This is a genomic window from Flavobacterium johnsoniae UW101 (assembly GCF_000016645.1).
In the GTDB taxonomy this organism is placed as follows: Bacteria; Bacteroidota; Bacteroidia; order Flavobacteriales; family Flavobacteriaceae; genus Flavobacterium; species Flavobacterium johnsoniae.
This window is the reverse complement of sequence record NC_009441.1, coordinates 2767044-2824442: the sequence shown is the minus strand read 5'-3', so window position 1 is coordinate 2824442 and position 57399 is coordinate 2767044. Positions and strand designations below refer to the sequence as shown.

Below are 57399 nucleotides of genomic sequence, written 5' to 3'. Positions count from 1 at the left end.
TATGTTGGTTATTATGGTATTTTCTCTTTATTCCCAGTCTGGCATTGAAGTTCCGGAGAATAATACAACTCTGGAATTTGCAACTCCTATACTGGTTTTTAGAATATTTTTTACCGAAATACCATCATTTGATGTATTGGTAAAAATTAATTCTGATTCGTTTGGAGCATATCGTACATCCAAATCGTTGGTTCCCGAAATTTTCTCAGTTACAATTTGATAAGACGATGATGTTACAAAACTATATTCGAAAATTCTGGTATCAAGCTGGCGGTAAGTCGAATTTTCAAAACCGGTTATATCTCTGGTGTAAATTAATTTTAATCCAGTAACAGAGAAATTTAAACCGCCTACTGCGCCTGGTTGTCCGGAAAGTATTGAAGCTGTTATCGTACCCGAAGTATCAATAACATACACCTCTGCATTATAACCATTGGCATCATTTACTTTTAAGGCAATTTTAGTTCCGTCGGCACTCCAGTCGCATTCTGATATAAATTTGCCGTTTGGTGTTTGGAATATTTTGGTTAAACCGCTTCCATCACTGTTAATTCTGTACAGTTTATCAAAACTCGGATAAATAAACTCACTTCCCGAAGCATTCCAGGAATAACCTATATAATCTGAATTGAAACCTGCGATTGGCACTGAACTGGTTACTTTTTTTATTCCTGTTCCGTCAAAATTCATTGTGTAAATATCATTTTGCGAACCGTTTGTGGCAATAAAAGCAATTTTTTGCGCCTGATTATTTCTCCTCGGACGCCAGGAATTTTTATCGGAACTGGTTAACTGATATTGTTTTCCGGCATCATCTGCGGCAAAAATTACATTGTTATCGCTTATCTTTTTTACAAACAAATAACGTGTTGTTGGAAATTGTAAAGTTGTAAAAGCGCTGATAGTACTCAAAACAGGTGTATTTATACCGTCATTAACCTCAACCTGCCAGTAATATTTTGTTCCGAATAAAAGATCTGTTAAGGTTATTTTTTTCTCTTTTATATTTTCAAAAGTTTTTACATCACTATTACTGTCATTTCTAAGCGTTACTTTAAAGGTCAGCACATCATTATTAGGATCTGTAGCCGTCCAGGTTAAATCAAGCGAAACAGCTTGTGCTGTACTGTTATCAATTGGACTTACTAACACCGGAACTGTTGGCGGTTTATTATTTGCCGTTGATTTACTGAGTTCAAAAACAATTTCAGATGTATTATTTGCTGTAATGGTTACGGCTTCAAATTTTGCAACATATCCGTCTTTTTGAGCCTGAAAAGAATATTCGCCTACTTTTACATTTGAAACTGTAAATTTCCCGGTTTCATCTGTAAATACGGTACTTGATGTTGGGCTGGATAATATTTTTACGTTTTCCATCGGCTCAAAAGTATCTGCCGAAACTACTTTTCCGGTAACGGTTCCAAACTCCGACTCTCCTATTTTTTCTTCACTGCACGAAACCAAAAACAATAAAAAAAGTACACTTGCTATTTTGTATAAATACTTCATTATTCCTTTTTTTTAAATTTAAATTTCATTTTATATTTCAGATTTGATCTCCTTACTTGTTCTTCTTTTTACCAAAATAATAAGTAAGTCCAAAACCAAACTTGTAATAATAATCGTCTCTGGTTCCGGCTTTTATATAATCGACATTATCACTAAAATTGATGTTTTGTTCAGCAAATAATTTTAGTCCAATTTGGTCTGAAACCAAATATTCGAGTCCCGCTCCATACTGCAGTTTTCCGTATGTGTTTTCAAATTTCCGATTCATGGCAAGTCCGCCGCCGCCATATAAATATGGTGTTAATCGGTCTTTTGGAAGTAAAATCCATTCCAGATTAAGATCGTATGTTATATATCCTACATCGAGCAAATTTTTGTTGGCCAGATTTACAACATTTGTAGAAGCACTTATATTAAAGGAAGGTGTTAAAAAGAATTTTAATGCACCTCGCCCAAAAGGTCTTAAAAGCGGATCACGATAATCTCCGTCCATTAAAGCAGCTCCTCCCGAAACTTCTATGGCATATTTGCCTCTTCTGTTTTCTAAAACTCTTCCGTAAAGTCCTGTTACATCGGCAGTTTTATTTTCTTCATTATAGGCTTTTATCAAATTATCGACCTGCCATTTTGGTGCATCGGCTTCCCAAATATTATCCTGAAGTCCTTCTAAGACTAAAGATTCTACAGCTTTTTCTATGGCTTCGGTAACCGCCATGTGTACGGGCTCATTTGTTGTATAACCTGTTTCAACTTCCAAAAGTCTTTTAAAATTTACATATCGAAACAAACTTTCATCAATTGCCTGCGATAAAATGGTTTTCGAGATATAAACCGATTTTAAAATTTTTCCGTTTGATGTTGAAATCATCCTTAAATAAATGGTAACACGATCCTGACGGTATTTTACTGATGCTCCGGCACCAAAATATCTAGCACCAAAACCTCCGGTAATAATATTAGAATCATACGAAACAATACCGCCTTCGAGCAAAACTCCGGCATACAATAATGGGGTCAACTGTGGTTCGTTTGGATTGGCATTTTTTACATATTCCTGTCTTGTAGCACGAATAAGGTTTCGTTCCTGAAGCAGGTTTCCAATGTTTTCGCGTTCAATTGGGATAAACCATTTTGAATCTTCTAAAGCCTTTATTAAAATTGAAGTTGCTCCCTGGGTTACGGCTGTACTAAAACTGCTTCCGTTTTCCTGCGGTTTATATTGTCCTGTTTGGTCACGGAATTTATAAACCCCAACTACAACCTGCTCTTTTGGTTTTGGCAGGTCTTTTAATAAAGATGTCGCAGGAGTGCTTTCTCCCAAAATTGCTTTTTGCACTCCGGTCGGCTGATTGTAATAAGCACCGCAGCCCGCAAAAAGAAATGCGATCAGAATAAATAAGTAGTAATGTAATCTCATGTTATTGATTTGGGATGATTACCTGAGTTTGTTCGCCTGTATTAGTATCTAAAATATTAAGTGTGAGTCCATCTGCTGATGGATAAACGTCGACAGAATAACTTCCGAAGGTATAAGAGCCTTCTTTAATACCGTCAGTACCAAATTGCTGTTTATAAAGCGTACTCGAAATCTGACTTAAGAGCTGCGAATTTAAATTGGCTTTAAACCGTTCTAGGTCTGTTTGTTCTTTTGTTTCGGCTGTTTTATCCTTTTGCTTATTTTGAGCCTCGGCACTGCTCAAAAGCCATTGATAATTAAAAGTGTCTCCGCCAAATGCAGGATTTACAGGTTTATAAACTAAAGCCTGCGCATTTATAAATGGAGAAATAAGCAGGAATACTGCGAGGATGGATATAAATTTCATGTCGTTAATAATAAAATTAATACTGAGTGAAATATTTGCGCTCTTTTTCTTTTTCTTTCAAATAAGTGAAGGTTGCATTTACAGATTCTTCTGCAACAGCGTCTAAAAATTCGTCGTCTGGTCTGGCCAGAAACTCGTATATAACTTCGTTATCTATAGAAACGGTTATAGCGGTGTTTCTCGCAAAACTATATTCTTCACCTATTGTGACTATTTTATCAGCGTTGATTCCAATATCATTGTACTTGTAATAATACCTGTCATAAAAATCTTTTCCCATTTTGGTTTTGGTATCATCTGTAATAATTCCCCGCAAAACAAATCCGTCAGCAGGAAGAATTATTGGATCTTCTTTTTTTTTTCTTCACCCAAAACCACGCGGTCTTTTGCAATTATCTGCTTGTTTTCATCGTAAAACAAAAGCAGTACAATTACTTCATCATCTTCAAGAAGATTGATTTGAGAGGTTGACAGTTTTTGTATTTCATTTGGCTGCAGGGTAAATATTCCAATCTGGTCATTATTTGACTGATTATTACTTTTATTATTATTTTTTATAACAGACAACCTGTATGCAGCACTTCTCATAACATCGGTGAGATTCTCGGCTGTACCGGTAATTTTTACATTTCCTTCAATGTTTTCTACTTCAATTTTAGCTTTTATTTTGTCCTGCGGGACCTGCCCGAAGAAAGCCATAGTAGTATAAAAAAGGACTAAGGTTATAGTATGTCTGTTTAAAAAACGCATGTTTCAATTTATTTATTAATAAGAATTATTGAAGCTCCATTTCCTGTTTGTGTAATTTTCATGTTTTTTGAAAGGGAATTGGTTCCAATATTCTGAATGTTTTGATTATCGCCTTTTTGAATCATTTCCATATTTACATTATAATTTGTGTTTAATGTAAAATCAGAAATTTTATTATTGTTTCCTTTTTGAATCATATTTTGTGTAATCGTTTTGGCCTTTTTATCCAAAAGCAATTCGTTTACATTTCCTTTTTGGTCAACAGAAACTTTGGTTTCATTTGATTGTAAATTGGCTTTTACTTTGTTTAAATCTCCAATCTGCTGAATTTGAACACCAGGCTGGATTTTTGAGTTTAGCTCATTTTGTTCCTTTTTATCTAAAACCGAAACCACGCTCATTGCGGTTTCTTTTGAATTAAAAAGTGAGGAACTGTAATGGCTGAATTGTGAATTGTCTTCTTTATTATTCTGGCCGTAAAAGGCAGGACAGTAAAGAATTAATAATAGTATAGAGAGAATGAAAGTTTTCATCTTGATACATTTAAAATTAAAAAATGTGATAGCCGTTCTACGACTATCACATTTGTATTTTAACCCTTAGTTGCTTTGAGTAACAGTGATTACATTCATGTTTCCTTTAGAGAAAGCAATACTGCTGTGTGCTGCACCAGTTTGAGTTACAGTTGCTGTATTTTTGTTTCCAATCTGTAATGTGTTTTCTGTTAACTTAGTACCGTTTTGTACAGATGTAGCTTGGTTTTCATCACCATATTGATAGTGGTTTGAAACATTTTTGTTTGCTGCAGTAGTACCGCTTGGAGAAGTTTGTGTCTGCCATGATTTGTTAGAAACACCACCTTGGCTGGCATAAGCTACGTTATTATCTCCTTTTTGAGTTTGAGTAGCCTCATTTTTGCTGTGAGGACCAACCGGAACAGCTACACCATTCACATGTCCAATTTGAGCAGCTGTAAAAGGAGCTCCCGTTGGTTTTTCGTTACCAGTAGTACCTTGATCTACAGTTGCAGTGTTGTTGTTACCAGTTTGTGTCTGCCAGGCTTTGTCAAATCCACCAGTTGAGCTTGGTGCATTAACAATTTGATCTTGCCAGATTGTAGCAGAGTTGCTGTTTCCTTTTTGAGTTTGATAAGCTTGGTTATCATGGTTGCTTTGAGAAATAAATGCACCATTGCTGTTACCGTCTTGTTTTACATCAGCTTTATTGTTTACTGCATTGTAAGTTGCCGGTTGAATTCCCTGATAAACTTCTGATTTGTTTGAATCTCCTAACTGGTCAATTTTAGAATCATTTGTTTGTCCGTTTTGATTCACAATACCGGTGTCAGAATTTCCGACTTGGTTCACTGATGAAGTGTTACCTTGAGCGATTGCCGCTACTCCCACAAACAGCATCGCTGAGATGCTTAGAATTACTTTTTTCATAATAAATATATTTAATTGGTTATTAATACAACTTATTATGCAGGTTTTGATTTGGGGGGAAAGTCTGGGGGCTTTACATCTTCATTTGAAAACAAAAATTGAATCTTTATTTCCTTTTCTCTTGACCAAAATTAGAAAACTTATTGATACACGATTCATGTAGAATTAGCTATTTTCCAATTACTTAACTTCTTTTCGATGAAATGTAAAACTATCTCGATGAACTACTAAAACGACGAAAAATTTAAGTAGGAAATTACTTTATTATTACAATTTATTTACATTTAAGGGCTAACATTTATTAAAATGAGTATCAATTAGACCAATTTTTCATTTTATCATAAAAAAACCTGTCTTTATCAAGACAGGTTTTTAACATTTCTAAGTATATAACTTATTTCGTGAACAGTAATTCTCTATATTTTGTTAGTGTCCAGCTTTCGTCATCAACTAATAATTCTAATTTATCACAGTGATTACGAATTTCATCAAAATAAGGTTTTACTTTATTGCAATATGCTTCGGCCATTTTTTGGGCATCAGTCAATTGGTTTGCTTTTTTTCTTTCATTAGTCATTGCCAATACTTTAGAATTGATTCCTTCAATATGACCTGAAATTTCTTTTATTAAAGTAATTTGTTCTTTTGCAATGGTTTCAAATTCTTTTCCAAAGATTTCTTTTAAACCTTTTACATTTTCAATTAAAGTATTCTGATAACGAATTGCTGTTGGAATTACATGGTTTCTGGCAATATCACCTAAAACTCTGCCTTCAATCTGGATTTTCTTTGTGTATTCTTCCAATTCAATTTCGTAACGGGCTTCGGCTTCAACGTGGTTAAAAATTCCAAGTTCAGCAAATAACTCCAAAGCTTGTTTTGATACTTTTGCCTTAATAGCTTCCGGAGTAGTTTTAAAGTTGCTTAAGCCTCTTTTTGCTGCTTCTTTTTCCCAAGCTTCGCTGTAACCGTCTCCTTCAAAAAGGATTTTTTTAGATTGTTTGATGTATTCTCTTAAAACATTAAAAATAGCATCGTCCTTTTTCATGTCTTTCGACTCAATTAGGTTCTCTACTTCATTTTTAAAGTCTATTAATTGTTTTGCTACAATCGCATTCAAAGTGGTCATTGCGTTTGAACAGTTTGAATTTGAACCTACGGCTCTAAACTCAAATTTATTTCCTGTAAAAGCAAAAGGCGAAGTTCTGTTGCGATCTGTATTGTCTAATAATACGTCTGGAATTTTCCCAACTACATTTAATTTAAGATCTGTTTTTTCTTCTGGAGAAAGTTTTCCTGTTGTTACACTTTCTAACTCAGACAATACTTTTGTTAATTGCGCTCCAATAAATACAGACATAATTGCCGGAGGCGCTTCGTTTGCTCCTAACCTGTGATCGTTACTTGCTGTTGCGATAGAAGCTCTTAATAAAGTTTCGTTATCGTTTACTGCTTTTATTGTATTAATAAAGAAAGTCAAAAATTGTAAATTGCTCATTGGCGTTTTGCTCGGACTCAATAAATTAACTCCTGTATCTGTTGCCAGCGACCAGTTATTGTGTTTACCAGAACCGTTTACACCTTTAAATGGTTTTTCGTGAAATAATACTTTAAAGTCGTGACGTTCTGCTACTCTCTGCATTACATCCATTAATAAAGAGTTATGATCTACAGCAAGATTTGTTTCTTCAAAAATTGGTGCTAACTCAAACTGATTTGGCGCAACCTCATTATGACGCGTTTTTACCGGAATACCCAATAACATACATTCCTGCTCTAAATCTCTCATATAAGTAAGCGCGCGGGTTGGGATAGATCCAAAATAGTGATCGTCTAACTGCTGTCCTTTTGCAGAAGTATGACCTAATAAGGTTCTTCCTGTCATCATTAAGTCTGGACGAGAATTTGCCAAAGCTTTGTCGATCAGGAAATATTCCTGCTCCCATCCTAATGTTGCCGTTACCTTTTTTACGTTTTTGTCAAAATATTTACAAACTTCTGTAGCTGCTTCGTCAATTGCAGATAATGCTCTTAATAAAGGTATCTTATTATCTAAAGCTTCACCAGTATAAGCGATGAATACAGTTGGAATACATAAAGTTGTACCATATATAAAAGCAGGCGAAGTTGGATCCCAGGCTGTATAACCTCTTGCTTCAAATGTATTTCTAATTCCACCATTTGGGAAACTTGATGCATCTGGTTCCTGCTGTACTAATTGTGCACCGCCAAATTTTTCTACAGACTCATTGCCGTCATAAGACGTTTCAAAAAAAGCATCATGTTTTTCTGCTGTTGTTCCTGTAAGCGGCTGAAACCAGTGTGTATAATGTGTAACACCTTTTGATAATGCCCATTCTTTCATTCCCATGGCGATATAATCTGCCAGTTTTCGTTCTATCTTCGTTCCATGTTGAATGGCATCTCTTACTCCTTTTAAAGCATCAGAAGTTAAATACTGCTTCATTGCTTTTTCATTAAACACATTTGAACCAAAAAGATTAGATTTTCTATCAATTTCTTCAAAATGCACCGGCTTTCTGGTAGAAGCTTCTTTTAGCGCTTGGAAACGTAATGTTGACATGTCTATAATTTTAAAAATTCGTAATAATTTTCATTGAAAAATGATCGACAAATATAAACAATAAATAACCCTGTTTTAAACTTAAATTCGAGATTTTTATACGAGGATTTTTCAACAGATGAAGCTTTTTTTAAAGAATAATAAAGATGATGTAAAGAAATATAACAAAAAACCTCAATATTATTCATTAAATAAACATTTTTTCATAATTTCTTAACCCTAAAATTCAAAAACAACACCATATTTTTACGAATTTATTTTTTTATAGCGTTAAAAATTACTTTTTTTAAAATATACCCCTGCCAAAATTGCGCTTCTCAAAAAAATAGTACTTCATAAAACAAAATAGCCCCCTAATTTTTAGGACTAAAAAAATAAATCTATATTTGACCCAGCGAAAAAACAAAAAAAATAAATTTATATTATTATGGCTAAAATTAAGTTAGAGTACATTTGGTTAGACGGATATGAACCAACTCAAAATCTTAGAAGTAAAACTAAAGTTGAAGAGCACGAAAATTTCAAAGGAACATTAGAAGAACTTGGAAATTGGTCATTTGACGGTTCGTCAACAAAACAAGCTGAAGGTGGATCTTCTGACTGTTTATTAGTTCCAGTTGCAATCTATCCAGATCCAACTCGTATTAACGGATGGTTAGTAATGTCTGAAGTTATGTATGCTGATGGAACTCCGCACCCATCTAACGGAAGAGCCACAATTGATGATGATAATGATGATTTTTGGTTTGGTTTCGAACAAGAGTATTTCATCATGGATACTAAAACACAACTTCCACTTGGTTTCCCAGTTGGAGGATACCCTGCTCCACAAGGGATGTACTACTGTTCAGTAGGTGGAAAAAACACTCACGGTAGAAAATTAGTTGAAGAACACGCTGATTTATGTATCGCTGCAGGAATCAACTTTGAAGGAATCAACCAAGAGGTTGCCTGCGGACAATGGGAATTCCAATTATTCGCTAAAGGTGCTAAAAAAGCAGGAGACGAAATCTGGGTTGCTCGTTACTTATTAGACCGTTTAACTGAGAAATATGGTTACTATATTGAATATCACCCAAAACCTCTAGGAGATACAGACTGGAATGGTTCTGGAATGCATGCTAACTTCTCTAACGAAGTTTTAAGAACATGTGGAGACCAGGCTACTTACGAAAGAATTTGCGAAGCTTTCCGTCCTGTTACTGCTGAGCACATCGCAGTTTACGGAGCTTACAATGACCAACGTTTAACTGGTAAACACGAAACAGCTTCTATTCACGATTTCTCTTATGGAGTTTCAGACAGAGGATGTTCTATCAGAATTCCTTTAATGACTGTTCAAAAAGGATGGAAAGGATGGCTGGAAGACAGAAGACCAGCTTCAAACGGAGACCCTTACAAAATTGCTGCTAGAATTATCAAAACTGTTAAATCAGCTCTATAATTCAAAACTTACAATATATTATAAAAATGCCGGCATTCTTGCTGGCATTTTTTTATGCATTAAACTCTGCAAATTTTAAAAACATTTTGAATTTTACACACACAGAAACCTCATAACTCTATAATAATTAACATTTTACAAATAACAAATATTCCTTAATTTTAGGACTAAATTTAATTTTTAAGTTAAACATCAAAACTTATCTTTGTAAATCATTTAAAAAAATCAACATGATAGTCTGGACTCTCTTTTTGCTGGCCGTAGTTTTTATTCTTGCTTTAGATTTAGGTGTATTTAACAAAACACCTCATATTATAAGCACCAAAGAAGCCAGCAAATGGACCTTAATTTGGGTTACTTTATCCTTTCTTTTTTCAGGAGTAATTTATTGGCTTTACACTACAGATTATATCGAAAACCCTGATGGTTTAAAACCTGCAGTAGCTTCAATGAAGTTTATTACCGGTTATTTAATCGAGTTATCTTTAAGTGTCGATAATATCTTTGTAATTGCGATCATTTTTGCATCGTTTAAAATCCCGCAAAAATACCAACACCGTGTTTTATTCTGGGGAATTCTGGGCGCAATTGTATTCCGCGGATTAATGATTTTCTTCGGAGTAATGCTTATCAATAAGTTTGCGTGGACTACTTATATCTTTGGAATCTTCTTAATATTTACAGCCGTAAAAATGTTATTTTCCGGCGAAGAAGAAGACTTTCACCCAAAAGACTCTTTTGTTTACAAAGCTTTAGGAAAAATTATTCCTATTACATCAGAAATGGATGGTGAGAAATTTTTCATTTTAACCGAAAAAGGAAAAAAAGCCGCTACCCCGCTTTTCGTAGCTTTGATTGTAATTGAGGTAATGGACGTTTTATTTGCTGTAGATAGTGTTCCTGCAATTCTTGCTATTACTAAAGATCCGTTTTTAGTATTCAGTTCTAATATTTTTGCAATTCTGGGATTACGTTCTATGTATTTTTTCCTGGCAAATATGCTGGCAAAATTCAGTTATTTAGAATATAGCTTAGTTGCCATTTTAGCTTTTGTTGGTTTAAAAATGCTTTTACACGATTGGATACACGTTCCAGAATGGGCATCTTTAGGATTTATTGCACTTTCACTTTTAGTAGGAATCTTGGTTTCGCTTAAATTCGGAAAAGAAAAAGTATTAACTGATTCTGATTTAGATCAGCATTAATAGTTCTAATATATTAGGTATAAAAAAAAGGAAATCGTAAGATTTCCTTTTTTTTTTATTAATTCATTTCAGAATTAGTTTAATTGCTTAACATTGCTATCATCAATGTTATATTTTTTAATTACAGCATTATAATCTGAATAATCAGCTTTTGCTTTTTTTGCATTTAACCCGTCATCTCCAGGAATAATAACAACTCTAAATGTTTTTCCAAGTCTAAAACTACTTGGCAACTGAGATAAATCACTCAAACTTCCATCAATAAAAACCGTAACTCTATTTTTAGAAAAGTTAAAATTATACTGAGCAGTTTCTAAACCATCATTAAAGTAATATATCTGAGGTAACAATGCCCAGCTGTCTACTGCATTTGGAGCACTAACTAACTCATACACCAAAACATTATCTCCAGACAACATACCTGACGGTGTACTGGTAACAGCAAAATCTGGTCCAGCAAAATTAACATTATTCATTTCATAAACATAAGGAAGCAAAACTCCTCCATCTTGTCCCGGAGGCCCTTCTGGCCCTTCACAGCTTGTAAATGCAATTAACCCAACAACTGCGAATAGTGTAAGTATCTTTTTCATAATATTATCTTTTTTAAGGTTTGTACTATAAAGGTATTCCAAAAATCAAACCAAAAAAAATCTTAAGGTTTAAAAATTCGATATTTTTTACCTATTTCTTAGTAACTACTTGATTTTTAAGCAAAATTTTATTGAAGAACAAAACGTGATATGGCAGTGAATTTTCCCAGTAGTCCCAAGTATGCGCACCCGGACGTTCGGTGTAATCGTGTTCTACTTTATTATATACTAATCGGCGGTGCAATTCTCTGTTTGGCTCTATTAGGAAATCATCTACACCACAATCTATAACTAAAGGCAGTTTGTTTGCTTTTATTTTATCGAGCATTCCCATAACAGCGTGCTGTGCGTACATTTCAGAACTATCACTTTTATCTCCAAAAACAGGCTGCATTAATTTTACGACCTGAGCCGATGATTCACGATTAAGCATTGTACCCATATCTACTGCACCGCTCATACTTCCTGCCGCGCAAAATAAATCAGGATGTCTTGTCGAAAGATACAAAGCACCATGCCCTCCCATTGACAGACCTGTAATTACTCTTCCGTTTCTATTACTTATTGTTCGGTAGGTTTTATCTACTTTTTGAATTACTTCCTGTGTAATAAAAGTTTCAAACTGACTTTCTTTATTTACCGGACTATCCAGATAAAAGCTAAAGGTCTCGCCTTCTGGCATTACAATAATAAGATTGTATTGATCTGATAAATTTTGAACGAGTTTTTTGTTTGGCGTATTTTTCAGCCAATCGCTAAAATGTCCGTATGCACCGTGCAGTAAATACATTACTGGAAAAGCGGTTTTACTTTTAGCATAAGAATTTGGCAAAACAACTGCAGCTTTGTAAGTTTTACTCATGGCTGCACTTGCAATTTGTAAAGTGTCTACTTTTGCTGCGTATGACATTGACGAAAGACACAGAAAAACGGCGAATAGTAAAATTTTAAGGTTTTTCATTTTGATAGTTTTTTTCGATTAAAAGGAATGTAAATATACTTTTTTCCGAATAACTATATGAAAAATCTCACTGATTTTCTAAGAACAAAGCCCCTCGATTTTTTGTCACAGATTACACAGGTTGAAATGATTTTTCTTTAGCAACAGAAAAGCCTCGAATTCAATGAATTAAATTCATGAATTCGAGGCTGATAAAATTTAACCTTTAACAAATATTAACTAATTATAATCTTGTGTTCGTGGCGGTATTGCGATGCGCTTTTTCCGGTATATTGTTTAAACGATTTACTAAAGTGGCTGAAATTATTAAAACCGCTTTCATAACAAACCTCGTTTATACTTATTGGTTTTTCGGCCAAAAGTTTTGAAGCATGTACCAAACGATATTCGTTTACAAATTCAGTAAATGTTTTATTAGATATTTTTTTAAAATAACGACAAAACGAAGGAGTTGTCATACTTACCAGGCTGGAAACCTCGTCGATAGCGATAGACTGCTGAAAATTATCTTTTACATAATTAAAAACAACATTCATACGATCGTTATCTTGAGTTTGAAGCTCCATTGCAAAACCATCTGCATTCAGCATTGTGTATTCTTCAGATGAATCTAACTCATCCAAAATACTTAAAAGTGTAAGCAGACGTTCGAACGGAAGCTGATGCTCCATCATTTCTATTTTCTTTCCAATTTGTTTTTTTGTTTCGCCTCCAAAAGCAATTCCGCCTTTTGACTGACTCAAAACATTTTGAATCTTTCTCATTTCCGGTACTCCAAAAAAGCCATTCCCCAAAAACTCAGGTTTAATATGAATAACCGTTTCGTTTACGTTTCCCGTTTGTTCATTCGTAAAACCGCAATGCGGCAAATTAGAGCCTATCAAGATCAAACTACCATTTGTGTAATAGGAAACATGGCTTCCTATTTGTCTTTTTCCTGCCCCGCCGTTTATATAAACCAACTCAATCTCAGGATGATAATGCCATAAATGAGCTTTGCTATTGGTCTTTTCGGCGTGTTTCGTGTAGGTAAAAGAACTTCCGTATGAGTTAGTTATCACTTCAAGAGCTGGGGCAATTGTTTTCATGATAAATCCTTTTAAAAAATAATAGCAAATTTAACAAAAATACCTAATATAATTTAAAAATTAACCTACAACGGTTTCGCAAATGAGAATTTTTCATCAAAATAAGCAAAAAGCCAAACTTTAATCAATCGCAAAATGCCCGTTTTTTAAACGACCAATATTTTTTTTCCTGATTTTTTTAATATATCGTATTAAATCGACCTTTTTTATAGACATTTATTATTTCTGTAAGAATATTGGAAGTTTTAAAAAATCTTAACATTTAAAAATATTTGAAAAATAATAGCTGAATTAACAAAAACACCTAAAAAAAATCAAATTTTAACCTATAACGGTTTCGTAAATGAGAATATAGCACATAAATTGGAAAATAGAGTTGATATAAAAACAATACAGTCATAGTAATTTTACATCAGAGAATTAGAGATATAATTTAAAAAACAAATACTATGAAAAAGATTGTAAAATTAAGTTTAGTATGTGCGGTGCTTTTATCAGGTTTCAGTACTTATGCGATTGATGGAAATGAGGACTTTAATCTTCATGTATTAAAAAACGGAAAAAATATCACTTTTGGTCTTAATCAAGTACAAAGAGCAAAATTGGCTATATACGATAAAGAAGGTACATTATTCTATTCTGAAATTGCTTCAGGTAAAGATGGAATTTTAAGAACTTTCAACTTACAGGATTTTCCTGATGGAGTTTACTTTTTAGAAGTTGAAGACAACGCTAAAAAAGTAAGATACGAAATCAACGTAAATAATGAAGTTACAACTTTATCTTCAAAAGCAATATCATCAGTTTACAAAACAACTGAAAAAAATACAAGCGTAGCAGTACGCTAAACAAGTTATACTTCTCATAAGTATAAAACTAAGGTTAGATAGTTAGTAAAGTTAAAAACGTAAGTTTTAAAACAGCTCTTTGTGGTTATTGGGCTGTTTTTTTTTGCTCTAAACTTTTCTAAATTTTGTATTTAATCTTATTTCATACCTATATATTATAGTAGTTTTAATTTCACGCAGTCTCAACAATCATTGTCATTTCGACGTAAGGAGAAATCTTCGCAAGTAACTCCGTAACGAAATTCTAATCTTTGTCGAGTTTCTCGTGGAGATTTCTCTTCCGAAGCCTCGGGATCGAAATGACAAAAACACGCATAATAACTTCAAAAATGAACTTTAATCAAAGTTTATTTAATACCTAAATTCCTTTTCAATCCTCTGTCTCTTTTTCTCTTTGAACCTCTGCCTCTTTACCTTTCCGGAAAAAGCAAAAACCTTGAAAAATAACAACTGAATTAACGAAAACGATAAAGATAATTCAAATTTTAACCTATAACGGTTTCGTAAATGAGAATACAGCATCGAAATTGGAAAATAGAGTTGATAAAAAACATATATATCTAAAGTAATTTTACATCAGAGAATTAGAGATAAAAACATTAAAATAAAATAGTATGAAAAAGAATTTAAAATTGAGTTTAGTATGTGCTGTACTTTTATCAGGATTAAGTACTTATGCAATAGACGGAGGTAACGTTTTTAATATGCACGTTATGAAAGCAAATGGTAAAATGATCACTTTTGCTTTAAACCAGGTTCAAAAAGCAAGCATTAGCATATATGACAAAAATGGAAGTTTAATTTATTCTGAAAATGCTTCTGGAAAAGAAGGTATTTTAAGAACATTCAGTTTAGAAGAATTTCCAGAAGGAACTTATTTCCTTGAAATCGAAGACAACAATAAAAAAGCAAGACACGAAATTAAAATTACAAACGAAACTTCTGTTTTGTCTTCAAAAGCACTTTAATAAGCAGATTTCTGCAAACAATATAAACGCACTCATGCGTTGTAAAAATTTATACTCGCATACAGTATAAAAATGAGGTTAGATAGTTAGTAAAGTTTAAAAACGAAAGTTTTAGAAACAGCTCTTTGTGGTTATTGAGCTGTTTTTTTTGTGCTTTACTTTTCGGTAAAAATCAATTAATACAACGACCTGTTTTTTGCATCAAATATTACGAAATTGTAAGATAAAGGTAAATTTACATTTTTGCAAAAACGTTGAAAAATAATAACCGAATTAACCAAAACGATAAATATAATTCAAATTTTAACCTATAACGGTTTCGTAAATGAGAATACAGCATCGAAATTGGAAAATAGAGCAGATACTTTTTTTGTAGTCCTTAAGTAATTTTACATCAGAGAATTAAACTAATAATTTAAAAACTAAGAACTATGAAAAAGATTTTAAAATTGAGTTTAGTATGTGCTGTACTTTTTACAGGAAGTACGTATGCAATTGATGGGAACGAAGATTTTAATCTTCATGTAATAAAAGCAAACGGAAAGCTTATAACATTTGCTCTTAACAGAGTACAAAAAGCAAACCTTGCAATTTACGACAAAGACGGATCTCTAATTTATTCTGAAACTGCTTCAGGTAAAGATGGAATATTAAGAACCTTCAGCTTAGAAGAATTTCCGGAAGGAACTTACTTTTTAGAAGCAGAAGACAATGTAAAAAAAGTTAGACACGAAATTAAAATTACAGATGAGGCTACAGTTTTATCTGCAAAAGCTATTTCGACAGTTTATAAAGCAGGATATGCTGCTAAAAATACAAGCGTAGCAGTGCGCTAAAAAAGTTATACTTCTCATAAAGTATAAATAAGGTTAGATAGTTAGTAAAGTTAAAACTGTGATTGTTTTAAAAACAGCTCTTTGTGGTTATTGAGCTGTTTTTTTATGCTTTTAACCGAAGAAAAAAACTCTCTTTAACTTTTTTGAAAAATTATTCTTAATAATTATTAAAGCCGCTTTTTTTTGTTAAAAAATAATTTTAAAAAAGATAAAACCGCAAGTCCCGTATTTACGTACATAGCGTAGACAAAACACAGAAAAGGTTTTAATTCAGCATTTTAAACCTCAAAAAAGACAGGTTTTTTGATAAAAAATTAAAATTCTATTTGTAGTTTTGACCGTTCCACATTAAGTAATAAAAATAATAATTTAAAAAAAACATGACAAAATTTACCAAGACAGGTTTAGTTGCTGCCTTTTTTTTAGCAACAGTATTTACTTACGCCATTGATGGAAAAGGCGATTACATTTTACACATTCAAACTGGAAACGGAAAAGTAGTCAGCTTTACTTTAGACACAGTTGAAAAATCATCTTTTTCGATCTACGACGAAAACCACAATTTACTTTATGCGGGAGAATCTGCAGCAAACAAATTAGAAGTTTCAAAAACAATAAGCCTGGAAGGTTTTCCTGCCGGAACTTATGTACTTGAAGTAACAGCAAACGACAAAGTTGCGAAACACGAGATTAAAGTTGCTGCTAAAAAGGCAAAAACTGTAAAATTAGACGAAACTGTAAACCATAGTCCAGGATTTCGTCGTTAACCACTTTTTTTGCCCCACAAAAAAATTAGAAAAGCAGCTCTATAAGATGGAGCTGCTTTTTTTTATTTATGATGGATTAAAATCCATCTCTACAATATGCATCGTTTCTTCGGAACTTCCTTAGAACTGTATAACCCCCAATATTGTCATTTCGACGAAGGAGAAATCTCCGTAAGAAGCTCGACAAAGATTGAACTCTTCGCTGCGGAGTTACTTGCGAAGATTTCTCCTTCGTCGAAATGACAAACTGTATAGAATTTTATTCTTTAACTCTCTATCAAAAATAAAAACCTCTCATTTCTGAGAGGTTTTCTATATTTTAAAAATACTAATTATTTCTCTTTTAGCAATTTTTCTAAATATTCTATTTTATCTTTTTCTGACTGAAGCAAACGCTCGTAAAGCTTTTTATTTTCCTCAAAAGATTCTACTAGTTTATCCAATGGATTGAAAGTACAAGTATTATAACTATTAAAATTATTATCTGAATCGTTAAACGTATTAAAATAATTAATCACACCTTCTTCTGAAAAGTTTTTAATTGCTTCTGCTGTTACACCCAATGCTTTTGCAATTGCAATAAGTTTATCTTCATCAATCGTTTCACTATTTTCTAAAATAGAAATCGCCTGTTGATTTGTTCCTAAAGCCTGCGCCAAAGCTTCCTGCTTCATATCACGAAGTTCACGAATACGGCTTATTTTTCGCCCTATATGATTTGGTTTTGTTAGTGTGCTCATAATTCAAAGATAATAATTTAGTGTAAGAATCTGCGAGATGTAAAAAACATATTTAATCGTGTAGTAAACACAAAAAATTGATAGGACACATAAAAATCTATTTCTTCCTTCGCCGAATCAAAACAAAAGTACAATTTTTCTTATAATAATTTATAAAAGCCAAATCGTAAACTAATTATCAAACAAAATAAATATACGCCTTATGGAAACAAATGAACCTGAAATTGTAAAAAACCTAAAACGATTAACTACTCTTTATTTCAAAACCCTAAAACCCAGAACTGACAACTCAAACGAATATTTCGCTCAAATTAAAATTCAAAACCATTTTGAACTCGGCTGTATTATAACCGATTTGCTAAAACTCTGCATTCTCGCACTCGATCATGATATGCACAACGTTCCCGAAAAGAAAAACCAATCTATAAACGTAAGCCTTATTTTAGAAACTGTTCTGCAACTATTTCCTTTAGACGAAATGGAGTTTTTGGGATATGTTGGCGAGATTGCCGGGGAATGATTTTCTTTTTTGTTATTTCAAAACGATATAAACATAGCCCGTGGTTTCAACCACGGGAACGTAATATTGTCTTGCTCGTATTGTGTACCCGTGGTTGAAACCACGGGTTATATCTGATAATTGGATTTTTGTTTTGCTTATGATAATGGATTTTGGTTACGGAATTTCTTTGTCTTGGACGGATTAAAATCCATCCCTACAATATGCTTTGTTCCTTTGGAACTTCTTCAATATTAACCGCAATCTTGTCATTTCGACGAAGGAGAAATCTTCGCAAGAAACTCGACAACAGTGCGTGCTCAGCGCGTAGAGATTTCTCCTTACGTCGAAATGACAAACTTTATAGAATTTTATTTTTTTGCTGGCGCGAGCGTCTCGCTCGTGCATTTCTTTGTGTTCACGAGCGAGACGCTCGCGCTAGCGGGGAAACAAAGAAAATATCATAATCGACTTTCATGATATCTCATCAATCTATGAAAACTTTTCCAAATTTTTTTACTTTGTCTTTTTATGGCATCAGATCTATTTATTGATTTCATGCTATCATTTGCTTTATAAAGATAACTTAAATAATTTCCCCAATAATATTCTTTTGTTTTCAAGTACAATCTTGGATTATCTTTTGATGGGCGAAAAATTAATTTTCTTCTTGCCCCTTTATATGTAAATCTTTTATATAATCTAGATTTGAAAATGTCTCTATCTGGATTTTTACTGTTAATTGCCAAAGATGTAGATTTTTTAAAAGATCTTTTCATTGATCTATAAAACTTAGAGAAACCCGAAGTTTTAACTAAAATTTTTTGCCCATTATATTCAAAACCTAAATACTCTAAAGTTTTATTAAAATTAGGTTCTTTTGTTTTTTCATCTATTTCAAAGCCTAAAAATTTTCCATTTAATTCTTCAAATCTGTAAACCTTAGTTTTACTTTCACTAATTTCTAATTTTACTAAATTCTGAATTCTGTCTCTAACAAACTTAATTATATCATCTTCAAATTCTTGTTCGCAAATAATAATTAAATCATCGCTGTATCTTTGATAAAAACCTTTGTTCGATACAATCTTATCATATACCTCCTGATCAAAATCCATCATATAAACATTCGCTAATGTTGCGCTTATTGGACTACCTTGAGGTATTCCTTTAGTACTATTGGCAGAGATAATAAGATTTAAATTATTCTTTAAAAAATCACTTTTACTACAATAAGCAACAGCATTTTTTTCTTTGAAATATTTATTAGAATTAATTTTTATTCTTTTGTATTCTTTTTTATCTGAATTAGGAATACCTTTTTCCACAATCATAGTTCCAAAATAACTATTAAATAATTGATCTGATTCTACGTATCGTAGGTTTGTAAGTGCTTTAAATACATTAAAATGGCAGTCTGGCAAGGTTTTCTCATTTAGTAGTCTACTCCACTGTTTTTTTAATATTTTATGGTTTAAATTATCAAAAAAAGATGTTACATCTGCAACAATTACACTGAGTTTTTTCTCTTTATTCTTTTCAATATATTCAAAAGTATCTTTCGCAAAATCAATATTACATTTGTTTTTCTCTGAACCCTCAAAAAGGGGAATTTTGCGATAAGCTACGATTGAATTATTGAAATTTTTTAATTTCATCAATTCTTTATAATTTTCACTTAGTAGATAATTGTAATATGAAAATATCAAAGAATCTAAATGAGATGAATAATAAATGTTTCTGATTTTAGGAGTTCCTATAATTCGTCTTCTTTTTCCACTAGGATTTCTGGTATTTGTAGATAAATCAGCACGATATTTTCTTTGAACAATACATTTATGTACTAAGGGTAAAAAACTATGCTTTTTAATGCAGTTTTCATCTTGCACATACCTCTTAATCCATTTATAATCTTTTTGTGTTATTGGTTCTCCAATATGAGGATAACGTTTTAATTTAAACCATTCTTCTATTTCCATATAAAAAAGGAGGGCCAGATTAATAGTAGCAGGTTTAGAATGCACATGCCTTTCGAAGCTTTCACATAAAATGCTATTTCAACACTACTCTCTTCAGGTATCGAAATTGTTATCTTTGTAATAAATCACTTAAACATCATTAAAATGCTTAGAAATAGATTCTTCAGATTCAACCTCAAGAAGCAAACAGCTTTAACACTGTTAGCAACCATTTCTTTACTTCTCTCTATTTATTTAAAGGGAAATTTGGAAATTGGTATTTTCTTTCCCGACTAACGTATATCTTAGAAGGTATTACCGAGTAAAACGTAACATTCTGACCTTCTGGCCCATATTTGATTTCATTTTAAAATATTCTTTTTTCATTTAAAGCATAATCTTTGTTTTGCCTAAATATTAAGAAACTGATATTGAGCAAACATATAAAAAACCTTCCTGAAAAAATTACGGTAAACCGTAAACAATAAAATAAAAACAAAAAAACCTCCCAAAAAATCTTGAGAGGTTTCTTAAATCTATAAAAAGTAAATTCTACATATTCCTTCTATACTGCCCTCCCACTTCAAACAAAGCCGAAGTAATCTGACCTAAAGAACAAACCTTTGTTGCTTCCATTAAATGGTCGAATAAGTTTTCATTTTTAATAGCGGCTTGCTGTAACGTATTTAAATGCTCGTTTACTTTTGCTTCGTGGAAATTATGCAAGTTATCCAGCATCGTAATTTGATACTGTTTTTCTTCTTCTGTAGCACGAATAACCTCAGCTGGAATTACGGTTGGCGAACCTTTTGAACTCAGGAACGTATTTACACCCACAATTGGGAAATCGCCGTTGTGTTTTAAGGTTTCGTAATACAAGCTTTCTTCCTGAATTTTAGAACGTTGGTACATGGTTTCCATTGCGCCAAGAACACCGCCACGTTCTGTAATTCTGTCGAATTCCTGAAGAACTGCAGCTTCAACTAAATCGGTTAATTCTTCGATGATGAACGAACCTTGAATTGGGTTTTCGTTTTTCGCTAAACCTAATTCTTTATTAATAATCAACTGAATTGCCATAGCACGACGCACAGATTCTTCTGTTGGCGTTGTAATCGCTTCGTCGTAAGCATTTGTATGCAATGAATTACAGTTATCGTAAATGGCATACAAAGCCTGCAAAGTCGTTCTAATATCGTTAAAATCAATTTCCTGCGCGTGTAATGAACGTCCAGAAGTTTGGATATGATATTTCAGCATTTGTGCTCTTTCGTTGGCTCCGTATTTATTTTTCATGGCTTTTGCCCAAATTTTACGTGCCACACGACCAATAACCGAATATTCTGGATCTACTCCGTTTGAGAAGAAGAATGATAAATTCGGACCAAAATCGTTGATGTTCATGCCGCGGCTCAAATAATATTCCACATAAGTGAAACCATTTGAAAGCGTAAATGCCAATTGCGTAATTGGATTTGCTCCCGCCTCGGCAATATGATATCCTGAAATCGAAACCGAATAGAAATTACGAACGTTTTTAGTAATAAAATATTCCTGAACGTCGCCCATTAATCGCAAAGCAAATTCGGTTGAAAAAATACAAGTATTCTGCGCCTGATCTTCTTTTAAAATATCAGCCTGAACTGTTCCACGAACTTGAGCTAACGTTTTTACTTTTATTTCGTTATACACTTCCAAAGGTAAAACCTGATCTCCCGTAACTCCCAAAAGCATTAATCCTAAACCGTTGTTTCCGGCAGGAAGTTCACCTTGGTATTTCGGTCTTTCGATTCCTTTATCTTTATATAATTTGTTGATTTTAGCTTCAACTTCTTTTTCTAAATCATTTGCTTTGATGTAAATCTCACATTGCTGATCGATTGCGGCATTCATAAAGAAACCCAACAGCATTGGCGCAGGCCCATTAATCGTCATACTTACCGAAGTTAAAGCATGAACCAAATCGAAACCTGAATATAGTTTTTTAGCATCATCTAAACAGCAGATTGAAACCCCTGCATTTCCGATTTTTCCGTAAATATCTGGACGTAAATCTGGATCGTTTCCGTACAAAGTTACGCTGTCAAAAGCCGTAGATAGACGTTTTGCAGGCATTCCTGCGCTTACATAATGAAAACGTTTGTTGGTTCTTTCTGGTCCGCCCTCGCCCGCAAACATTCTCGACGGATCTTCGCCTTCACGTTTAAACGGATATAATCCAGAAGCAAAAGGAAATTCTCCAGGAACATTTTCCTGTAAATTCCAACGCAAGATATCGCCCCAACCTTCATATTTAGGCAAAGCAATTTTCGGAATCTGTAAATGCGATAAACTTTCAGAATGCGTTGCAATCTTGATTTCTTTATCACGAACTTTAAACGAGTAAACCGGATTTTTATATTTGGCTACTTTTTCATCCCAATTCAGGATAATTTCCCAATTGTACGGATCTAAATCCATTTTTACTTTATCAAACTGATTTAGTAAAAGATTTAAAAAGATTCTGTTTTCGTCGTGCTCTGCGATTCCGCTTGGTAAAACTGTAGAATCGTCAATTCCTGCTTTTGTAATCTGCGGTACTTTTCCAGAAACCGATTCGATGGTTTTGAAAATTCCGTATAGTTTTTGAGCGACTTTTTGCTGCGAAAGTGCGATTTCATCATAAGATCTGTTATTCTCTGCAATTTCAGATAAATAACGTGTTCTTCCCGGCGGAATCACGAAGATTTTCTCGCTCATTTCTTTAGTGATTTCAAAAGTCGATTTCAAATCTGAAGCCGTTTTTTCAACCACTTTATCCATAATCGCTTTATAAAGCGTGTTCATTCCAGGATCGTTAAACTGTGAAGCAATCGTTCCGAAAACTGGCATTTCATCAGGATTTTTATCCCAAAGATTATGGTTTCTTTGATATTGTTTTTTTACATCGCGTAAAGCGTCAAGTGCGCCGCGTTTATCAAATTTATTTAAAGCCACTAAATCGGCAAAATCAAGCATGTCGATTTTTTCCAATTGTGTTGCCGCTCCAAATTCTGGTGTCATTACATATAAGGATACATCAGAATGATCCATAATCTCGGTATCAGACTGACCAATTCCCGAAGTTTCCAGAATAATCAAATCGTATTTTGCTGCTTTTAAAACCTGAATCGCTTCGGCTACATATTTAGACAAAGCCAAATTTGACTGACGTGTCGCCAGCGAACGCATATACACACGAGGATTATTAATGGCATTCATACGGATCCTGTCTCCTAAAAGTGCTCCTCCCGTTTTTCTCTTAGAAGGATCGACAGAAACTAATCCGATTGTTTTTTCTGGAAAATCAATTAAAAATCGGCGAACCAATTCGTCAACCAAAGATGATTTTCCTGCTCCTCCTGTTCCTGTAATTCCCAAAACCGGAATTTTAGAACTTGCATTACTTTCGTGAATTTTATCAAAAACTGGTTTTGCAATTTCAGGGAAATTTTCTGCAGAAGAAATCAAACGGGCAATTGCCGTTGGGATTTTATTTTCGATATGATCGATTTCTCCGTTTAGTTTATCTCCAATAGGAAAATCAGCACGCTGTACCAAATCATTAATCATTCCCTGAAGTCCTAAAGAACGTCCGTCGTCTGGAGAATAAATTCTTGTAATACCATATTCGTGTAATTCTTCAATTTCGCTTGGCAGGATCACTCCGCCCCCGCCCCCGAAGATTTTAATATGTCCCACTCCTTTTTCGCGAAGCAGATCATACATATATTTAAAGTATTCATTGTGTCCGCCTTGGTAAGAAGTCATGGCAATTGCATTGGCATCTTCCTGAATTGCGGTATTTACAACTTCTTCTACACTTCGGTCATGCCCCAAATGTATTACCTCTACACCGGTTGACTGAATGATACGGCGCATGATATTAATGGCTGCATCATGTCCGTCAAAAAGCGAAGCCGCTGTGACAATTCTTACTTTATTTTTAGGAATATATGGTATTTGCTGTTCCATTTTATGAATATGATAATTTTAAGCGACCAATTTACAAAATATTTTAATATTTGTTTATACTTCTCTATTTATGTTTTCCAAAATATATCGATTTCGTTGACTTATAGGGTAACAATTTCGCTAACTAGCTGATATAGTTAAAGAAAGCTTAAAGACATGGCAATTTCGCAACATTTAAATAAAATCAATAAACATGTTTCGCCGCTTCCTAAAGTAATTTAGCAATGTAGAAAAGGCCCCAGATTTTTACCCAAAACTTGAAATCTAAGTAGTAACGTAAAAATTTAAATGAAAATGAAAACTTTATATTCACTAAGCATTATTTTAGCTCTAAGTTTTAGCGTCGTATCTTTTAGTAAATATGAAAGCACCGATACTAAAGAGCATAAATCTAACACCTCAATCTTTTACAATTCAGATAATGATGCTGTAAAAGAAAGCGTTTCAAATGAATTCTTCAAAAAATATACTGATTTAAAAAAGTATAAATCTGAAGTAATGTCATTATACAAAAACAGAACTCTGGGAACTATTTGGTTTGATGAAGATGAAATCAACGAATTTGGTTCTGTATTGTATGAAAAAGCAAAAAAAACAAACGATTTGGTTATTCCATACCAAAAAGAAATCGACCAGCTTTTTGATTCTTCATCAGAAAATAACATTTCTAAAACTGATGCGGATATGCTTTTAAGCTCTTTGTATGTTCTATACGCCAAAAAAAGCAATTCAGACAAGAAAAAATTGTCTTATGATGCCATGCTGAAAGATTTTTTAAATTACAGCACAATCGAAGAAGCTACTGCAAAAGTTGAAGATGATGGAAATCTTTATGACCAATATTACAAACTGCAAGGTGTTTTAAAACAATACAAAAAACTTGAAAAATCAAGTAAATGGAAACCTATTGTTGCAGAAACTCCTTATAAAGATTTGCGACCTGATGCTGTTTCACCTACTATCGCTCAGGTTAGAACCCGTTTGTATTTATTGGGCGATTTAAAACAAGATTCTAAAAGCGATTTTTATGATCGTGAACTAATGGACGGCGTTATGAAATACAAAGTTCGTAACGGTTTTAAACCAAATTATATTTTAGCAGAAGAACATATTAAAGAAATGAATATTCCAGTTTCGGATAAAGTAAAAACTTTGATGCTTAACATGGAAAGAATTCGCGCTATTTCTCCAGAATTAGTCAACAATGACGAATATGTTCTGGTAAATGTGCCTTCGTATGAATTGATTTATGTTAAAAACGGAAAAATAGAATTAACATCAAGCGTTTTTGTTGGTTCTCCTTTAACTAAAACTACCATTTTTAACGGGCAGATTGACAGAATCGTTTTTAGTCCGTATTGGACAGTACCTCAAAGTATTGTTCAAAATGAGTTAAGATCTAAAATTGCTGCAGATCCAAATTACCTTGCAGAAAAAAATATGGAAATGGTAAACGGACAAGTACGACAAAAACCAGGTCCTGATAACTCTTTAGGTTTGGTTAAATTTATGTTTCCAAACTCAGACGATATTTACATGCACGATACGCCTTCTAAAACTTTATTCGATTTCGAAAAAAGAACTTTCAGCCACGGTTGTATTAACGTAAAAATGGCCAAAGAATTAGCCGTTGCCATGCTGAAAGATTATCCTGAATGGACTCAGGCAAAAATTGATAAAGCTATGGAAGGTAAAGTAGAAAGCAGTTTTAAACTTTCTAAAAAAGTGCCAATCTATATCACTTATTTTACCTCTTTGGTAAATGAAAACGGTCAAATTGGTTTCTTTCAGGATGTTTATGAAAAAGATGCTGAGTCAGCTCCGCAGACTGCTCTTACTGTCAATTAATTTATTCAGAACACAGAATATATCGGAAACTCATTTAGTTGGGTTTCCGATTTTTTTTCTCCTAAAAATTAACCTTAATTTATTATTTTTAAAACTTTTAGGAGCAAAAAAATGGTTTACTTTTTTAGAACTTTGCAAAAATTTTTAGCCATGAAAACCAATAATACAGAAGGTCTAACAATGTTTGAAATAAACGTATTAGTACAACAGGGCGGACGATTTGTAGTTTTTCCGAATACTATTTCAAAACTTTTTAAAAAATTTAAACGTTCTAATATTTATTTTGTTCGTCCCGAAGAAAATACGTTTAAATATGCCTTAAAACACTTCTTTTTAAATTTAACCGTCAGCTGGAAAATGTTCCCATTAGGGCCAGTCTATGTCGTGAAATCTTTGTATTATTTAATAAAAGGCGGAAAAGATTATACACAGACAATTCTTGAAGATTTAAACCAAAAGAATCCAGTCTATAATCCTGATATGATTTTTTAAAGTATAATTAAAATCTTTTTTTAGCAGGTAATTAAACTTCTAAGATTAAGAAGAATAATTGTATATTTCGGGCTTATAAAATTTTCTAAACTAAGCCTTTTTAACTATGCAAAACGATCATCAGCCTCAAAAAAATTGGTGGGACAGAAACTGGAAATGGTTCGTTCCAACCGGATGTTTAGGTCTTCTTACTCTTTTTGGCCTTTTCATTGCCGGAATATTTTTTGGCGTTACCTCAATGATGAAAGATTCTGATGCTTATAAAGAATCTATAGCTGCCGCTCAAAACAATAAATTAGTGATTGAAAAACTAGGAAGTCCAATTGAAACTGACGGAATGGTTTCTGGCAATATCAGCACGGCAAATAATAGTGGTAATTGCAATTTAGAAATTCCGCTCAAAGGTCCAAAAGGAAAAGGAACTTTGTTTGTTACAGCAGAAAAAAGAGGAAAGTGGAAATACAGTGAACTAACTGTTTACATTGAAAAAACCGAAGAAGAAATAGATTTACTGCAGAAATAAAAAATCTATTGAACCAAACAACAATCTCATAAATGAAATCTTTTTTCTTTCTATTCGCCGGGCTTTTCCTGTGCGTTTCTTCATTTGCACAATCTGCGGGAAATTACCAAGTTTATATTGATCGAATTAAACAGTTCTCAAAACCTGTGAGAGTTTTGCGCAACGATGTGGATGCTCAGGGAAATGGCTCTATTGAATTTACAAATCAAAAAAATCAAATACTTCGTTTTAGATTGTCTGATAACAAACTTCAAAAAGGAGTATGCAGCATTGCTTTTGAAATCTATTATTATGAAAATAATTATTTAAGAAAAATTGAATCTCTTGACAGCAATGGAAATTTAATTGGCTGTAAACTAAAACTAAAAGAAGAAGCCGTAATAGAATTCACAATCGAAAAACCTGCTTTGTACTTAAAGAAAAAGAAACTAATTGATGATGCCGAAGGAAATATCGAAATGAAAGATGATTCGAAAGAAAAAATTATTCGTGTTCGATATTTTGATGCTGCTAATAGACCAATAATGCAGTTACAGCCTGATTACATTTCAAGCAAATCGTACTGGGATTATACTATTCGAATGTCCTGGCCCTAGATAAGTTGTTAAGAAACTGCAATTCTAAGCTGCTAAAACTTGTGATGTTAAGTTTACAACAAAATGTTAGTTCGCTTTAAATAAAATTGTGGCTTTGTTTTTGAATAAGTAGTATTTTTGAAACTTAAACAAATCCCCTACTAATGAAAAAGATTTTACTATTAGCCGTAACATTTTCACTTACTTCTTGTGCGCAGGTACAACAAACTCTAAATCAATTACCTCAGCTGTCATCTCAGATTCCTGGAGTTGGAGGTGTTGACATTGCTTCTGGACTAAAAGAAGCCCTTAATAAAGGAATTACTGAACAAGTGAGTAAATTAACCGCTGTAGACGGCTTTTATAAAAATGAAGCTGTAAAAATTTTAATGCCGGAAGAATTACAAAAAGTTGATGCCACTTTACGTAAAGTAGGTTTGAGTTCTCTTGCTGATGAAGGAATTAAAATGCTGAACCGCGCTGCCGAAGATGCGGTAAAAGAAGCAACTCCAATATTTGTTTCGGCTGTAAAAAATATGTCGTTTACAGATGCTAAGAACATCTTATTAGGAAACGACAGCGCTGCAACAAGTTATTTACAAGGAAGCACCACAACTGCTTTATACGGAAAATTTAATCCGGTAATTAAAAGTTCTTTTGAAAAAGTAGGTGCCGATGTAGTCTGGACAAAAATCATTAACAAATACAACACAATTCCATTAGTTAAAAAAGTAAATCCAGATTTAACTGATTATACGACAACTCAGGCTTTATCTGGTGTTTTTAAAATGATTGCTGTTGAAGAAAAAGAAATCCGTAACAATATCAGTGCAAGAACAACGCCTTTATTAAAAAGCGTTTTTGCAATGCAGGACGGAAAATAGTTTTTTTCTGAAGTTACAAAGGAACAAAGTTACAAAGGGGCAGAGAAACCTTTGTAACTCTGAATCTTTGCAACTTTGTCACTAACCAAAATAACCAAAAATGCAAAAAATAACCATTCTTATTCACTGTAAAGACCAAAAAGGTATTATTGCTGCAGTGACTACTTTTATTGCGAGAGTAGAAGGAAATATTATGTACATCGACCAGCACGTTGATGTGGAGCAAAATGTATTTTTTATGCGATTGGAATGCGAATTCGCCAATCATAAAATTACCATTGAAAGCTTAAAAGAAGAATTTGATAAAACCCTCGCCGCTGATTTTAATATGTCATGGGATTTGTACAATCAGGAACAAAAACCAAAAATGGCATTGTTTGTTTCTAAATACGATCATTGCTTGTTTGATATTTTAGGAAGATACAGCGCGGGCGAATTAAATGTAGAAATTCCGGTTATCATAAGTAATCATAATGATTTAAGATCGATTGCAGAACGTTTTGACATTCCGTTTCATTGTGTGCCTTTTACAAAAGACAATAAGGAAGAAGGTGAAGCCAAACAAATTGAACTATTAAAGCGATATGAAATCAACTTTATTGTTTTGGCGCGCTATATGCAGATTATTACGCCAAAATTGATTGAACTTTACGAAAATAGAATTATAAATATCCACCATTCATTTTTACCTGCTTTTCCGGGTGCTAAGCCCTATCACTCAGCTTTTAAACGCGGAGTAAAAATTATTGGGGCAACAAGCCACTACGTAACCGAAGAATTAGACGAAGGCCCAATTATTGAACAGGATATTGCCAGAGTTTCTCATATTCACTCTGTTGAAGATTTTATCATGAAAGGCCGTGACTTAGAACGTATCGTTCTGGCAAGAGCTATAAAATTACATTCTGAGAGAAAAACAATGGTTTACAGTAATAAGACAGTTGTTTTTTCTTAAAGGTTCAAAGGGACAAAGGTTTTTCTTTACCTAAAAAGACTTCGACTTCGCTCAGTCTGACAATAAAATTAAACCCGACAGGTTTTTAAAACCTGTCGGGTTTATTATTTAAATAATTCTGAAACTTAGTCCCTTAGCATCTCAGAATCTTAGCATCTTTTTATCTGGCTGCAATTGCCAATCCAGGGTCATTAAAAGCATTTACTTCATGAACACCAGACATGCATTCTTCTTTCTGGAATTACTTCAGGGTCAAAAATGCGCCATCTTTTCTAAAACCAAAAATCTTAACTTATGGTCAACAAAGTAATAACAAAACCTTAACAGCATAAGATTGATATATGTCGGACATTTGTAATGTAATAAACTGGTTATTTATTATTTTGGTTTTGGTTAGTTAAATGATGCCGGCGTCTTCGAGATGCCGGCATTCTTTTTTTATAATCTTTTGTTTCAGGTTAACTTATTTTGAACATAATTTTAACCGCAAAGAACGCTAAGCTTTATGTAAAAACTTTGCGAACTTTTGCGCTAATCTTAGCGTTCTTTGCGGTTAAAAAGTACAATCCAAAAGAAACTTCAACTGCAATTTTTAAACATTAACTTATATCCAACAAAGTAATAACAAGATCTTAACAGCATAAGATTGATATATGTCGGACATTTGTAATGTAATAAACTGGTTATTTATTATTTTGGTTTTGGTTAGTTAAATAATGCCGGCGTCTTCGAGATGTCGGCATTCTTTTTTTATATAAGTTTAGTTTCAGGTTTTCTTTGTTTCAAGCTGCTTTACTTTGAGCATATTTTACAGCAAAGAGCGCAAAGTTTTTTTCTCAAGAGGTTTTGTATACAAACGCAAAGTTCGCAAAGCTTTGTGTAAAAAACTTTGCGAACTTTGCGTTCCCGATAGCTATCGGGATTGCGCTCTTTGCGGTTAAGCACATATATCAATAACTTGACACAAAATTTTGTCTACTTACTATAACAAAGAAAACCTAAAAACAAAAAATACTCATTTTGGATACAACTACACGAGATTTAGATACTTTATAAAAGTAATACTGACGGATCTTTGCTAAATCAATTTTGATTTAAAATTAAAACAGTAATTATGAGTACTATCAAAAAAGTTAATTTAGGAAATCAGGGACTTGTTGTTCCCAATATTGGTTTAGGCTGCATGGGAATGAGTCAGATTGCAGGAAATGATATTTATGGTAAAGCAAACGAAACTGAATCTATAAAAACAATTCACCACTCACTCGAGCTAGGCGGTAATTTTTTAGATACAGCAGATTTATATGGTCCGCTGGCAAATGAAAGATTAATTTCAAAAGCTATAAAAGGAAATCGTGATGCTTACATAATTGCTACAAAATTCGGTTTTGAGATTAATGACAATGAAGAACTTACCTGGCAGTTTAATGGCAAAAAAGAATATGTAAAAAAAGCAGTAGAACGTTCTCTTAAAAATCTTGGAACAGATTATATCGATTTATACTACCTGCACCGTGTTGATCCTAATACTCCAATAGAGGAAACAGTTCAGGCAATGTCTGATTTGGTAAAAGAAGGAAAGGTTGGTTATATTGGTCTTTCTGAGGTTTCTTCTGAAACCATTAGAAAAGCGCACAACATTCACCCTCTAACGGCAGTTCAAAGTGAATATTCCCTTTTTGAAAGAAGTATTGAAGAAGACGGAATTATAAAAACATTACAAGAGCTTCAAATTGGTGTAGTAGCTTATTCGCCTCTGGGAAGAGGTTTTATTTCGGGAGAAATAAAACATCCGGATGACTTAGCCGAAAATGACTTTAGAAGATCAATTCCTCGTTTTCAAGGAGAACAATTTTATAAAAACATTGAACTTTTAAATGAAATAAAACTTATCGCCGACGAAAGAAAAATTACTGCTTCGCAATTGGCTTTAGCATGGGTTGCTTCTAAAGGATTTTTAGCCATTCCTGGTACAAAGCGAGTAAAATATGTAGAGCAAAATATCGAGGCCGCTCAGCTTGTCCTGACTACTGAAGAGTTGAACAGATTGGAAAACATTATTCCTCTAGGAACGATTACCGGAAATCGTTATGATGAATCTGGAATGAAATCTGTTAATCTATAAGAAATCAGAAAAAAAATCTACAGGAAAAGTTATCTTTATGACAGCTTTTCCTGTATTAAACCTAAAGCGATGAAGAAAGAAGATCATACTCCGTATAACATTACCTCTATTTCAGAATTACATCAATTGTTACAAATTCCAAAACCAGATCATCCTTTGGTAAGTTTTGTGAATATGAGAGATATAAGTTGTCAATTTGATAATAATTTAAAGAGTGTGATTTATAACTTCTATACGATTTCGATAAAAAGAGGATTTAAAGGAAAAATGAGATACGGTCAAAATTATTATGATTTTGATGAAGGAGTTATGACATTTATGGGGCCAGGCCAAGTTATTTCTACAGAAGTGCCAATGGATTCTTCGGTATCTGGCTCAATGTTAGTCATTCATCCTGATTTTATTCAGAATTATGCTTTGGCAAAAAAAATAAAAGAGTACGGATATTTCTCTTATGCTGTTAATGAGGCATTGCATCTTTCAGAAAAAGAAGAAACAATGATTACAGGAATTATGCAGAATATCGAACAAGAGTACCTGTCTTCTATTGATGCTTTCAGTCAAGATGTAATGGTTTCTCATATTGAACTGCTTCTTAATTATTGCAATCGTTTTTACAACCGACAGTTTATTACCCGAAAAAATGCAAACAATACGCTTTTAACTAAACTGGAACTTCTTCTTTCTGAATATTTTGAAAGTGATAAAGTTGAGAAATTAGGATTACCAACTGTCGCGTATATTTCAGAACAATTAAATGTTACGCCAAATTATCTCAGCGATATGCTGCGCTCGCTGACCGGACAAAGCACACAGCATCATATTCATAATAAAATTATTGAAAAGGCAAAAGAACTTCTTACCACAACTACCCTGAGTGTAAGTGAAACTGCTTATAAATTAGGTTTCGAATATCCGCAATCTTTTAATAAACTTTTCAAAAGTAAAACCGACCTTTCACCTTTAGAATTTAGAAATTCATTTAATTAATTTTTCAACCTTTCGTGAAGTAATTTAAAATACGAGAAAGCCTTTAACAATCGGCTGCCGTGCCAAGAGAACATTTCTCCGTCGACGAAAATGGTTTTGGCGTGATGCGTAAATCTTCCTATTTCAAAAGCATCTTCTTCTTTAAAAGGGTACGGTTCTGAAGAAAGAAAAACAATATCCGGATCGCCTTCTAAGCGCATTTTTTTGAGTTCTATTTCAGGATAACGTCCTTTGTCTTCGTAGATATTTTTAAAATGATTCAGCTTTAATAATTCATTTATATAAGTATCGTTTCCTGCAACCATGTACGGATCTTTCCAAATAAAATAAGCTGCCTTTTTGATTTCAATATCTTGAATGTATTTTTTGAAATCGCTCAAGGCGAAAGTCAGTTTATCATTCCATTTCTGCGCTTCGGTTCTGCAATTGAACAACTGACCAAAATCTGAAATCATCTGAAAATTATCTTCTATAGAAATAATATTTGTAACCCAAACCGGACAAATTTCCTTTAATTGGTTTACAATTTCTTCTGTGTTTTCTTCTTTATTGCAAATAATAATATCCGGTTCAAGAAGTTTTATTTTTTCGAAATGAATTTTCTTCGTTCCGCCTACAATCTTTTTGGTAGATTTAAAATGAAACGGATGAACGCAAAACTTTGTAATTCCGATGATTTTCTCTTCTAAGCCTAAATCATACAATAATTCGGTTTGAGAAGGTACAAGCGAAATAATTCGTTTTGGAGCAGTTTCAAAAGAATGTAAAGCACCAAGCTGGTCTTTTAGTTGTTTCATTATTTAGATTTTTTTTTAACCGCAAAGTTCGCAAAGATTTACGCGATGAACGCAAAGTTTTTCTTTGCGAACCTTGCGAAAAACCTTAGCGAACTTTGCGGTTAATCTATTTATAAAGTTATTTAAAACTTAGAATCAATAATCTCAGCCATTTCCTGCTGTACTTTCAAAGCTTCTTCCCTGGCCTTTTCAGCAAAGTCAGTTCCTTTTGAAGCGTATATAATAGCTCTTGCAGAATTTACTAAAAGTCCAATTTTATCATTCATTCCGTATTTGCATACTTCAGACAAGCTTCCGCCCTGTGCTCCAATTCCCGGAACTAATAAAAAACTATCTGGAACAATTTTTCTTATATCAGCAAAATATTCTGCTTTTGTAGCACCCACTACATACATTAAATTTTGGCTGTTTTTCCACGTTTTAGACGTTTCCAAAACTTGTTTGTATAATTCTGTTCCGTTTGTATTTAAAGTCTGAAAATCGAAAGCGCCTTCGTTAGAAGTCAGTGCCAGCATAATGGTATGTTTGTTTTCGAAAGCCAGAAAAGGTTCAACAGAATCTTTTCCCATATAAGGAGCAACGGTTACACTGTCAAAATTTAAATCTTCAAAAAAAGCTTTTGCATACATGCTTGAAGTATTTCCGATATCACCGCGTTTTGCATCGGCAATCGTAAAAATATCAGGATAATTTTCGTTGATGTAATTGATCGTTTTCTGCAGAGACATCCATCCTTTGATTCCATAAGCTTCAAAGAAAGCCGTATTAGGTTTGTAGCCAACAGTTAAATCGTGAGTAGCATCGATTATGGCTTTATTAAATTCGAAAATAGGATCTTCGGTTTCTAATAAATGAGCTGGAATTTTGCTTAAATCAGGATCTAAGCCAACGCATAAAAATGATTTTTTTTGAAGAATTTGTTCGTGTAGTTGTTGTGTTGTCATATTAGTTTTTTAGAACTTCTGTTTCAAAGAAATGATTCTTTTTAAAAAGTATGCAAAAATAAAAAAAGCCACTCAATTAAGAATGGCTTTTTGGGTATATATTATCTACAGATTATAAATTGCCTAAATAAACAATTTCTGTTCTTCTGTTTTCTGCTCTGCCAGAAGCTGTTTTATTTGATTTTACTGGTTTTGAAGCTCCGTAACCTTTTGAAGTTAAGTTAGCAGGATTTACTCCTTTTTCTATTAAAAGATCCATCACTACTTTTGCTCTCTGCTCAGACAATTTCTGGTTTACTTTTGCATTACCTACATTATCTGTGTGTCCGTTAATAGCAAATTTAGCATTTGGATAGTTTTTCAGGATTTCTTTAATAGCGTCTAATCTTCCTGACGTTTCTCCCATTTTAGCATCGCTCAAAGTCGCTTTTCCTGTTGTAAAGAAAATTGATTTTGCTTCCATTTTCAATTGTGCCAATGTTTCTTTGGTAACTTTAGGACAGCCTTTATTGTCTGCTGGTCCATATACTAACGGGCAGTCATCATCTTTATCTAAAACACCATCTTTATCAGCATCTAAACTCGGACAGCCTTTGTTTTCTGCTAATCCTGCTTCATTAGGGCATGCATCATCTTTGTCTAAAATTCCGTCGCCGTCTGTATCAGGCCATGGGCATCCTTTATTTTCTACAGGACCTGCAACTGCCGGGCATGCATCTACATTGTCCAATAAACTATCTCCGTCAGAATCTTTCCACGGACATCCTTTGTTTTCTTTTGGACCTGCTGTATCCGGGCAAGCGTCGTCTTTGTCAAAAACACCGTCTTTATCTGTATCCGGCCAAGGACATCCATTATTTTCTACAGGACCCGCAACTTTTCTACAAGCATCTTGTTTGTCAATTACACCGTCTCCGTCTGTATCTTTAAATTGTTTTTCGTAAACCGGAATTTTCATTCCTAGGTGAAAATCTGCTCCTTTTGAATCTTTAGAAGCTAAATTGCTCAAAATAGATCCAGAACCAATGAAGAAAACTCCAGCACGTAAACCTGCTCCTGCCTGCATACCGCTGTATTCCATGTACGTCACCGGCACATAAAAACTAAACCATCTGCTTTCGTAACGAGGTGTTAAGGTAACTCTGTCTGCAATTCCGTATGAATTTAATTTGTTTTCAGATACCATGCTGATATCTCCGTTAAGATTCAAATAGAATTTATTGTACATGTTCCAGTCAACATCAGCATGAATAGCTGTTGGCAGGTTTGTTTTTACACCTTTTGAACTTGAAACTTTAGTATAATGATCGTTTAAGAATTCATATAAATCATCAGCATCATCAATCATTTGCTGCGTAACAACTCCATTTACATTATAAGTATCAATTTTTGAATTCTTGTAGTTGATAGAACCAATATCAGTTACAGATAACCCGAAACGTAATTTGTATTTGTTTAGATCTCTAAAGTTGTTATCTGCAGGTTTTGCATTTCTAACGTCATACTTTTCGTAATCTGGTCTCCATTCGTAAACCAAACCAAAATCAAAACCAAATCCGCGTGAAGCTGCATCAAAATCGTAATCTTCATTGTTTTCCCAATCCTGGCTTCCTCCAACAGAAATTTCTCCAGTTGAAATTAAAGATCCTGCTTTAGGATTTGCCTTATTTTCAAGATAAGCCACACTTACATTATTTCCTTTAACATCAGCATTTGCGCCGCCCTGAAGATATTTAGCAGTTAAACCTCCTTTTAAAAAGTGCTGGTTGTTTTGGTATAGAACTGCAGCATAAGAAATACCAACTTCTCCCCACGCATTTGCTGCTGCGTTTGGACTTCCTAAATTGTAATTAAAGTTACTCGACTGGTCTAAACCGTCTTTTACCTGATCTACAAGAAACCCGTTAAGCTTGTTTACATTAGCAATTGATCTTGCTCTAGTAAATACTGCCAAAGTATGTTTTGGCGCAATGTTAAACATAAACGATGGTCCCATAATATCAAAATTTACCAGACCATTGTTAGCGTTTTTTGGACTCATTTTTGACTGCGTGTCAAAATCATACCCGTCTTTGTAAACATCAAAAAGTTTTACACCGTATAAATCGTTCTGAACAGAACCACTTATAGAAAACAAATTAATATCTGTTTTAAAACGAGAATCGGCAATAGAAGCCGGGTTAAAAAGTACACTTTGAACTCCTGCATAATTATCATGAAAATAACCCAGATAGGATTGTGCTTCGGCTTGTAAAGATGTAATTAAAAAGAATAAAATAAGTAATGTTTTTTTCATTAAAATTTGAGTTTTGAGTTTGAACTGGCGGCAAAACTACAATATTGAAATCATTAAACTTTACGGAAACATAGAATTGATGTAACATCTTTGAAAAATTGTGTAAGAAAAAAACTTTTTTGTATTTATAATTTTGATATGAACCCAAAAAAACACAATTATGACTCCAAATATCGGAATATCTCCCGCCAACTTAAAAAAGAGCTCTGCCATATTAGCCACTATTTTATCTAACGAAATGACACTTTATGTAAAAACGAGAAAGTTTCACTGGAATATTTCCGGAAACAGCTTTATGGAATTACATAAATTGTTTGAAGATCAATACCGAATTTTAGAAGCAAATATTGATGAAGTTGCCGAAAGAATCAGCCAGCTTGGCGAAAAAACTATTGGAACAATGAAAGAGTTTATCGAAAATTCGACTCTTAAGGAATCTCCAAAAGAATATGCATCACAAAAACATATGCTGGAAGAACTTTTAAAAAACCACGAGCAGCTGGTTACTGAATTTAGAGACTATATTCCGGTTTTTGAAAATGAAACAAACGATGCAGGTTCTGCTGATTTTGTTACGGGTTTATTACAGGAACACGAAAAAATGGCATGGGTTTTACGCCGTTATCAGGTATAAAAAAATAACAAAATGTGAATTATGCAGCGTTAGTGAAAATTGATGTAAAACGTAATCAAAATACAAATTGCAATTTTACATTATTATTAATAACAAACAAAAAACACGATCATGAATACTACAGAGATAAAAGGAAACTGGAATGAGTTAAAAGGAAAACTTAAGCAAAAATATGCTGAACTGACAGATGATGATTTAATGTTTGCTGAAGGAAAAGAAGACGAAATGTACGGAAGACTTCAGCAAAAACTGGGAAAAACGAAAGAGGAATTTCATCAGATTCTATCAGATTTGTAGTTCTTATGACTCAATCAGGGAAATACCGTCTAGTAACAAAATATTAGACGGTATTTTTTTGAAAAAATAAGTATTTTCTATTCTGTTTAACATATATTTTAAAAACATTAAACGCGGTAACCACAAATAAATTAATTATCTTTAACCAAAATTTTCTATAAAATGAAACTATTTATAAAGTTTGACATTAACACCATTTGCTCACTTTATCTAAAACAAAATCTGGAACAAAATAATATAAATTTTACCAGTCTGGGTTTTGGAGAAATTGAAATTGATGATAATATTGATGCTGAAGCACTCGAAACTTTAAAAAATAATCTAAGTCCCTGTGGATTTGAAATAGTTGAAAATCAGAAAAGTGTATTAGTTCAAAAAATAAAAGACGCCATAATCGAACTTGTTTTTATGGAAGACAGCAACAATTATAAAAGTTCTGTATTTCTTGCCGAAAAACTAAACCATAGTTATGGTTATTTATCGAATGTGTTTTCAGAAGTTACCTATTCTTCCATCGAAAATTTCATCATTTTACAGAAAATTGAGAGAGCAAAACAGTTAATTATTATCAACGAAATGAGTTTAACTGAAATCGCATTCTTACTAAATTATTCTAGTGTTGCACATTTAAGCACACAATTTAAAAATACGACCGGAATCACGCCGTCGGCATTTCAAAGAATAATTAAGAAACGCAGAGAGAATCTAAAATAAAAACCTAAATACCATACTAAAATGCAAAAAAACGCATTAAATATATTACTGGCTGATGATGATGAAGATGATCGTCTTTTTTTTAAGGATGCTTTTGAAGAAATCAAAATACAAACCAACGTAGAATTTGTTCACGACGGAATGCAGTTAATGGATCATTTAATGAATTCCGATAATAAACTGCCGGATATTTTGTTTCTGGATTTAAATATGCCTAAGAAAACCGGTAAAGAATGTTTAATTGAAATAAAAAAAACGGAGCATCTTAAAAATATAATTATTGCAATCTACTCTACTTCTTCATCTGAAGAAGATATTGAAGACACCTTTATTCAGGGAGCTAATATTTATATCAAAAAGCCAAGCGATTTTAATACGCTAAAAAAAATAATTAATGAAGTCGTAACCGTAAACTGGCACTATCATACCTCTGGGTTAAACCGTGATAATTTCTTGCTCCGACTAAAATAAAAATAATAGTATACCAATGAAATGGATACCAAATTTTAATTCTTCAAACTCTTTGAGAGTTATTTTTGTAATCGCAGTTTTCATTCTGTTATTTCTTTCTTCTATTGCCTATAAACATAATCAGGACTTGAACGAATCGAGTAAGCTGGTTATGCATACTTACGAAATAAACATTCAGCTCGAACGTTTAATGTCGGCAATAAAAGATGCTGAAACCGGTCAGAGAGGTTATATTATTACACGAAACGCACGTTTTTTAACTCCGTATATTTATTCGAGAGACAAAGTAAATACGTCGTTTATAACATTAAAAAAACTAACTGCTGACAATCCCGTACAGCAGGAAAATCTTCGAAAGTTATTTAAACTCATTATCCAGCGTTTTGTTTCTTTTGAAAATTGCCTAAAATACAGCGATCCCAAAACATATGATAAACGAAAACTCGACAATCATATGTTTGGGGGACGAATTTTGATGGAAAACATTCGTTTTAAAGTAGACGAAATGAACGATATCGAAAAAACGTATCTTAAAAACAGACTTAAAATTTATGACGACGAAATCTCATTAAGTCCGTTATTTTCTATTTCTTTATTTTTAACCGCATTATTCTTTATTTTACTGGCTTACAGACAAATCAGTAAAGATTTCCAGCGTTTAAAAGTCTTCAATAAAAAACTTTTAATTTCAAACGGATTAATTGCTGAATCTGAAGCGATTGGTAAATTCAGTACCTGGCAATGGGATTTAGATGCCAATAAAATCGATTATTCAGACAATCAATTTCGTTTACTGGGTCATGAACCGGGAGCATTTGTTCCTGTAAAAGAAACTTTTTTAGATTTTGTTCATCCAGATGATAAAGAAACAGTTTCTAATTCTATTGAAGGAATAATCAATAACAGACAGCTTCCGTTTGTGTATTATAAAATACTGCTTCCTAATCATCAAATCAGATATTTTAAATCAACAGGAAAATTATTGACAGACCAGCAGGGAAGTAAAATTTTACTGGGAATTAATTTTGATATTACTGATGAGCATTTACTCAATATCGAATTGCAGGAACGCAATAAAGAACTTGAAAAAAGCAATAAAGAGCTGGCTTCTTTTAACCACGTTGCGAGTCATGATTTACAGGAACCGCTTAGAAAAATTCAGACTTTTATTTCAAGGGTTTCTGATGCCGATAAAGCAGTTATGTCACAAAGTGCAAGAGATTACATTTCAAAAATTGAAGTTTCGGCAAAAAGAATGCGTGTGCTGATTGATGATTTACTTTTGTTTTCGAGAACCAATACCACGAAAAAGGAATTCATTAAAACCAATTTAAATGAGTTACTGGAAAATGCAGAATCTGAACTAACAGAAATTATCGAAGAAAAAAGTGCCGTAATAATGGCAACAAAACTTCCTAAGCTTTCGGTTATTCCTTATCAAATAGAACAGCTTTTCATCAACCTGATTGGAAATTCATTAAAATACAGCAAACCTAATACTATACCTGCCATTTCTATTGACAGTGTAAAAGTAAATGCCGAAGATTATCCAGAAATTTTAGATCAGAATATTAAAAAGTTTCATAAAATAACTTTTACAGATAACGGAATGGGATTTGATCCTCAGTTTAAGGAAACGATCTTTATTTTGTTTCAGCGTCTGCATTCGAAAACTGATTATCCCGGAACCGGAATTGGACTGGCGATTTGTAAGAAAATCGTAGACAACCATAAAGGCTATATTATGGCCGATAGTGAACCGGAAAAAGGATCGGTTTTTACCATATTTCTTCCCGATTAAACTGCGGAAAGCCCTTAAAACACTACATCTTAAAACGTTATATAAATTCTTTATGGGAATTATATAACGTTTCTTTTTTATGCTGTAAAGCAAAATGTTTCATTCGTTAGCATCTTTGTAATGTAATACTTTATGAAGTAATAATGAAAGCAAGACCCGTACTAAAAGTAATCTTCAAAGTACTCTTTTTATTAATTATAATTTGTGTTTCATCATGCAAAAAAAATAATTCGATAGAAAATACATTTAAGAAAAACGAAGCTTTTACAAAAAATGAAGAAGAAGAAACAATAGCCTTCTTTTTTATTGAAACGGCAAATATTGGAAAAACAATTATTTCAAAAAGTCAAATTGCACAACAAAAAAGTTCAGAAAATTCAATAGTGATTTTAGGTAAAAAAATCGAAAACAATCAAAATCGCCTGCTGCAGGAAATAACAGAATTAGCAAACAAAAAACTGCTTATCATTTCTGAAATAAATGCATCACACCGAAGAGATACTTACGAATTGATTACCGCTAATTCGTCAAATTTTGATCGGGTTTATTTGAATTCAATGAAAAAATGCCTCGAAGAGCAGATTAAGTTATTAGAAAACGTTTCGAAAGAAACCAACGATAAAATAATTTTAAAATTAGTATTGAAGTATTTACCTGAACAGTTTGATTTACTAAGGGAAACCGAAGCACAAATCAAAAATAAAATTAAAAAAAATTAAAAAAGAGAATTATTTAAAAGCCCGGATTACTAACTAAATTATTTTATTATGAAAATGCAAACAAATTTTTTATGCGCCTTAACACTTTTTATCTCAGCTTCATTTGGAATGCTGCACGCTCAGGACAATAATGTAAATACCGAGTTTGGTGTAAAAGGAGGATTTAATATGTCTAATCTATACGGAAGCGGTGATGATGTAGATGACAATAATATCTTATACGGATTTAATGCCGGTGTTTATGCAACATTACCAATTTCTGATTTTGTTGCCATTCAGCCAGAGGTTTTATTTACAACAAAAGGTGCAAAATTAGAATATAGCGGCCTTGTGGATGGAGATGCAAAATTTAAATTAAACTATATCGAAGTTCCTCTTTTAGTAAGAGTTAACATTACTAAAAACTTTAATGTTCATGCCGGTGGTTACGCTTCTTACCTTGTAAGTTCTAAAGTAACAGGCAGCGGGGATATCGAGTTTAACGAGGATGTAAACAGAGACGATCTTAACAAATTTGATGCTGGTATTGCTGCCGGTGTAGGTGTAGATTTTGACCCAATAAGTATTGGAGTACGTTATAACTACGGTCTTACTACTGTTGGAAAAGAAAGAACTGTTTTAGGAAATACTTATACGTTTCCAGATGCAAAAAACAGCAACTTGACATTATACCTTTCGTATAAGTTAAACTAAAAAAACTGAATTACTAACCCACTAAATAAAAAACCATGTCAAACTTATTATATACCATCGCAGTGATACTTGTTATTCTGTGGGCTCTTGGATTCTTTGTTTACAGTTTTGGAAGTATTATTCACATTCTGCTGGTAATTGCCATAATTGCAGTATTACTAAGACTAATCAAAGGACGAGAAGTTTAAAAAATCGAATCAACATTAAATAAATATATTAATCTATTAAAAATCAAATATTATGAAAGCATCTAGCACAATTTTAGGTTTTGCAGCAGCGGCTGCAGCAGGAGCATTATTAGGAGTATTATTCGCACCAGATAAAGGTTCAAACACAAGAAAAAAAATCAAAGATAAATCGAAAGATTACGGAGATAATATCAAAACTAAATTTGATGGTATTGTAAGCACAATCACTTCAAATGGTAAAGAAATCATCGAAGAAGGAAAAGCAAAATTCAATCAAGTAAAAGATGATTTCAATACAGTTAAAGATGAAGCTAAAACTGTAAAATCGAACTACTAAAATACAAAGTGATTTTTTCAAACCATAAATACCAATATCATGGAACCAAATGCAACAACAAACGAGAATTTGAATCTTTATGAAAAAGCTGAAAACTATACAAAAACAAGTTTAGAATTACTAAAACTTAAAACCGTATGTTCAGTTGCTGATGGTGTATCATCATTAGCATCAAAGATAGCAGTCGGTATTGTTGTTGCATTTTTTACCTTATTCCTTAATATTGGTTTAAGTTTATGGATAGGAAAAGAACTGGGAGAATATTATTTCGGCTTTTTTATCATGGCGCTTTTCTATTTAATCGTTGCCATTATAGTGCACAAATCGCATCATAGGCTGATAAAAACTCCTATTGGAAATTCGATTATATCGAGCATTCTAAAAGAGAAATAAAAACTGATTTAAAACCAATTAATAACTAAACCAGACTATTATGGAGCCTATTTACACTATTGATGAATTAAATCAGAGAATAAAACTGTTAGAAGACCGCCAGGATACAGAATGGTGCGCGATTAAAGACCATATAGACGATCTTAAAGAGAATTTAAAGCCTATTAACCTAATCAGGAATACGGTTGAAGAAATCAACGAAACTGTTGGTTTTAAAAGCCACCTGGCACAATCTGCCATTAGTATTGCCATTGGTTATGTTGCCAAAAGATTTATTGTGGGTAAAGGCGATTCGATGTTTAAAGGAATCTTAGGATCAATCGTACAGCTTATTGTTACCAATATGGTTTCAAAACCAAGCGAATCTTCAAATGATGCTTCTGAAGATGAAGAAGAATCATTACAATATGAACCATCTAGAGAGTAATTGTTAAACTTAAATTTTACATCATGGAAAAATTAAGCCACATAGTATTAAAAAACGGTGTGTACATGTACTCTAATCTACATAAATGTTTCGAATACACACGAGTATTTTTCGGTATCTAACTCGTTTATACGTTTGTACTTTAAAAAACGATTAAACAGTTAATACTTCTATTATATTTTTAAGGTTCTGAGGTTCTAAGCTGCTAAGGTTCTAAGGCTTTTAGCTTCTAAGTTTATACTTCTGAATCGAAAAAGAGATTGTTTCGCACAAGTTAAACAATCTCTTTTTTTTTTAGGTTCTGAGGTACTGAGGAGCTAAGGTCCTGAGGGATTAAGTACTATAAGTTGAAGTCCTAAAAAGTCGAAAGTTGAAAGTCTAAAGTCTAAAATAAAAAAACTTAGACCCTCAGAACCTTAGTTCCTCAGCACCTTTTAAAAAAAACTTAGTCCCTCAGAACCTTAGAACCTCAGTACCTTTAAAAAAAACCTATCTGTAATCCTGATAAATAGGAAGTTTTAAACCTACATAAATATTAGAAGCTTTTGATTTGTTTGAAAACAAATTCGAAACAAGTGATCCTGAACCAATAAACAACGGACCAGCTCTAAAGCCTGTTCCTACCTGAGTACCGCTGTATTCCATATACGTTACCGGAATATAAAAACTAAATTGTCTTGTTTCATATCTGGGCGTAAAAGTAACCGAATTAGCAATGGCAGTTCCGTTGACTTTTTTAGCATCAACCAAACTAAAATCAGTGCTTAGATTCAAGTAAAACTTTTGGTCAATGTTCCAGTCAAAATTGGTATGGAGAGCCGTTGGTAAATTAGCTTTCACTCCTTTTCTTGATGAAATTTTAGTGTAATTAGCATCAAAGAATTCGAAAATATCATCGGCATCATCTATATCAGCCTGACTTACGCTTCCGGTTAAGTTATAAGTGTTTTCAGTAAGATCTTTATAATTGATTTTTCCAATATCGGTTACCGATGCTGCAACTTTAAATTTATATCGGTTTCCCATACAAGTATGACAATTGGTACGATATTCATAAGTAAATCCTAAATCAACACCCACACCAGCCGATGTCATATCAAACTTAGGATCTTTTCCGTTTTCATAATCATAACTTGCAGCCGTTTTCAGCGTTCCAGTCGAAGTGTACTGACTAAAAGCAGGATCAGCACTGTTTTTGGTAAAAGCCACGCTTAAATCACTTCCGTTAATATAACCGTTTACTCCCGCCATTACATACTTTACCGTAATACCGCCTTTAATAAAATGATCGTCGCGGTCTAATAATACCGTTCCGTAGCTCGCTCCAATTTCGGCCCAAGAATTGGTTACACCATTTGGATTTCCGCCCGAAAATAAAAAACTGCTTGAAACATCTGTTTCTTTATTTACCTCATCAATAAGTTCTCCGTTTACCCCAACAAGATTGGTTATGCTTCGCACGCGCGAATAAAGCCCAATACTATGCTCCGGCGTAATATTCAGCATAAACGAAGGACCTAAAATATCGACATTAAAATTTCCTCTGTTGTTTGATTTAAAGTTTTTGCTGGCATCTTCTGCCAAATTATAATTGCCGTCTAAAGCGTCCATGATATTTACGCCGTATAAATCATTTTGAAGCGTACCGCTTGCCGAAAAAACTGTAACATCGGATCTGTACTTAGAATCTACAATTGACGACGGATTAAACAAAACGCCCTGAATTCCGGCATAATTGTCGTCCCGAAACCCAAAGTAAGACTGACCCTGACAGTAAAAAAAGCTCCCAAAAAGGGTGCATAAAAGTAAAGTTCTCTTCATAAAATAGTTTGAATTGGTTGATTAGCATATTTGTCTTTTCCTGATTAAGACACACAAATATGAGGTAAAAAAAGCCAATAAAAAACTTATTTTTTGTGAGATACCAAAATCATAAAACACTGAAATTCTAATCTTTACCAACAGTATTACAAATCCTACTTCGCAAGATTATTATTGTAGTATTGGTCTTAATTTAGCGTTATTATTTTAAAAAGAACCCGTAAAACTCTCACTTTTACAGATATTAAATTTTCATTAAAAAAAAGCCGAACAAATGTCCGGCTTTAAATATAATTTATGTTCAAAGAAAACCTTTGAACCTTTGTAACTCTGTCACTTTGAACCTCTACGATTAATACACTTCCGAAGCTTCCTTCAATTTCTCCATGTTATTAACCAGCTGAAGTTCAGAAACGATTTTCTGAATATCACCATTCATGATGTTTCCTAAATCGTAAAGCGTTAAACCAACACGGTGATCGGTTACACGGCCTTGTGCATAGTTATACGTACGAATTTTAGCCGAACGGTCTCCAGAACTTACCTGAGAACTACGTTTTTTAGCATCTTCTTCCTGCTTTTTAGCCAATTCCATTTCGTATAAACGAGAACGCAATACCATTAAAGCTTTATCTTTATTCTTGTGCTGTGATTTCTCATCCTGACACTGCGCAACTAATCCAGTTGGAATGTGCGTTAAACGTACAGCCGATTTCGTTGTATTTACCGACTGTCCTCCAGGTCCTGATGAACAGAAGAAATCTACACGAACATCGTTCATATCTACCTGAACATCAAACTCCTCAGCTTCTGGCAAAACCATAACCGTTGCAGCCGATGTATGTACACGTCCCTGAGTTTCTGTCTGCGGAACACGCTGTACACGGTGAACACCTGCTTCAAATTTCAAAGTTCCGTAAACATCTTCTCCTGTAACTTCAAAAATAACCTCTTTGAAACCTCCAGAAGTTCCTTCGTTCATATCAACAACAGATGTTCTCCATCCCATTGTTTCACAGTATTTTGTGTACATTCTAAACAAGTCACCAGCAAAAATACTCGCTTCGTCCCCACCCGTTCCGGCGCGGATCTCCACCATAACGTTTTTCGCATCTTCTGGATCTTTAGGAATCAGCATAAATTTGATTTCCTCCTCCAGTTCCGGTAAACGGTCTTTTGCTTCATCCAACTGCATTTTGGCCATTTCTACCATTTCAGCATCGCTTCCGTCAGCAATAATTTCGTTTGCTTCGTCGATGTTTGCTAAAACTATAATGTATTCTTCTCTCTTTTCAACAAGCGCTTTTATACCTTTATATTCCTGGTTAAGCGACTTGTAACGTTTTTGATCAGAAATAACATCCGGCTGAATAATCAAATCCGAAATCTCATCGAAACGCTGCTTTACATATTGAAGTCTATCTAACATTTTCTAATTCCTTTTATTGGACGGCAAAATTACAAAATTTTTGTGGAAAATTCTAGTGTTGATTTTTTGTGTGTTTTGGGATTTATTTAGATCGATTATTTTATTAATCGACCTCAATTTTTTAACATTTTTATGGAAAAATTTTAAAATCAGGTGTTTTTACTTAGTTGTTTGTTAAAATTAAAAGCGAGGTTTGCTTAAATTATTTGAATCTAAAAATTTAACTAGAAAAAGTAGTGAAAAGTAGTGGAAGAGAAAAAATTGAAGACCAAATTTTCGATACAAATTTAACTTCAGAAAATTTTCATAATAAACATTTTATAAGAGTTGGCAGTAAAGAACAAACATTTTCTAAAGTAAATTTTAGTCACACATATTTTGAAAATTGCTATTTTAGAAATATTATATTTAACACTTGTGATTTTAACGGTTGCAAGTTTATTAATTGTAATTTTCATGGAAGTACTTTTCCAGGAAGTAAGTTCGATTATGCAACCTTCGACAAAACATTTATAGATAATGAAATTTTAGATAATAATTGTCCTAGTTATAATAATCTTATTCTAAAATTTGCTAGAACACTAAGAATCAACTATCAAGGAATTGGAGATTCTTTTGCTGTAAATAAAGCAATAAAAATTGAACTTGAGGCTTCTAAAGAACATCTTTATCAATCTTGGAAATCTAAGTCAACATATTATCGAGATAAATACAAGGGTTGGGATCGTTTTTCTATGTTTTTTGAATGGCTCTATTTTAAGTTTCAAGACTTTGTTTGGGGCAATGGAGAAAGTCCAATTAAATTATTAAGAACAGGTCTTGTTTTATGGTTCATTTTCTCTCTTTTTGATACTATATATTTCAAAAATCCTAATCTATTATCTGATTATTTAGGTTCGTTTTCTTTATTACCATCAATTTTTATGGGAATAAATAAACCTGCAAAGTACTCCGATTTTTATTTAACATTTATAACAATTTTAAGATTTATTGGTTTTGCATTGTTTACGTCAATAATTATAAAAAGATTTAATAGAAGATAATGGAAATTTATGCATTTGGCTCAATAACGCGAGGGGATATTGACAAGTTATCGGACGTTGATTTATTATTGTTAAAAGATATTGATGAGAAAATTTCAGATATTGATAAAGAGCAATTTTCAATTTATTCATATCAAAGAATACTAGAGTTATGGAAAGAAGGAAATCCTTTCGCATGGCATCTATATAGTGAATCAAAATGTATTTTTTGCACAAATTCAGTCTCTTATATAGAATCATTAGGAAAGCCTTCTCAGTATAAAAATCTTTTAAATGATTTGAATAAGTTTTATAAATTATTTAATGATTCAAAAGATTCTATTGAACAAAACAATTATTCAATTGATTTTGATTTATCTATGATCTTTTTATCCATTAGAAATTTTGCTTCTTGTTTTTCACTAGGTTATTTAGGAAAACTTGAATTTTCTCGTGATTCTGCTATAAAAATTAACCTCCATCCTCTCAAAATCAATCCGAAAACTTATGATAGATTAAAGCAATCTAGATTACTTGCTACTAGAGGAATTGGTAAAAAAATTTCAAAAGAAGAATTAGAAACTATTCAAGAAGATTTTCCAGAAATAGAAAAATGGTTTAATAGAATTTTAATACTTATAAAATAAATGGATGAATTTTTAAATAGAATTACAGCTCAACGAAAAGTCATAAATATAATTAATAAGGAAACAAACTACAATTTCCCTTTAGTTGGTCTTTCTTCAAAATCTTTAACAAGATGGAAATCTGAAAATCTAATTTCAGATGAATCTGAATTAATTAAAATTCTTTATTTAATTGCTGCAAAACTGTTCTTTTTAGCCAACAAAAGTCAAGAGCAAATAACAAACGAATATCGATTGTTAAGTAAAAATGTAAGTGATTTGATTAACCATCTTAATCTTAACATCAAAAATTGGCAATAAACTTTATAAATACAAACATTATGATTTTCACAAACGGGTTATCTATTGAATACTTTGAAAACAAATTCACTACCGATTTAGAAGAAATGTTTACATCACCAATTTCAGAGGATATAAAAAAAGAAACTAAGTCTATCTCTATGTCTTTAGCTGAAAATTTCAAAACCAATGTCATTGATTTTTATTTTAATAATGGAGGTAAGAATATTTCAGATGAAAATTTTGATGTTTTCTTTGACAATTTTGAAAATTTTCATCAACAACTTATATCAAAATTAGACTCTTTAAAAGCAGAAAAAAAAGTCTATCAAATTATCTCTATAATGTGGACTGGAATATATACCAAAATTGAGAGGGAAAGTAAAATTTCTGATGAAATTTGTCTCATTAAGTTAATTCAATACTTTTTAAGTAATTTAATGGAAACACAGATTAAATATTATAATTCTTTTAAATAATATTACTTTCTTTTAACATTCTCGTATACACAAAGTTTCACATGAATTAAGTATCAATATTAATTTAAACACTTTACCTCATTAATAAGAATAAAGTAAAGACAAATTACTACGATTAAATTTGATAAATAAAACATCAATCAAATAATAACTGATGCGAATTTCAATCTTATGATTCTTTTAAGGATTTAATTTTATATTTTTTTATAAATAATAATAATAATAATAATAATAATAATAATAATAATAATAATGACAGAAATTTTAGAAAAAACAGCATATCATGAAAGTGGTCATATCATTATGGCTTATCTCAATAAATACTTTTGCGAAGAAACAGAAATATTACCCAATGGAGATGGAAAATCGACATTCAATTATGGTAGTGATTTGTTAACAATTACTGCAATAACCAATTTCAAAGATGAACCAGATATTTTCAATAATTTATCAGAAAGTATAAAACGTAATTGTCCAGAAATTGCATTTAAGTCTACACTTGTCCTGATAGCAGGCTCAATTGCAGAATCAATATATTTAAATGATGGAATCTCGGGAGAAGAAATGGACGTAGAAATTTCTGGACCAGACTTGATCAGAATTGAAAATATAAATTTTTTACTTTCTCAAATCAATTTAAATCATAAAACTGATTTTATTCCAGAAATGATGTATACAGCGATGACAATATTCGCAGATAAAAAGATATGGGATACTATTACCATTTTAGCAAAATCATTATTTAATAAAAATAATAAAAAATTATCTAAATCTGAAATTGAAACTATTCTAACTGATTGTGGGTTTGTAGAATATTTAAAGAAAAAACAATAAATACACACAGGTATAGTGTAAATATAAATATTATTTTCACAATGATTATTCCAATAAACTATCTATTTAAAACAAATACACTTATAAATTATGAAACACCCATTAGAAGAAAAATTAACATTAATCAAAGAAATTAAATACAATTTTGCAAATGTACCTAATATAATTGGAAAAGTATATGAGGTAAATGATAGCGCAGTCCAAGATTATAAATTTTGTTGGGATATTAACTTCTATAATAGAATAGATGGAGAAGCTGGCCCTAACCAACCTGGAACTGCAACAATGTATGCTCATACGCAGATTGACGCAGAAACTAAATTAGAATTATATGCTATGCGATTTGAGCATGCAATTGATTGGTCAGTTAATTCAAGTTTTGCATAACCCGATAGCGCGTGCCCATAACAACCAAACGCAATACAAATCAATAAAAAAGCTACAAAATCATGTAGCTTTTTTTATACTTATAAATATGAAAATCAATCTTTACCGCACAGATTGCAAATCCGCGCTACCGAATCAGAAATCGTCAAACTTTCACAAATTATTTATATCCCTCATTTTTAAGATCCAAATCTTTTAAAAGTTCAGTAGAAGTTGTATCAAGCGCTTCCGCCATTCTAATGAGAAGGTTTATAGTAATTCCTTGTTCATTTCTAAGAACCCTTCTTACTGTAGTTTCTGTGCAGTTACTTGCTTTGGCAAAACTGCTCTTGTTTCCTGCGTATTTCACTAGGAAAAGTTTATAAATTCTATCGACTAATTCCGCTTCTAATTTATCAATCGTCTTCATAAAACAAAGAAAAAGAAGTAACCTGATGAATCTTTAAAACAATTTCGACTTATAAGTCGAAATTGTTTATATTTGTAAGAAAATGATAAAGCTTAATAAAATAGACATTTAAAATGTAAACTGATAAATGACAAGATTATATATTAATTTAAAACTATATGCCATGACCGAAAACCGTACACAGCTAACACATTTTTTAGAAACCGCTCGTAAAAAAAATTATTTTACCAAATTAGAACCAGATGAAACGATAGATACTTCGCTTACAACCCTCTTTAAAATAGACACACACACCGAATTAATGCTTACCATTACTTCGCTTATTAGATCCAGTATCACTATTCTTAAAAGCGAAGAATACAATTCTGGACACGATGCTGCGCTTTTACTCGAAATAACAAAAAACCTCCTTCCAGAAGATGAAATGGAACTTTTAGATGAATTGTATTGTATTTTGTAAAATAAGTTTTTCACGATTATAATTTTTAATTACACCAATAACATAAGTCATCAAAAAACAAAAGCTGCAAAAATTCCTGCAGCTTTTTTTATATTTACAAAAAAACAACTCAAAATGAAAATCATAAAAACCTTATTTGCCCTAGTATTCTTAACATTCTTATCCTGCAAAAAAGAAGATAAATCATTTGAAACTCCCGAAAAAGTGGCTGCCCACACATTCGAAGTTCTTAAAAATATCGATAAAAAATCTAACGAAGAATTCTTGCAAGAAGTAATGACCTATCAGGAGTTTAAAGATTTGGCCAATAACCCAAATGCTAAACTTGGTGAAATTGTAAAAAGTAATTTCGAATCTGTATCAGAGGAAGCGTATACAGATACTTCAAGAAGAGATTTTAATGATATTAAAGAAACTGGTAAAACTTATAATATTGACTGGAGTTCTATAACATTTTCTGATTTTAAACATTTGGTTCATGAATTTGACAATATGAAAGGTTTAAGAGTAGAAACGTATTTCAAAAATAAAGATGGTCAAATTTACTTTGTGAAATCACAATCATTTTATGATGGAAAAGGCTACAGAATTGTAAAATTAGCCGAAATAGAACCAAAAAGGTGAGTTAAAGCACCTCATCGCTTTGCAAAGGTCATGTTCACGAGTGGAACACTCGCGCCAGCGGTGGAAAATTATGTAACGCTTTTCTATTCTTAATTCTTTCTTATGACAAAAAAGAAAAACTGGCTCAAAATATTTATAGACAACTTGCTTGATTTAATTTTAAGCTAGAGATAGTAATATTTTCCAGATAGTGCAAATTTACAAACCCGACAGATTGAATTTGCAATCCGTGCCCGTAGCAGTAAGCCACAATACAATTCACCAAAAAACAAAAGCTGCAAAAAATCTTGCAGCTTTTTTTATATTTACAAACAACAAACCAAAAAACTATGATGACCCTAATTGCGATTTTCTTTCCCTTTGCTTCTTTCTTTTTGAGAGGAAAAATATTAACTTCAATTCTTTGTCTAATCCTGCAAATAACTTTAATTGGCTGGATTCCTGCTGCAATTTGGGCTGTTATTTCTTTGCAGAATTCAAGAGCAGATAAGCGTAATGAGAAATTAATAAAAGTGATGAAAACGAAATCTTAAATCAATAATTTAAGACAAAATCACGCAGCAACACATTCCACATTATTTTGTTCGGCAATCTGCATATCAATTATTTTTTGAGCGATCGTTCCTCTTTCAAATAAACGGATGAATTTAAAAACAGCGCTCACAAAATATCCGGGGTTCGAAACCAGTCGGGCGATTTCTGTAATTCTTTGGTCTCTCAACTGTATGCAGGCTTCTCTTTCATTTTCGGGAACAGCTACAAATTCGTTGGCAAATTTCCAAGCTCCGTTTCTTGCCGTTTCCATGCTGAAATCAATAAAAAAAGTATCTATTTTTCCAGTAAATTTTAATATCCACGTAAGTGTCGGCCAAATTTTGATTAGGCATTTTTCGACACCGCCAACCAAATTGCTCAAAATGGCATTTATTTTATCAAAGTCGGCTTGTAAATCCTTTATATCTTCAACTGTGCAAATTTCTGCCGAGGCAATTCCCAAGTCAAGGTTAATATGAGCATTCATTCCCAAAAGTAAATGCTGCAATACTATAGGCCAAAATTTATCGGCTTGTTCAAAGGCAAATCCCCAGCATTCTGATGGTTTTTCTTTGGCCTGATATTCATAATAGGCTTTTAGATATCTGTTGGCAAAAATAACGTCGAGTTTTTCCATTCGCTCGCCATTTTGAAAAGAACCATTCTGTATGCCTTCTTTTACTCTTACGGTAACTTCACGGTACAGAATAGCAAATAAACCTAAATTGCTTTGGTCTATTTTTGATTTTTCTATTATTTGATCTAATAACAGAATTACTTCGTTTATATTTTTGGCTTGTTTCATACTCATTTATAATTGGTTATGGTTTGTTTTTGGTAAAACGAATTTAATTATTTTAAGCTTTCGATGAACGTTTTTTTGAAGTAATTATCTTATTATTTCTTTTGGTTTCTGCATAAAAAATCCCAAAAGAAAAACTCTTTTGGGATTGTTACTAAACTCAAATCGAAAACAATAAAATATTATGCCTCTGCTTCTACTTTTAAAATTTCTAATTTTAAATGCCCTTTTTTAGCAGGCCATTCTATAAGATCTCCTACTTTATAACCAACCATTGCAATACCTTCGTCTGAAAGAACCGAAATCTTGTTTTTGCTCACTTTTACTTTTTCGGGACCAACCAAAAGAATTGTTTTTTCCTGGTTAGTATTATGGTCTTTGTAAGTTACTTTTCGGTTTACCGAAACAACATCTTCGGGAAGGTTTTTTCTCAATACCTGCGTTGCATGTTTTAGTTCGCTCAATAAAAGTTCTTCTTCCTGCGGTGTAACTTTTTTTCTTCTTACGTGGTCTTTAATTAAATCATATGTTCCTGTTGTTAAAATGATATTATTTTGTGACATGACTTTCTTTTTTGCTTCACTTTTCATTGCGTATGATAAACAACTCTTCATTGAATATCCAGCTCGATTCAATTCAATGATATCATATCCTGAATGAAAATTGAGGTTAAATAAAAACGAACTATAAAAAAGGATCCCTGCTTAGAGTTGCTGCAGGGCACAAGTAATAAACTCTTTTGAGCTTTTTAAGAAAGTATCGTCATGCAAATACAATAATGTGTACATTAAGCACATCAAACCGCTGTTTAGTAAATAAAAATTGGCCGTTACCATTATTATATAACATTTGAAGTTAAACGTGCAATCTACGGCTTTTCTCTCAAAAAACCAGCTCTTTTAGAGAACTTTAAGATTCTGAGTTTTGTAAATGAAATACAATCGGTTGTATGCAGCCGGCATTAAATCAGACTTAAAAACTTACAAGAAATACCTTATATTTGTTTTAATTAAAGAACCCTTTTAAAATAACATTTAGATTTATATGATCGAAAATAACATTAAGGAAAAAATAGAAAATCTAACAATAAGATTACTTGAAATTGTACATCTTCATTGTTGGAATAATATTTCAAAAAATTTAATGTTCATTCTTTCAGACATTTCAGAAGTAAAAGGAGAAAACTTTTTTATTAAACGAAGAAATAAGAACAAGCTGAATAAAAAGAAAAATCCTAAAAACCTCAATGAAGTAATCGAAGATCTTCAAGAAATTTACGATTTGATTTATGACATCAATCTATATGTCTATAAATCTGAAAAACATAAAACCATCATTGAAATTCAATACTTTCTTAAGAGCAAACTTGATACTGATTATTTAAAAACAGCAGCTAACAATCCTCCAATGTTACATTGCAAAATTGCTCAACCTCCTTATAAAAATGATCAAGAAAAGTTTGATGTTAATTGGGAATTAGGTGGAATAAGATATTATTTAAATATCCTTTGGTGGAAAATAAACTATAATATGCATAAACGTCTCATACTTTTACATAATCTACATAAGAGTTAAACATGGAAAACTTCGACTGGACATCATTTACCAAAAAAATACCCGTTAAAGCTAAACTCAGTAACATTTATAATGCCTGGACAATTGCAGGTGAATTAGAAAAATGGTTTCTCGAAAAAGTATCTTTTTTTGATGCAAATCAGGAAGTTATTGGCAAAAACCAAAACGTGTTAGAAGGCAGTACTTATGAATGGCTTTGGTTTTTGTATGATGATGCCATGTTGGGAAAAATTACTTCTGCCAACGGAAAAGACCATTTGCAGTTTACTTTTGAAGGAACTTGTCTGGTTGATATCAATTTGAGTGAAACAAATGGTTACACAATAGTTGAACTTCGTCATCATGATATTCCAACAGATGATAATTCGAAAAAATACATTAGACTGGGCTGTTCAAACGGCTGGCATTTTTATCTCACCAATCTTAAATCGGTTTACGAAGGCGGTTTAGATTTACGAAACAAGGATAACAGTTTAGACCCAATGATTAACAATTAGAATAAAGCAGTATATTGATTTAGAATATTTTCGCTTTTATACATTTAAAAACACCCAAATAAAAAATGAAGACTTATTTTGTTGACTCATTTACGAATGAAAAATTTAAAGGAAATCCAGCAGCAGTTTGTCTTCCCAATATAGAATTAGATGCAGAAAGCATGCAGAGTATTGCTGCAGAAATTGGATTTTCGGAAACGGCTTTTATAAAACAAATAAAAGATAATACATACAGTATTCGATTTTTTAGCCCAAAAACCGAAATTCCGTTATGCGGGCATGCGACATTGGCTTCTTCTAAAATTCTTTTCAGCACTACTTCATTTGAGAGCATAAAATTTATTAATATCAATAATGTTGAATTGTTTATTGAGAAAGAAGCTGATAAAATAAAAATGCAGTTTCCGGTTTATGAAACAGAAGAAACTGAGGTGCCTCAAAAACTGCTCGATGCACTTGGAGTTTCTGAAATTCTGGAAAAAAGATACAGCCCAAACAATAAAATAATTTTACTTGAAATTGAAAGCGCCCGCAAACTGGCAGATTTAAAACCCGATTTTACAGCTTTGGTCAATTCGCATACCGGAATAAACGGGGTTTTGTTAACTGCAATTTCAGACAACGAAAATTTCGATTTCCATTACCGATATTTCTGGCCTTGGGCAGGAACTGACGAAGATCCTGTAACGGGAGGCGTTCAAACTTTTTTGACAAAATATTGGGCCAAAAAACTGAATAAAACAAAACTAAATGCCTTTCAATCTTCTTTAAGAACCGGAACTATGAGTACAGAACTTGTACAAGACAAAGTTTACATTCTTGGAGAAGCAGTGATTGTTCTGGAAGGCAATTTTATTTTATAAATCAAAAAACAAAACCTATGAAACTAGTAATAACCGCTTTACTTTTAATTTCAAACTTTACATTATTCGCACAATCAAACCAATTTACGGGTGATTATGCCCGTTCACTTGGCGAAGAAGGAAAACACATAATTGAATACAATTGACCTTAAATCCAGATGGAACATTTGAATTTCATTCCTACTCGAAAATGCAAGGTGGAACGCCGCCGGAAACCAATTCATACGGAAAAGGAAAATGGAGTGCAAAAGATAATCTGATCACTTTTTCGGCAGACAAAAAAGAAGATCTGAACGAAAAATATACATTAGATTTTAATAATTCTACAGCTCGTTTTGTAACCAAAAATCCAAGAGATAAAAGCGATAAAGTGGTAAAAACGAAACTTCAGTTTTTAGGATCAGATATTCCATGGATGCAGAGAATTGATATTTTCAAGGGTTAGATATATTCCCTATTTAAAAAAAACAATAAAAGTAAGTTTATTTTTACAATAAAATATATTTTTGCAGTATTAATCATTTTACAAATGAATATTGCAAAATATGAATTACTTACAAATACTGATGTTACACTATTTAGATTTAAGAGTAAGGGAATTAATGGCGAAATAGACAAAGGTATCGTTTATAAACCTACAAAAAATAATACAATATATAATTTAGGTTTTGGAGATTTAGTTTTTGATCAAATCCAAAAAGAATTTATAATTAACGATTTAATTGTAAGTGATAATGGGGATCGCAATAAAGTTCTAGCTACAGTTGCTGAATCTGCTTATATTTTTTCAGAAAGATATCCTGAAAGGAAAATCTTTTTTAAAGGCAGTACTAAAAGCAGAACGCGCTTATACAGGAGAGCTATATCACTAAATTTGAGAGAATTATCAAAAACATTTCATATCTTTGGAACAATAGAAGATGAAAATGGAAACATATTCAACGCTCCTTTTGATTCAAATGGTGATTTTTATGGATTTATTATTAAAAGAAAATAATATGAAAACGCATACAATTGTTAAAAAACAAGCTAAAATGGAATCTATAGTAAAAGTTGATCCAGAATTAGATAAAATAAAAGATATAAAACTCAAATCTGATAAACTGGAAGAAGTTAACAAACATAACTTTAAACTAAATTTTTAATCTCTTGTTTTGAACTTAGCAAAACAATTGTTTCATAAAAAACCGTTCAAGAAATTTCTATGAACGGTTTTTATTTTTTATAAAGAGCTTTTAAAAATCTCAAAGCCTCCGCAAGGATCGAGACAACAGCTCAAAAAACTCAGTAACTTAGTATCTCAGTAACTATTTTAATTAATACACATTTTTATTGGCTTCATACCTCAATATGGCGGACTTGTGACATTTTTTCAAAAGTCACTTTCTTAATTATCTACTTTCAGGTATTCAAAAAAAGATAATTAAATAAACCAACTAAAGCCCCATGTTATGAAAACTACAAAAATGGTATGCCTTTTTATCATAATAATCGCATTAAGCGCTTGTAAAAAGGACGCAAAGGGAAAAAATGATAATTATACAACAGTAAACAAAAGCGCAGCTTCTTCTGAGTGTTTAGCTCCTGCTAATTGGTTTACGATGGTAAACAATACCCGCC

Annotated in this window: 65 protein-coding genes and 1 pseudogene (1 of these 66 cut by a window edge); 43 read left to right on the top strand and 23 right to left on the bottom strand. The window is 32.5% G+C overall.

What is annotated here, in order from left to right; all coding sequences use genetic code 11:
• Positions 1-27: 27 nt before the first annotated feature.
• The 9 genes and pseudogenes from FJOH_RS12235 to FJOH_RS12195 all read right to left on the bottom strand — a co-directional run bounded on the left by FJOH_RS12235 (position 28) and on the right by FJOH_RS12195 (position 8114).
• Positions 28-1512 carry a carboxypeptidase regulatory-like domain-containing protein gene (locus FJOH_RS12235; protein ID WP_012024418.1) on the bottom strand — a complete coding sequence of 495 codons (1485 nt, stop codon included), beginning with the start codon at positions 1510-1512 and terminating at the stop codon, positions 28-30.
• A gap of 30 nt (positions 1513-1542) precedes the next feature.
• Positions 1543-1611 carry a hypothetical protein gene (locus FJOH_RS27400; protein ID WP_354017283.1) on the bottom strand — a complete coding sequence of 23 codons (69 nt, stop codon included), beginning with the start codon at positions 1609-1611 and terminating at the stop codon, positions 1543-1545.
• A 598-nt stretch (positions 1612-2209) separates the two neighbouring features.
• Positions 2210-2929, bottom strand: a pseudogene (locus FJOH_RS27395) (CsgG/HfaB family protein); the annotation flags it as partial.
• Position 2930: 1 nt separating this feature from the next.
• Positions 2931-3335: a curli production assembly/transport component CsgF gene (locus FJOH_RS12225; protein ID WP_012024416.1), complete on the bottom strand. Its 405-nt coding sequence runs from the start codon at positions 3333-3335 to the stop codon at positions 2931-2933.
• Between the two features lie 16 nt (positions 3336-3351).
• Positions 3352-3615, bottom strand: a complete 264-nt coding sequence (locus tag FJOH_RS12220; RefSeq protein WP_052295185.1) for a CsgE family curli-type amyloid fiber assembly protein — start codon at positions 3613-3615, stop codon at positions 3352-3354.
• A gap of 59 nt (positions 3616-3674) precedes the next feature.
• A complete protein-coding gene (locus FJOH_RS12215) occupies positions 3675-4085 on the bottom strand; it encodes a hypothetical protein (protein ID WP_012024414.1) in 411 nt (136 codons plus the stop codon).
• An 8-nt stretch (positions 4086-4093) separates the two neighbouring features.
• Positions 4094-4618: a hypothetical protein gene (locus FJOH_RS12210; protein WP_012024413.1), complete on the bottom strand. Its 525-nt coding sequence runs from the start codon at positions 4616-4618 to the stop codon at positions 4094-4096.
• A gap of 66 nt (positions 4619-4684) precedes the next feature.
• Positions 4685-5530, bottom strand: a complete 846-nt coding sequence (locus FJOH_RS12205; protein ID WP_012024412.1) for a curlin-associated protein — start codon at positions 5528-5530, stop codon at positions 4685-4687.
• Positions 5531-5924: 394 nt separating this feature from the next.
• Entirely contained in the window at positions 5925-8114 is a 2190-nt protein-coding gene (locus FJOH_RS12195) for a glutamine synthetase III family protein (RefSeq protein ID WP_012024411.1), read from the bottom strand.
• Between the two features lie 427 nt (positions 8115-8541).
• Between FJOH_RS12195 and FJOH_RS12185 the strand changes: the two genes are divergently transcribed.
• Both FJOH_RS12185 and FJOH_RS12180 read left to right on the top strand, forming a co-directional pair.
• A complete protein-coding gene (locus FJOH_RS12185; protein ID WP_012024410.1) occupies positions 8542-9558 on the top strand; it encodes a glutamine synthetase beta-grasp domain-containing protein in 1017 nt (338 codons plus the stop codon).
• A 230-nt stretch (positions 9559-9788) separates the two neighbouring features.
• Entirely contained in the window at positions 9789-10763 is a 975-nt protein-coding gene (locus FJOH_RS12180; protein ID WP_012024409.1) for a TerC family protein, read from the top strand.
• A gap of 74 nt (positions 10764-10837) precedes the next feature.
• Here the strand turns inward: FJOH_RS12180 and FJOH_RS12175 are convergent, their stop codons facing one another.
• The 3 genes from FJOH_RS12175 to FJOH_RS12165 all read right to left on the bottom strand — a co-directional run bounded on the left by FJOH_RS12175 (position 10838) and on the right by FJOH_RS12165 (position 13405).
• Positions 10838-11356, bottom strand: coding sequence for a hypothetical protein (locus tag FJOH_RS12175; protein ID WP_012024408.1), 519 nt, complete (start codon positions 11354-11356; stop codon positions 10838-10840).
• A gap of 91 nt (positions 11357-11447) precedes the next feature.
• Positions 11448-12317 carry an alpha/beta hydrolase gene (locus FJOH_RS12170; RefSeq protein WP_012024407.1) on the bottom strand — a complete coding sequence of 290 codons (870 nt, stop codon included), beginning with the start codon at positions 12315-12317 and terminating at the stop codon, positions 11448-11450.
• Between the two features lie 215 nt (positions 12318-12532).
• A complete protein-coding gene (locus tag FJOH_RS12165; RefSeq protein ID WP_012024406.1) occupies positions 12533-13405 on the bottom strand; it encodes an AraC family transcriptional regulator in 873 nt (290 codons plus the stop codon).
• 449 nt (positions 13406-13854) lie between these two features.
• On the opposite strand from FJOH_RS12165, the gene FJOH_RS12160 reads away from it, so the two are divergent.
• From FJOH_RS12160 to FJOH_RS12145, 4 genes are all read left to right on the top strand, one after another.
• Positions 13855-14253: a T9SS type A sorting domain-containing protein gene (locus FJOH_RS12160; RefSeq protein WP_012024405.1), complete on the top strand. Its 399-nt coding sequence runs from the start codon at positions 13855-13857 to the stop codon at positions 14251-14253.
• 614 nt (positions 14254-14867) lie between these two features.
• Positions 14868-15221 carry a T9SS type A sorting domain-containing protein gene (locus tag FJOH_RS12155; RefSeq protein WP_012024404.1) on the top strand — a complete coding sequence of 118 codons (354 nt, stop codon included), beginning with the start codon at positions 14868-14870 and terminating at the stop codon, positions 15219-15221.
• A 431-nt stretch (positions 15222-15652) separates the two neighbouring features.
• Positions 15653-16057 (top strand): secretion protein, encoded by a 405-nt coding sequence (locus FJOH_RS12150; protein ID WP_012024403.1) that lies wholly within the window; start codon positions 15653-15655, stop codon positions 16055-16057.
• A gap of 380 nt (positions 16058-16437) precedes the next feature.
• Entirely contained in the window at positions 16438-16824 is a 387-nt protein-coding gene (locus FJOH_RS12145; protein WP_012024402.1) for a hypothetical protein, read from the top strand.
• A 332-nt stretch (positions 16825-17156) separates the two neighbouring features.
• Here FJOH_RS12145 and FJOH_RS12140 read toward each other — a convergent pair whose 3' ends face one another.
• On the bottom strand, positions 17157-17564 hold the full coding sequence (locus FJOH_RS12140) for a helix-turn-helix domain-containing protein (RefSeq protein ID WP_012024401.1): 408 nt from the start codon (positions 17562-17564) through the stop codon (positions 17157-17159).
• Between the two features lie 202 nt (positions 17565-17766).
• Here FJOH_RS12140 and FJOH_RS12135 point away from each other — a divergent pair, with 202 nt between their 5' ends.
• Positions 17767-18084, top strand: a complete 318-nt coding sequence (locus tag FJOH_RS12135; protein WP_012024400.1) for a hypothetical protein — start codon at positions 17767-17769, stop codon at positions 18082-18084.
• Between the two features lie 440 nt (positions 18085-18524).
• Here the strand turns inward: FJOH_RS12135 and FJOH_RS12130 are convergent, their stop codons facing one another.
• Both FJOH_RS12130 and FJOH_RS12125 read right to left on the bottom strand, forming a co-directional pair.
• On the bottom strand, positions 18525-20042 hold the full coding sequence (locus FJOH_RS12130; RefSeq protein ID WP_012024399.1) for a reverse transcriptase/maturase family protein: 1518 nt from the start codon (positions 20040-20042) through the stop codon (positions 18525-18527).
• A gap of 531 nt (positions 20043-20573) precedes the next feature.
• A complete protein-coding gene (locus FJOH_RS12125; protein WP_012024398.1) occupies positions 20574-24014 on the bottom strand; it encodes a methylmalonyl-CoA mutase family protein in 3441 nt (1146 codons plus the stop codon).
• A gap of 294 nt (positions 24015-24308) precedes the next feature.
• Here FJOH_RS12125 and FJOH_RS12120 point away from each other — a divergent pair, with 294 nt between their 5' ends.
• The 8 genes from FJOH_RS12120 (at position 24309) to FJOH_RS12085 (ending at position 32406) form a co-directional block, all read left to right on the top strand.
• The gene (locus FJOH_RS12120; RefSeq protein WP_044048299.1) at positions 24309-25862 is read left to right on the top strand and encodes a L,D-transpeptidase family protein; all 1554 of its coding nucleotides are present in this window, start codon (positions 24309-24311) and stop codon (positions 25860-25862) included.
• A 150-nt stretch (positions 25863-26012) separates the two neighbouring features.
• On the top strand, positions 26013-26354 hold the full coding sequence (locus FJOH_RS12115) for a hypothetical protein (protein WP_044048298.1): 342 nt from the start codon (positions 26013-26015) through the stop codon (positions 26352-26354).
• 106 nt (positions 26355-26460) lie between these two features.
• Entirely contained in the window at positions 26461-26877 is a 417-nt protein-coding gene (locus FJOH_RS12110) for a cytochrome c oxidase assembly factor Coa1 family protein (protein WP_012024395.1), read from the top strand.
• Positions 26878-26909: 32 nt separating this feature from the next.
• On the top strand, positions 26910-27473 hold the full coding sequence (locus FJOH_RS12105; RefSeq protein WP_012024394.1) for a hypothetical protein: 564 nt from the start codon (positions 26910-26912) through the stop codon (positions 27471-27473).
• A 143-nt stretch (positions 27474-27616) separates the two neighbouring features.
• A complete protein-coding gene (locus FJOH_RS12100; RefSeq protein WP_012024393.1) occupies positions 27617-28336 on the top strand; it encodes a DUF4197 domain-containing protein in 720 nt (239 codons plus the stop codon).
• 100 nt (positions 28337-28436) lie between these two features.
• On the top strand, positions 28437-29291 hold the full coding sequence (gene purU, locus FJOH_RS12095) for a formyltetrahydrofolate deformylase (RefSeq protein ID WP_012024392.1): 855 nt from the start codon (positions 28437-28439) through the stop codon (positions 29289-29291).
• Positions 29292-30405: 1114 nt separating this feature from the next.
• Positions 30406-31416: an aldo/keto reductase gene (locus FJOH_RS12090; protein WP_012024391.1), complete on the top strand. Its 1011-nt coding sequence runs from the start codon at positions 30406-30408 to the stop codon at positions 31414-31416.
• Between the two features lie 69 nt (positions 31417-31485).
• Positions 31486-32406 (top strand): helix-turn-helix domain-containing protein, encoded by a 921-nt coding sequence (locus tag FJOH_RS12085; protein WP_012024390.1) that lies wholly within the window; start codon positions 31486-31488, stop codon positions 32404-32406.
• Here the strand turns inward: FJOH_RS12085 and FJOH_RS12080 are convergent.
• The 3 genes from FJOH_RS12080 to FJOH_RS12070 form a co-directional block, all read right to left on the bottom strand.
• Positions 32403-33203, bottom strand: coding sequence for an ABC transporter substrate-binding protein (locus FJOH_RS12080; RefSeq protein ID WP_012024389.1), 801 nt, complete (start codon positions 33201-33203; stop codon positions 32403-32405). The two genes, FJOH_RS12085 and FJOH_RS12080, sit on opposite strands and share 4 nt — an antisense overlap.
• Positions 33204-33325: 122 nt before the next feature.
• The gene (gene pyrF / locus FJOH_RS12075) at positions 33326-34147 is read right to left on the bottom strand and encodes an orotidine-5'-phosphate decarboxylase (protein WP_012024388.1); all 822 of its coding nucleotides are present in this window, start codon (positions 34145-34147) and stop codon (positions 33326-33328) included.
• Positions 34148-34259: 112 nt separating this feature from the next.
• Positions 34260-36443: a DUF5723 family protein gene (locus FJOH_RS12070; protein ID WP_012024387.1), complete on the bottom strand. Its 2184-nt coding sequence runs from the start codon at positions 36441-36443 to the stop codon at positions 34260-34262.
• 160 nt (positions 36444-36603) lie between these two features.
• Between FJOH_RS12070 and FJOH_RS12065 the strand changes: the two genes are divergently transcribed.
• The 11 genes from FJOH_RS12065 to FJOH_RS12020 all read left to right on the top strand — a co-directional run bounded on the left by FJOH_RS12065 (position 36604) and on the right by FJOH_RS12020 (position 43117).
• Complete coding sequence (locus tag FJOH_RS12065; RefSeq protein ID WP_012024386.1) at positions 36604-37077, top strand: Dps family protein; 474 nt, start codon at positions 36604-36606, stop codon at positions 37075-37077.
• A 111-nt stretch (positions 37078-37188) separates the two neighbouring features.
• Positions 37189-37374: a CsbD family protein gene (locus FJOH_RS12060; RefSeq protein ID WP_012024385.1), complete on the top strand. Its 186-nt coding sequence runs from the start codon at positions 37189-37191 to the stop codon at positions 37372-37374.
• Positions 37375-37536: 162 nt separating this feature from the next.
• On the top strand, positions 37537-38088 hold the full coding sequence (locus tag FJOH_RS12055) for a helix-turn-helix domain-containing protein (RefSeq protein WP_012024384.1): 552 nt from the start codon (positions 37537-37539) through the stop codon (positions 38086-38088).
• A gap of 21 nt (positions 38089-38109) precedes the next feature.
• Entirely contained in the window at positions 38110-38559 is a 450-nt protein-coding gene (locus FJOH_RS12050; RefSeq protein WP_012024383.1) for a response regulator, read from the top strand.
• A 16-nt stretch (positions 38560-38575) separates the two neighbouring features.
• Positions 38576-40360: a sensor histidine kinase gene (locus tag FJOH_RS12045; RefSeq protein WP_012024382.1), complete on the top strand. Its 1785-nt coding sequence runs from the start codon at positions 38576-38578 to the stop codon at positions 40358-40360.
• A 143-nt stretch (positions 40361-40503) separates the two neighbouring features.
• The gene (locus FJOH_RS12040) at positions 40504-41079 is read left to right on the top strand and encodes a DUF4142 domain-containing protein (protein ID WP_012024381.1); all 576 of its coding nucleotides are present in this window, start codon (positions 40504-40506) and stop codon (positions 41077-41079) included.
• A gap of 48 nt (positions 41080-41127) precedes the next feature.
• Positions 41128-41772, top strand: a complete 645-nt coding sequence (locus tag FJOH_RS12035) for a porin family protein (protein ID WP_012024380.1) — start codon at positions 41128-41130, stop codon at positions 41770-41772.
• Between the two features lie 35 nt (positions 41773-41807).
• Positions 41808-41960 (top strand): lmo0937 family membrane protein, encoded by a 153-nt coding sequence (locus FJOH_RS26815; protein ID WP_111365189.1) that lies wholly within the window; start codon positions 41808-41810, stop codon positions 41958-41960.
• A gap of 52 nt (positions 41961-42012) precedes the next feature.
• On the top strand, positions 42013-42297 hold the full coding sequence (locus FJOH_RS26245; RefSeq protein ID WP_012024379.1) for a YtxH domain-containing protein: 285 nt from the start codon (positions 42013-42015) through the stop codon (positions 42295-42297).
• A gap of 39 nt (positions 42298-42336) precedes the next feature.
• Complete coding sequence (locus FJOH_RS12025) at positions 42337-42690, top strand: hypothetical protein (RefSeq protein ID WP_012024378.1); 354 nt, start codon at positions 42337-42339, stop codon at positions 42688-42690.
• Between the two features lie 40 nt (positions 42691-42730).
• Positions 42731-43117, top strand: coding sequence for a hypothetical protein (locus FJOH_RS12020; RefSeq protein WP_012024377.1), 387 nt, complete (start codon positions 42731-42733; stop codon positions 43115-43117).
• A 489-nt stretch (positions 43118-43606) separates the two neighbouring features.
• Here FJOH_RS12020 and FJOH_RS12015 read toward each other — a convergent pair whose 3' ends face one another.
• Complete coding sequence (locus FJOH_RS12015) at positions 43607-44938, bottom strand: DUF5723 family protein (RefSeq protein WP_012024376.1); 1332 nt, start codon at positions 44936-44938, stop codon at positions 43607-43609.
• A gap of 352 nt (positions 44939-45290) precedes the next feature.
• A complete protein-coding gene (gene prfA / locus FJOH_RS12010; RefSeq protein ID WP_012024375.1) occupies positions 45291-46367 on the bottom strand; it encodes a peptide chain release factor 1 in 1077 nt (358 codons plus the stop codon).
• A 236-nt stretch (positions 46368-46603) separates the two neighbouring features.
• Between prfA and FJOH_RS12005 the strand changes: the two genes are divergently transcribed.
• From FJOH_RS12005 to FJOH_RS11980, 6 genes are all read left to right on the top strand, one after another.
• A complete protein-coding gene (locus FJOH_RS12005; RefSeq protein ID WP_012024374.1) occupies positions 46604-47410 on the top strand; it encodes a pentapeptide repeat-containing protein in 807 nt (268 codons plus the stop codon).
• Positions 47410-48036 carry a nucleotidyltransferase domain-containing protein gene (locus FJOH_RS12000; protein WP_012024373.1) on the top strand — a complete coding sequence of 209 codons (627 nt, stop codon included), beginning with the start codon at positions 47410-47412 and terminating at the stop codon, positions 48034-48036. The genes FJOH_RS12005 and FJOH_RS12000 overlap by 1 nt, the downstream gene beginning before the upstream one ends.
• Positions 48037-48336, top strand: a complete 300-nt coding sequence (locus FJOH_RS11995) for a hypothetical protein (RefSeq protein ID WP_012024372.1) — start codon at positions 48037-48039, stop codon at positions 48334-48336. It begins immediately after the preceding gene.
• Positions 48337-48356: 20 nt separating this feature from the next.
• Positions 48357-48794: a hypothetical protein gene (locus tag FJOH_RS11990; RefSeq protein ID WP_012024371.1), complete on the top strand. Its 438-nt coding sequence runs from the start codon at positions 48357-48359 to the stop codon at positions 48792-48794.
• Between the two features lie 252 nt (positions 48795-49046).
• Positions 49047-49628: a hypothetical protein gene (locus tag FJOH_RS11985; RefSeq protein ID WP_012024370.1), complete on the top strand. Its 582-nt coding sequence runs from the start codon at positions 49047-49049 to the stop codon at positions 49626-49628.
• Positions 49629-49718: 90 nt separating this feature from the next.
• Complete coding sequence (locus FJOH_RS11980; RefSeq protein WP_012024369.1) at positions 49719-50015, top strand: hypothetical protein; 297 nt, start codon at positions 49719-49721, stop codon at positions 50013-50015.
• A 160-nt stretch (positions 50016-50175) separates the two neighbouring features.
• On the opposite strand, the gene FJOH_RS11975 is transcribed toward FJOH_RS11980, so the two are convergent.
• Positions 50176-50424, bottom strand: a complete 249-nt coding sequence (locus FJOH_RS11975; protein ID WP_012024368.1) for a helix-turn-helix domain-containing protein — start codon at positions 50422-50424, stop codon at positions 50176-50178.
• Positions 50425-50551: 127 nt separating this feature from the next.
• On the opposite strand from FJOH_RS11975, the gene FJOH_RS11970 reads away from it, so the two are divergent.
• The 3 genes from FJOH_RS11970 (at position 50552) to FJOH_RS11960 (ending at position 52041) form a co-directional block, all read left to right on the top strand.
• On the top strand, positions 50552-50884 hold the full coding sequence (locus tag FJOH_RS11970; protein WP_012024367.1) for a hypothetical protein: 333 nt from the start codon (positions 50552-50554) through the stop codon (positions 50882-50884).
• A 114-nt stretch (positions 50885-50998) separates the two neighbouring features.
• A complete protein-coding gene (locus FJOH_RS11965) occupies positions 50999-51508 on the top strand; it encodes a hypothetical protein (RefSeq protein WP_012024366.1) in 510 nt (169 codons plus the stop codon).
• Positions 51509-51837: 329 nt separating this feature from the next.
• Positions 51838-52041 carry a YqaE/Pmp3 family membrane protein gene (locus FJOH_RS11960; RefSeq protein ID WP_012024365.1) on the top strand — a complete coding sequence of 68 codons (204 nt, stop codon included), beginning with the start codon at positions 51838-51840 and terminating at the stop codon, positions 52039-52041.
• Positions 52042-52061: 20 nt separating this feature from the next.
• On the opposite strand, the gene FJOH_RS11955 is transcribed toward FJOH_RS11960, so the two are convergent.
• The gene (locus FJOH_RS11955; protein ID WP_123875777.1) at positions 52062-52847 is read right to left on the bottom strand and encodes a DUF5995 family protein; all 786 of its coding nucleotides are present in this window, start codon (positions 52845-52847) and stop codon (positions 52062-52064) included.
• A gap of 179 nt (positions 52848-53026) precedes the next feature.
• Complete coding sequence (locus FJOH_RS11950) at positions 53027-53407, bottom strand: GreA/GreB family elongation factor (protein ID WP_044048296.1); 381 nt, start codon at positions 53405-53407, stop codon at positions 53027-53029.
• 481 nt (positions 53408-53888) lie between these two features.
• On the opposite strand from FJOH_RS11950, the gene FJOH_RS11945 reads away from it, so the two are divergent.
• The 8 genes from FJOH_RS11945 to FJOH_RS11920 form a co-directional block, all read left to right on the top strand.
• The gene (locus tag FJOH_RS11945; protein WP_012024362.1) at positions 53889-54419 is read left to right on the top strand and encodes a hypothetical protein; all 531 of its coding nucleotides are present in this window, start codon (positions 53889-53891) and stop codon (positions 54417-54419) included.
• Positions 54420-54421: 2 nt separating this feature from the next.
• Complete coding sequence (locus tag FJOH_RS11940; protein ID WP_012024361.1) at positions 54422-54916, top strand: SRPBCC family protein; 495 nt, start codon at positions 54422-54424, stop codon at positions 54914-54916.
• Between the two features lie 65 nt (positions 54917-54981).
• Positions 54982-55779 (top strand): PhzF family phenazine biosynthesis protein, encoded by a 798-nt coding sequence (locus FJOH_RS11935; protein WP_012024360.1) that lies wholly within the window; start codon positions 54982-54984, stop codon positions 55777-55779.
• Positions 55780-55796: 17 nt separating this feature from the next.
• The gene (locus FJOH_RS27340) at positions 55797-55925 is read left to right on the top strand and encodes a hypothetical protein (RefSeq protein WP_262487883.1); all 129 of its coding nucleotides are present in this window, start codon (positions 55797-55799) and stop codon (positions 55923-55925) included.
• Entirely contained in the window at positions 55922-56224 is a 303-nt protein-coding gene (locus FJOH_RS11930) for a hypothetical protein (protein ID WP_123875778.1), read from the top strand. The genes FJOH_RS27340 and FJOH_RS11930 overlap by 4 nt, the downstream gene beginning before the upstream one ends.
• 84 nt (positions 56225-56308) lie before the next feature.
• Positions 56309-56776, top strand: coding sequence for a DUF6934 family protein (locus FJOH_RS11925; RefSeq protein ID WP_012024358.1), 468 nt, complete (start codon positions 56309-56311; stop codon positions 56774-56776).
• A 1-nt stretch (position 56777) separates the two neighbouring features.
• The gene (locus FJOH_RS26970) at positions 56778-56924 is read left to right on the top strand and encodes a hypothetical protein (RefSeq protein ID WP_012024357.1); all 147 of its coding nucleotides are present in this window, start codon (positions 56778-56780) and stop codon (positions 56922-56924) included.
• Positions 56925-57230: 306 nt separating this feature from the next.
• Positions 57231-57399 carry the start of a hypothetical protein gene (locus FJOH_RS11920; RefSeq protein WP_012024356.1) on the top strand. It continues 1286 nt past the right edge of the window, so only the first 169 of its 1455 coding nucleotides appear in the window; its start codon is at positions 57231-57233; the stop codon falls past the right edge of the window.

Coding starts and splice junctions, on each gene's coding strand:
- FJOH_RS12235 (WP_012024418.1), bottom strand. CDS start 1,512: ATGAAGTATTTATACAAAATAGCAAGTGTACTTTTTTTATTGTTTTTG.
- FJOH_RS12225 (WP_012024416.1), bottom strand. CDS start 3,335: ATGAAATTTATATCCATCCTCGCAGTATTCCTGCTTATTTCTCCATTT.
- FJOH_RS12220 (WP_052295185.1), bottom strand. CDS start 3,615: ATGGGAAAAGATTTTTATGACAGGTATTATTACAAGTACAATGATATT.
- FJOH_RS12215 (WP_012024414.1), bottom strand. CDS start 4,085: ATGCGTTTTTTAAACAGACATACTATAACCTTAGTCCTTTTTTATACT.
- FJOH_RS12210 (WP_012024413.1), bottom strand. CDS start 4,618: ATGAAAACTTTCATTCTCTCTATACTATTATTAATTCTTTACTGTCCT.
- FJOH_RS12205 (WP_012024412.1), bottom strand. CDS start 5,530: ATGAAAAAAGTAATTCTAAGCATCTCAGCGATGCTGTTTGTGGGAGTA.
- FJOH_RS12195 (WP_012024411.1), bottom strand. CDS start 8,114: ATGTCAACATTACGTTTCCAAGCGCTAAAAGAAGCTTCTACCAGAAAG.
- FJOH_RS12185 (WP_012024410.1), top strand. CDS start 8,542: ATGGCTAAAATTAAGTTAGAGTACATTTGGTTAGACGGATATGAACCA.
- FJOH_RS12180 (WP_012024409.1), top strand. CDS start 9,789: ATGATAGTCTGGACTCTCTTTTTGCTGGCCGTAGTTTTTATTCTTGCT.
- FJOH_RS12175 (WP_012024408.1), bottom strand. CDS start 11,356: ATGAAAAAGATACTTACACTATTCGCAGTTGTTGGGTTAATTGCATTT.
- FJOH_RS12170 (WP_012024407.1), bottom strand. CDS start 12,317: ATGAAAAACCTTAAAATTTTACTATTCGCCGTTTTTCTGTGTCTTTCG.
- FJOH_RS12165 (WP_012024406.1), bottom strand. CDS start 13,405: ATGAAAACAATTGCCCCAGCTCTTGAAGTGATAACTAACTCATACGGA.
- FJOH_RS12160 (WP_012024405.1), top strand. CDS start 13,855: ATGAAAAAGATTGTAAAATTAAGTTTAGTATGTGCGGTGCTTTTATCA.
- FJOH_RS12155 (WP_012024404.1), top strand. CDS start 14,868: ATGAAAAAGAATTTAAAATTGAGTTTAGTATGTGCTGTACTTTTATCA.
- FJOH_RS12150 (WP_012024403.1), top strand. CDS start 15,653: ATGAAAAAGATTTTAAAATTGAGTTTAGTATGTGCTGTACTTTTTACA.
- FJOH_RS12145 (WP_012024402.1), top strand. CDS start 16,438: ATGACAAAATTTACCAAGACAGGTTTAGTTGCTGCCTTTTTTTTAGCA.
- FJOH_RS12140 (WP_012024401.1), bottom strand. CDS start 17,564: ATGAGCACACTAACAAAACCAAATCATATAGGGCGAAAAATAAGCCGT.
- FJOH_RS12135 (WP_012024400.1), top strand. CDS start 17,767: ATGGAAACAAATGAACCTGAAATTGTAAAAAACCTAAAACGATTAACT.
- FJOH_RS12130 (WP_012024399.1), bottom strand. CDS start 20,042: ATGGAAATAGAAGAATGGTTTAAATTAAAACGTTATCCTCATATTGGA.
- FJOH_RS12125 (WP_012024398.1), bottom strand. CDS start 24,014: ATGGAACAGCAAATACCATATATTCCTAAAAATAAAGTAAGAATTGTC.
- FJOH_RS12120 (WP_044048299.1), top strand. CDS start 24,309: ATGAAAACTTTATATTCACTAAGCATTATTTTAGCTCTAAGTTTTAGC.
- FJOH_RS12115 (WP_044048298.1), top strand. CDS start 26,013: ATGAAAACCAATAATACAGAAGGTCTAACAATGTTTGAAATAAACGTA.
- FJOH_RS12110 (WP_012024395.1), top strand. CDS start 26,461: ATGCAAAACGATCATCAGCCTCAAAAAAATTGGTGGGACAGAAACTGG.
- FJOH_RS12105 (WP_012024394.1), top strand. CDS start 26,910: ATGAAATCTTTTTTCTTTCTATTCGCCGGGCTTTTCCTGTGCGTTTCT.
- FJOH_RS12100 (WP_012024393.1), top strand. CDS start 27,617: ATGAAAAAGATTTTACTATTAGCCGTAACATTTTCACTTACTTCTTGT.
- purU (WP_012024392.1), top strand. CDS start 28,437: ATGCAAAAAATAACCATTCTTATTCACTGTAAAGACCAAAAAGGTATT.
- FJOH_RS12090 (WP_012024391.1), top strand. CDS start 30,406: ATGAGTACTATCAAAAAAGTTAATTTAGGAAATCAGGGACTTGTTGTT.
- FJOH_RS12085 (WP_012024390.1), top strand. CDS start 31,486: ATGAAGAAAGAAGATCATACTCCGTATAACATTACCTCTATTTCAGAA.
- FJOH_RS12080 (WP_012024389.1), bottom strand. CDS start 33,203: ATGAAACAACTAAAAGACCAGCTTGGTGCTTTACATTCTTTTGAAACT.
- pyrF (WP_012024388.1), bottom strand. CDS start 34,147: ATGACAACACAACAACTACACGAACAAATTCTTCAAAAAAAATCATTT.
- FJOH_RS12070 (WP_012024387.1), bottom strand. CDS start 36,443: ATGAAAAAAACATTACTTATTTTATTCTTTTTAATTACATCTTTACAA.
- FJOH_RS12065 (WP_012024386.1), top strand. CDS start 36,604: ATGACTCCAAATATCGGAATATCTCCCGCCAACTTAAAAAAGAGCTCT.
- FJOH_RS12060 (WP_012024385.1), top strand. CDS start 37,189: ATGAATACTACAGAGATAAAAGGAAACTGGAATGAGTTAAAAGGAAAA.
- FJOH_RS12055 (WP_012024384.1), top strand. CDS start 37,537: ATGAAACTATTTATAAAGTTTGACATTAACACCATTTGCTCACTTTAT.
- FJOH_RS12050 (WP_012024383.1), top strand. CDS start 38,110: ATGCAAAAAAACGCATTAAATATATTACTGGCTGATGATGATGAAGAT.
- FJOH_RS12045 (WP_012024382.1), top strand. CDS start 38,576: ATGAAATGGATACCAAATTTTAATTCTTCAAACTCTTTGAGAGTTATT.
- FJOH_RS12040 (WP_012024381.1), top strand. CDS start 40,504: ATGAAAGCAAGACCCGTACTAAAAGTAATCTTCAAAGTACTCTTTTTA.
- FJOH_RS12035 (WP_012024380.1), top strand. CDS start 41,128: ATGAAAATGCAAACAAATTTTTTATGCGCCTTAACACTTTTTATCTCA.
- FJOH_RS26815 (WP_111365189.1), top strand. CDS start 41,808: ATGTCAAACTTATTATATACCATCGCAGTGATACTTGTTATTCTGTGG.
- FJOH_RS26245 (WP_012024379.1), top strand. CDS start 42,013: ATGAAAGCATCTAGCACAATTTTAGGTTTTGCAGCAGCGGCTGCAGCA.
- FJOH_RS12025 (WP_012024378.1), top strand. CDS start 42,337: ATGGAACCAAATGCAACAACAAACGAGAATTTGAATCTTTATGAAAAA.
- FJOH_RS12020 (WP_012024377.1), top strand. CDS start 42,731: ATGGAGCCTATTTACACTATTGATGAATTAAATCAGAGAATAAAACTG.
- FJOH_RS12015 (WP_012024376.1), bottom strand. CDS start 44,938: ATGAAGAGAACTTTACTTTTATGCACCCTTTTTGGGAGCTTTTTTTAC.
- prfA (WP_012024375.1), bottom strand. CDS start 46,367: ATGTTAGATAGACTTCAATATGTAAAGCAGCGTTTCGATGAGATTTCG.
- FJOH_RS12000 (WP_012024373.1), top strand. CDS start 47,410: ATGGAAATTTATGCATTTGGCTCAATAACGCGAGGGGATATTGACAAG.
- FJOH_RS11995 (WP_012024372.1), top strand. CDS start 48,037: ATGGATGAATTTTTAAATAGAATTACAGCTCAACGAAAAGTCATAAAT.
- FJOH_RS11990 (WP_012024371.1), top strand. CDS start 48,357: ATGATTTTCACAAACGGGTTATCTATTGAATACTTTGAAAACAAATTC.
- FJOH_RS11985 (WP_012024370.1), top strand. CDS start 49,047: ATGACAGAAATTTTAGAAAAAACAGCATATCATGAAAGTGGTCATATC.
- FJOH_RS11980 (WP_012024369.1), top strand. CDS start 49,719: ATGAAACACCCATTAGAAGAAAAATTAACATTAATCAAAGAAATTAAA.
- FJOH_RS11975 (WP_012024368.1), bottom strand. CDS start 50,424: ATGAAGACGATTGATAAATTAGAAGCGGAATTAGTCGATAGAATTTAT.
- FJOH_RS11970 (WP_012024367.1), top strand. CDS start 50,552: ATGACAAGATTATATATTAATTTAAAACTATATGCCATGACCGAAAAC.
- FJOH_RS11965 (WP_012024366.1), top strand. CDS start 50,999: ATGAAAATCATAAAAACCTTATTTGCCCTAGTATTCTTAACATTCTTA.
- FJOH_RS11960 (WP_012024365.1), top strand. CDS start 51,838: ATGATGACCCTAATTGCGATTTTCTTTCCCTTTGCTTCTTTCTTTTTG.
- FJOH_RS11955 (WP_123875777.1), bottom strand. CDS start 52,847: ATGAAACAAGCCAAAAATATAAACGAAGTAATTCTGTTATTAGATCAA.
- FJOH_RS11950 (WP_044048296.1), bottom strand. CDS start 53,407: ATGTCACAAAATAATATCATTTTAACAACAGGAACATATGATTTAATT.
- FJOH_RS11945 (WP_012024362.1), top strand. CDS start 53,889: ATGATCGAAAATAACATTAAGGAAAAAATAGAAAATCTAACAATAAGA.
- FJOH_RS11940 (WP_012024361.1), top strand. CDS start 54,422: ATGGAAAACTTCGACTGGACATCATTTACCAAAAAAATACCCGTTAAA.
- FJOH_RS11935 (WP_012024360.1), top strand. CDS start 54,982: ATGAAGACTTATTTTGTTGACTCATTTACGAATGAAAAATTTAAAGGA.
- FJOH_RS27340 (WP_262487883.1), top strand. CDS start 55,797: ATGAAACTAGTAATAACCGCTTTACTTTTAATTTCAAACTTTACATTA.
- FJOH_RS11925 (WP_012024358.1), top strand. CDS start 56,309: ATGAATATTGCAAAATATGAATTACTTACAAATACTGATGTTACACTA.
- FJOH_RS26970 (WP_012024357.1), top strand. CDS start 56,778: ATGAAAACGCATACAATTGTTAAAAAACAAGCTAAAATGGAATCTATA.